Raw genomic sequence first — 57,075 nt, forward strand, 5'->3', positions numbered from 1 at the left:
ACTCTATGATCCAACCGAATGCTGGAACTACTTCAAGGCTGCCGGGTATGCCTCAAGTTAATTTAGAAACGCTTTAGAATTCCGGCCGGGTTGCCTCCCAGATTCTCGACAATTGCTTCGAAATGTGCACTGTCTTCTGCTGCACCCGGATCGAGAATGAACCGACCGTCAGGTGTATCAATGATGTCGCTGTTCGTCCCGTGATAGGTCATCTTCCCTGGATTGCTCGCAACGATCCTCAGGATTCCCTCGGCCACCTGTTCTGCACGCGCGCGACACGGTTCCGGCTCTGTGTGAAACATGCTGCGTTTTGTCATTGAATACGACCACTTTCTGACAGTGAAAAGTCTGGGACTTGCAAAGCCGCCGTTTGCTTTTGCATAGCTTTGGAAGCCTCGGGCTGGCGTCCAGCGCCGGTCAGAACCGGCGCTGGAACAAGGCAACAAAGCCCAGCAGTCAAGCGTGACCCCGATTATGGAAACCTGTATACAGCACTACAGCAATTGCTGCCTTCGTCAGGTCTCCAAGCAGGAACGGGTAAAGCCCGGCGTTCAGCAATTTTTCGCCATAGCCGACAAAGCCACCCAACCAGAATAGCCCTGCGCAATACATAAGTATCGAACCGGAGAGGACCGCTACAGATGCTCTGATTGAAGGCGGAAGCCCTGCCAGCTTTTGAACCATCCATCCTGCAGCCGCCGCCGCGAGCGCAAACCCAATCAAGAATCCGCCAGTGGGACCCGCAAAATAGGCCAGACCCGCCGGTGCGGGAGGCGTGCCAGCAAAAACCGGCAGGCCAAACAGACCTTCCAGAAGGTATGCAACAACAACTAGACTACTGCGCACCGGCCCCAGGAAAAGGCCGAGACCCAACACCACCAGGGTTTGTGTTGACATCGGTACCGGGTAGAACGGCACCGCGATTTTGGCGGATAGTGTCAGAAGTATTGTGCCGATGAGTATTATTGAGATCTCTCGGGTCAGTCTTGCGAATGGTTGGCGTTGAGTGGCTTCCAAATTCATCTGTTTCGTCCTTGTTTCTGTAGATCGTCGATTTGCCGGATGGGTAAGCTCACATGCGCTTGGCGACTTCTTCCAACATGACCTCGCTCGCCCCGCCGCCGATGGCCTGTACACGGGCATCGCGCGACATGCGTTCAACCGGGGTTTCGCGCATATAGCCCATGCCGCCGTGAAACTGGACGCAGTCGTAGAGCACGCGGTTTACCAGTTCGCCGCAATAGGCCTTGACCATCGAGACCTCCTTCACGCAATCGTGGCCCGCCGCGTCCAGACCTGCGGCATGATAGACCAGCTGCCGTCCCGCCGCGATCCTCGTCTGGCAGTCTGCCAGCCGCTGGCGCACCACCTGCTTTTCCCATAGAACACCGCCAAAGGCCTTGCGCTGCTTGACGTATTCCACTGTCATGTCCAGCGCGGATTGCGCTTCGGCACAGGCCATCGCACCCAGCACGATGCGTTCGTTCTGGAAGTTCTTCATCACCGAATAGAAGCCGCGGTTGACCTCGCCCAAAACGTTTTCGGCCGGGATGCGGACATCTTCGAAGATCAGCTCGGCAGTGTCCGAGCACAGCCAGCCGGTCTTGTTCAGCGCCCGACCGACCGAAAAGCCCGGCGTACCCTTTTCGATCGCGAACATGGTGATCCCGCGGGAACCCTTTGCATCGGGATCGGTCTTGGCACCGACAAAGTAGAGGTCGCCATGCACGCCGTTTGTGATGAACATCTTGGTGCCGTTCAGCACCCAGTCCGACCCGTCCTGCACCGCGCGGGTACGCATGCCAGCCACGTCCGATCCTGCGCCCGGTTCAGTCACGGCCACGGCGGTGATCTTTTCGCCCGATACGATCGATGGCATCCAGCGCGCCTTCTGTTCCGGCGTGCCGGCATTTTCCAGATGCGGCGAGGCCATATCGGTATGGACCAGTACCGTGGCCGAGAACCCGCCGAAGGTAGACCGCCCAACCTCTTCGGCCAGTACCACGCTGGACACCACGTCCAGCCCCGCACCCCCATATTGTTTGTCATAGCGCATCCCCAGCACGCCGAGATCGCCCATCCGGCGCAGCACGTCACGGGGCACCATGCCCTCCTCTTCCCAGGGCTCCGCCTTAGCGGTCACTTCGGTTTCAATGAACCGGCGCAGCTGGTCGCGGATCATGTTGAGGTCTTCGTTGAACGGGCCGGTGGCCGCGGTGATGGTGTCTTGTCTGGTCATGTGTTTTCCTCCGGGTCGAGTTTGATAAGTGGGGCGTGCCCGGCGACCGTATCGCCTGGTGCACAATAGATTTCTGTCACCACGCCCGCGACCGGCGCGGGCAGGCTTTGCAAGAGCTTCATGGCCTCCAGCACCACCAGCGTGTCACCGGCTTCGACGCGGTCGCCGAGCGCGACACGTACCTCGGCAACGGCGCCGGGCATGGGCGCCGACAACATGTCAGCGCCGCCAGATCCGCCGGTGGCACGTTGCAGATGCTGATCTTCCAGCGTACGCAGGTCTGTCGCAGTCATTCCGGCAGGGGTTTGCAGGTGCACCCGCCAGTGACCCGGCGCGCGCACGACATGGGCGATGCGCGAAAACGGAACGCCGTCGATGCGTCCGCTCAGACGGTCTCCGGTCAAGGTGACTGTTTCGGTTGTGATGTTCTGGCCGTCTGGCAATTTGGCGGTTAGCCCCGCTCCGGCTTGGGTCACGCGGATCGGATCTTCCTCGGATGCGCTCCAATAGAACGCAGCGCCGGGCAGTCCCGCAGGGGCCGTGAGCCGCCAAGATCCAAGGCTGTCCCAAGGCGATGCGCCTGCCGGAGTGAGGTGCAGATGCAGCGCCATGGCGGCGAGGCCCGCGTCCTCGGCTTTGGGCGTCGGTTCTGCCCAGCCATCCGGGAACAACTCGGCAAGGCCCGAGGTATGATGCTGGAAGGCATGAAAATCAGGATGGTTCAACAGCGCCCGCTGATAAGACAGGTTCAACCCGACGCCGCCCACCACAAAGGCATCAATCGCAGCAATGGCCTGACGGATTGCCCCCGCCCTGTCCGGCGCATGGGTGATCAATTTGGCCAACATCGAATCGTAATGGTGGCTGACGATTGACCCAGCCGCGACGCCGCTATCGAGCCGCATGCCAGCAGGCGGCGCCCAAAGGGTGATCTTGCCGGTTTCGGGGCGGAAATTCTCGGCGGGGTTCTCGGCGGCGATGCGCACTTCGATGGCGTGGCCGTTAAACTGCACATCCGATTGCGCCAATGTCAGGGTCTCGCCCCGCGCGATACGCAACTGCCATTCGACCAGATCAATGCCGGTGATGGCCTCGGTCACCGGATGTTCCACCTGAAGGCGGGTGTTCATCTCAAGGAAGTAATACTCGCAGCGCTCGGAGTCATAAAGATACTCAACCGTCCCAGCGGACCGATAACCTATCGCCTGCGCCAGTCGCACAGATGCTGCGCGCATTTCGTCGCGAAGGGCCTCGGGAAGATCGGCAGCAGGGGCTTCTTCGATCAGCTTCTGATGATTGCGTTGAAGCGAACAGTCGCGGTCACCGAGGTGCAGGACATTGCCATGGCTGTCGCCGAACACTTGCACTTCGACATGCCGCGCACGAGGCGCGTAGCGCTCAAGGAACACTGCGGGATCGCCGAAGGCACCTTGCGCTTCGGCCCGGGCAGATGCGATTGCTTCAGACGCGCCGCTCAGATCAGAAACAAGCCGCATGCCGCGCCCGCCCCCACCGGCGCTGGCCTTAACCAGAAACGGGGTGCCAAGCATGCGCGCCTCTTCCAGCAATCGTGCGTCGGACTGATCTTCGCCGCGATAGCCGGGCAGCACAGGAACTCCCGCATCCTCGGCGGCGGCCTTGGCTTCGATCTTGCTTCCCATCCGTGCGATTGCAGCGGCAGAAGGCCCGATGAACACAAGGCCCGCCGCCTCGACCGCTGCGGCGAAACCGGAATTTTCCGACAAGAAGCCATAGCCCGGATGCACTGCCCCTGAGCCGGTCGCGCGCGCGGCGTCCAGAATGGCCTCGACGTTCAGGTAGCTGTCCGCAGGCGCGGCCCCGCCGATACAGACGGCGTGATCGGCCTCCGCCACGAAGGGCGCTTCGCGGTCTGCATCCGAAAACACTGCCACGCTTTCCAATCCCAGCTTGCGGCACCCGCGCTGGATGCGCCGGGCAATCTCGCCCCGGTTGGCGATCAGAACGCGGGCGAAGCTCATTTCACCCGCCATGACGGAATGTCCTTGTCAATGAAGCTATTGATGCCCTCGATACCTTCCTCAGTCTCCCACGCATCGGCTAGCCGGTCGGCGGTGTAGATCATATTGGTCTCCAGATCGTGCGATGCGACATAGGCGATCAGCGCCTTGGTATCGGCCACTGCACCCGGCGCAGCCTGAAGGTGATCGTGCACCACACGGTCCACCACGGCGTCCAGACCGTCGGGCGCGACAACTTCCGTCAATAGTCCAATCCTCTCGGCGCGGGCCGTGTCGAACAACGCGCCCGACAGCATGGTTTCACGCGAATGCACCTTGCCGATGCGGGCCACCACGTAAGGCGATATATTCGCGGGCAGCAGGCCCAGTTTGACCTCGGTTAGACCGAAGCGCGCGCCTTCGGCACCGACGGTGTAGTCGCAGACGGAGATCATACCGACACCGCCACCATAGGCTGGGCCGTTGATCCGCCCGATCAAGGGCTTGGGCAGCGTGTCAAGACGGCGCAAAAGCCGTGCCAAGGTAGCGCTTTGTTCGACCCGCTCGGCGCGGCTTTTCTCGACATTCGAAGCGAACCAGTTGAAATCGCCGCCTGCACAGAAGCTTTTTCCTATGCCGGTCAGGACCACGATCCGCACACTTTCATCCGCGGCCAACTTCTGGGCCGCGTCGTAAAGCTCGGCGATCAGCGTGCCGTTCAGCGCGTTGTGCTTGTCCGGGCGGTTGAGCGCGACAGTGGCAACTCCTCGCGCATCGGTTTCGACAAGGATGGTTTGATAAGTGGTCGACATGGCGTCGGCCTCACATTCTGAAAACAGGCGTATGACGACCGACTTCGGGCACCGACGTCACAATGGCCAGACACAGGCCAAGGATATCGCGGGTTTGCGCGGGTTCGATCAGCCCGTCATCCCAAAGCCGCGAGGTGGCATAATAGGGATCGGATTGTTCACCATACTGGGCGCGCACCTGCTCTTCGATCAGCTTCATGTCGGCCTCCATTTTGTCTGGGTCACCCCCCTTCTGGCGGCGCAGTTCCAGCATCACATTGGTGGCGATGTCGGCGGACATGGTAGCCAATTCTGCCGTTGGCCAGGCAAAGAGAAAATTCGGAGCGAAACCCCGTCCACACATGCCGTAATTTCCCGCCCCGTATGAGCCCCCCAGCAAAACCGACAGGCGCGGCACCTTGGCCACCGACATGGCATAGACCAGCTTGGCACTGTCTTTGGCGATACCACCGCGTTCGGCGTCGGTGCCGACCATGAAACCGGAAATGTTGTGCAGGAAAACAAGCGGGATGTTCCGCTGATCGCACATGGATACGAATTGCGCGCCCTTGAGCGAGCTTTCGGACAGAAGCGCCCCGTTGTTGGCCAGAATACCCACGCGATAGCCGTGGATCCGTGCCGTGCCGCAAACCAATGTTTCACCCCATCCGGGCTTGAACTCGCGGAATTCGCCGGCGTCGATCATGCGCAGCAGAACCTCGCGCATGTCGTAGGGCTCCTTGCGGTCGGCGCTGATGACGCCAAGCAGCTCGGACGGATCACGCGCAGGCGGCTGGGGCACCTCGTCTGCCTGAATCGGGCGCGACTGACCAAGCTCGGCCACAATGTCGCGCATCAGTGCGAGCGCGTGGTGCTCGTCCTCGGCCAGGTGGTCGGATACGCCGGAGACACGCGAATGCATCTCGGCCCCGCCCAGCGTTTCGCCATCGACCTCTTCGTTGATCGCCACCTTGACAATCGACGGCCCGCCCAGATGGATGCGCGCGTTGCCGCGCACCATGATGACCTCGTCCGACAGGGCGGGAATATAGGCCCCGCCCGCCGTGCAGCCGCCGAACACGGCCGAGATCTGCGGAAGACCGCTGGCCGACATGTTGGTCTGGCGATAGAAGGAATTGCCGAAATGGCGAGCATCGGGGAAGACCCTGTCCTGTTCAGGCAGATAGGCCCCGCCGCAGTCCACCAGATAGAGGCAGGGCAACCGGTTTTCCGCCGCGATTTCCTGGGCGCGAATGTGTTTCTGCACGGTTTCGTGATAGAAAGAACCACCCTTCACTGTCGCATCGTTGGCGATCACAACGCAGGGCAGCCCGTGGACGATCCCAATACCGGTCACGATCCCCGCACCGGGCACCTCGCCTCCGTATTGACCGTAGGCGGCAAGCGACGACAGCTCAAGAAACGCAGTGCCCGGATCCACCAGCAGGTTGATCCGTTCGCGAACCAACAGCTTGCTGCGCTTGCGATGCCGCGCGACCATGTCGGGACGGCCGCCAGCCGTTGCTTCGGCGATCCGCGCGCGCAGCGTTTCGACGCGCTCGCTTTGTGCGGCGTGGTTGAGGGTGTAGGTCTCTGATGCGGTCAGCACCGCTGTTTCAAGACGTGCCATGAAGTCAGGTATCCTGTCTTTGGAGTATCCCGTTGAGGAACACATCGGCATAGGTGTGTGACAACGCATCGGCGCTACCGCGGTCCGGGTCGAACCAATCGAGCGTGGCGTTCAATGTACCGATCAGCATCAGGCGCAGGCGGCGGATATCGACGTCTTGCTTCAGCGTGCCGTCTTTCTTAAGCTGGGACAGAAGACTGTCCCACTCGGCCTCATAGGCCCGTCGCGTGGGCAAGTTGGCATCCCGCACGGATTGCGGCACCTGCCCGAAAATACGCACATTCGCCGACGTATAATCGCTCACATCAAGAAGCGCGCGCAGATGCGCCCGGATCGCGGCGCGCAGTACCGTTTCGCCGTCGGTATCGGCTGGCAGATCGGTGATGGCGTCTCTCATGCTCGCGTGAACGACTCGAATCCCTGCATCAAGAACGGCCACGACGATCTCGTCCTTGGAACCGAAATGATAGTATATGCTACCCGCCTTGATCCCGGCGGCCTCGGCAATTTTTCGGAGCGAAACGGACCCGTAGCCTTGTTCGCGGAAAAGCCGCGCGGCAATGTCGAGCACCCCGTCCCGTCCGACTGCGCTGCGCGATGTCTCGTTGACTTTGCTTGCCGTGTTTTGTGCCATAGATCTTCGTTTCGCCCCAACGTCTAACTAACGACCGTTAGGTGAATAACGCAAGTGAGTCAATCGTCGTGATCGTGCCAGATTAGAGTTTGCGTGAAATTCCGCATGGGCGACCGCCATGAGGCCGCCCAGACATTAATGTGCTTGCCTGGACCCCGTCATCGGGTCCGGGCAAATGCCTTAGATCACGAAGCCGCCACCGCAGATGATGTGCTGGCCCGAGATGAAGTTCGATTCGGGTGAGCAGAACAGATAGACAGCACCAGCAGCCTCTTCTGGAGTACCGACCCGACCCAGCGGGATCATGCGCTCCATCTGGGACAGAAGATCAGGGTTGACGCCGACCTTGATCTCTTTTTCCTCGACCTTGATCGTGCTGTCACCGTCCGCGCTGCCCTCCGTCAGACGGGTGCGGATCGGGCCGAAGGCCACGGCATTGACGTTGACCTTGTAGCGGCCCCATTCCTTGGCCATCGTCCGGGTGACACCCAGTATGCCGGCCTTGGCGGCGGAATAGTTGATCTGCCCCGCGTTACCGCCAGTGCCGGCGATAGACGAAATGTTCACCACTTTGCGGAACACTTCCTTTCCGGCGGCGGCCTCTTCCTTGGCCTTGGCGCTGATTACCGGCTGGGCGGCGCGCAGGATCTTGAAGGGCGCGGTCATGTGAACGTCGATGATCGCCTGCCACTGCTCGTCGGTCATCTTCTGAACGACGCTGTCCCAGGTGTAGCCGGCGTTGTTCACGATGATGTCGAGTCCTCCGAAGCTGTCGACGCCCGTCTTGATGAACCGTTCGGCAAAACCGTCTTCGGTCACGCTGCCGGCGCAGACCACCGCTTCGCCGCCAGCGGCGCGGATAGCTTCAGCGGCTTCATTGGCCGGGTCGGCGTCCAGATCGTTGACCACTACCCGGGCCCCTTCCGAGGCCAGTTTGAGTGCGATTTCGCGGCCAATGCCTCGGCCCGAACCCGAGACCAGGGCAACACGCCCGTCGAGTTTTCCAGTCATATTAATTCCTCCCGAAAGGCGCTATCAGGCTTTCTCATAAAGTGTGGTGACACAGGCCCCACCGAGGCCCAGATTGTGCTGAAGTGCCAGGCGCGCGCCATCGACCTGGCGCGCATCAGCCTGCCCGCGCAACTGCTGGACAAGCTCGGTACATTGCGCAAGGCCGGTCGCCCCAAGAGGATGACCTTTGGACAACAAACCGCCCGACGGGTTGGTCACGTATTTTCCGCCATAGGTGTTGTCACCATCATCAACAAACTTCGCAGCTTCACCTCGGCCGCAAAGGCCAAGCGCCTCATAGGTGATGAGTTCGTTGTGGGCGAAACAGTCGTGCAGTTCGACCACATCCACGTCTTCGGGCCCGATGCCCGCAGCCTCGTAGACCTGATCGGCGGCGCGCTTGGCCATCGAAAAGCCGACCACCTCGCGCATATCATGGGCTTCGAAGGTTTCCGGACCGTCCGTTGTCATGGCCTGCGCCGCGATCCGAACCGAACTGTCCAGTCCGTGCTTGTCGGCGAATTCCTTGGAACAGATGATCGCGGCGGCTGCGCCACAGGTTGGCGGACAGGCCATAAGCTTGGTCATGACGCCGGGCCAGACCACCTGCGCAGCCATGACGTCTTCCGCCGTCACTTCCTGACGGAATAGGGCCACCGGATTCTTGGCCGCATGGCGGCTGGCCTTGGCGCGGATCTTGGCGAAGGTCTCAAGAGGCGTGCCGAACTCGTCCATATGCGCCTTGCCCGCACCGCCGAAGTACCGCAGTGCCAGTGGGATCTCCGAACTGCCAACCAGATCGTCGGTTTCTTCGTCGAAAGCCGCAAACGGGCTGACCCGATCATGATACATCGCGCCGATTGCGCCGGGTTGCATTTGTTCGAACCCAAGCGCCAGAGCACATTCCACCGCCCCGCTTTCCACGGCCTGACGCGCCAGGAACAGGGCAGACGACCCGGTCGAGCAATTGTTGTTCACATTCACAACTGGGATGCCGGTCATTCCGACATGGTACAAGGCGCGCTGTCCACAGGTGCTGTCGCCATAGACATAGCCCACATAGGCCTGTTGGACTTTTTCGTAGTCCAGACCCGCGTCGGCCAGAGCGGATCGGGTCGCCGCGGTTGCCATCACATCGTAGCTCTCGGATTTTCCCGGCTTCTGGAACGGGACCATCCCGACGCCGACGACATAGGCTTTGCCTGTCATTTCTCTCTCTCCCATGTTTCGTCCGGCTATTCTGAACGCGCTGCCAAACCAATTTCTACCATTTGTTAGAATTTAGATCCTAACCTTGGGAACTGTCAACATCTTCACGCCGTGACGTCGGGTGCTTGCGTTGGATTCTAACGTATGTTAGTTTTTCTTGACTGCGGGTTCTGGAAATCAATACATTTTAGGCCTTTGAATTCCGGCAAGACGGACGATGAACGTTTGTTGCTTGTTTCCTGAAACCAGCGACACCCAGACTACGAAAGGGAAAGAGAATGGCGTATTGTTATGAATTCAAGGGGTTTATACCTGTTGTTCCCGAGGATACGTATGTCCATCCTCAGGCCGTTCTGATCGGAAATGTCATCCTGGGTGATGGATGCTACATCGGACCCGGAGCAAGCCTGCGGGGCGATTTCGGCAGGATCGTGATCGGTGATGGCGCCAATGTGCAGGACAACTGCATCATCCATTCTTTTCCCGGCCGCGACGCAGTGGTGGAAACCGACGGTCATATCGGTCACGGCGCGATCCTGCACGGTTGCACTGTGGGCCGGAATGCTCTGGTCGGTATGAACGCCGTCATCATGGATGGCGTTGAGCTTGGGGCGGAATCAATCGTTGGCGCGCAGGCTTTTGTGCGAGGCGAAACCGTCATTCCGCCCCGTTCGATGGTGGTCGGATCTCCGGCAAAGGTGATCCGCGAGGTCAGCGAGAAAGAAGTCGCTTGGAAGACTCGCGGCACGGCGGAATACCGGCAACTCGCGCGTGACTGTCTGGTCGGATTGATGCCCGTCGAGCCGCTGAAGGTGGTCGAGGCCGACCGGCCCGAGATCGCCGCCTCTGACGTCGTCTCCATTCAGGAGGCGCGGCGGACGTCGTCCTGACCTGTCCGGTCTCGGGACGGATTTCTTCGGATTCCGAAAGCGCCAGATCGTAACGCCTTGATAGGGTACGGCACTCCGTAGCTCGGTGTGCCGTCCCTCGTACAGTTACAGCCGGAAGATCCCGTAGTGCGGATCATCGATCGGCGCGTTCAGCGAGGCGGAAATCGACATGCCAAGCGCATTGCGTGTGTCCGCCGGGTCAAGGATGCCATCGTCCCACAATTCCGAGGTCGAGGTATAGGCTTCGACATCTCGGCGGAATTTCTCCAGCACGGGATCACGGATCGCGGCGATTTCTTCCTCGCTCAGTTCTTTGCCTTCGCGCTGAAGCTGCCGGATCTTGACGTCGGCCATGGTATTGGCAGCCTGATCCGCACCCATCACGCCGATTTCGGCCTGCGGCCACATGAACAGCGTGCGTGCATCCCAGGCCCGTCCGCACATGCCGTAATTGCCTGCCCCGTAAGAGGCATTGGCGATCACGGTAAACTTCGGCACGACCGAGCCGCCCTGCGCCATCAGCATCTTGGCGCCGTCCTTGGCGATGCCGCGTTCTTCGTATTCGCGGCCCACCATATAGCCGGTGATGTTCTGGAAAAAGACCAGAGGCGTACGGTTCTGGTTGCACAGCTGAATGAAATGCGCCGCCTTGAGCGAGCTGTCGTTGAACAGCACCCCGTTGTTGGCAAGGATGCCGACCTTGTAGCCCCAGATATGGGCATAACCGCAAATCATCGTGGTGCCGTAGTCGGGCTGGTATTCGTGAAAGCGCGAACCGTCCACGACCCGGGCCAGAACCTCGCGCATGTCGAATTGGGTTTTCCGGTCCTTGGGAATGATCCCGTAAAGCTCCTTCGGCTCGTAGTAAGGCTCTTCATAGGAAGCAGTTTCGATGATCGTTTTCGGTGTGCGTTTCCATTGGCTGACAATCTCGCGCGCCAGTGAAAAGGCGTGCTGTTCGGTCGCGGCACGATAATCGCCGGTGCCCGAAACCGAGGTATGCATAACCGCCCCACCAAGTTCCTGAACACCGACCTCTTCGCCGGTGGCCGCCTTGACCAGCGGGGGACCGCCAAGGAAAATCGCCCCAGTGCCTTCGATGATGATGTTGTAATCGCTCAGCGTAGGTACATAGGCACCGCCTGCGGTGCAATGCCCGCCGACCACAGCAATCTGCGGGATATTGGCCTGACTCAGCTTGACCTGGTTGCGAAACACCCGCCCGCCCAGATAGCGGTCGGGAAAGACGCCATGTTGCAGCGGCAGGAAACCGCCGGCGCTGTCGCAGATATGGACGACCGGCAACCGGTTCTCCAGCGCGACATCCAGAAGGCGCACGACCTTTTTCACGGTATGCGGATACCAGGCACCGCCCTTGACGCTGGCGTCATTGGCATGAATAGCGACCTCGCGGCCCTGCACGATGCCAATGCCCGTAACCACGGCGGCACCCGGCACTGTTCCGTCATATTCGCGACAGGCTGCGAGGGTGGAGAATTCCAGAAACGGTGTGCCGGGGTCCAGCAGCAGTTTTAGCCGTTCGCGCACGCCCAGCTTGTTTTGCCGCTCAAGGCGGTCAATGTCGCGTTGCGGGCGTTCGAAACGCGCCGCGTGCTGGCGGGCGTGAAATTCCTTCAGCCGCTCGGACATGGCGGCATAATTTGCCTTGTAGTCGGCGGCGTTGGTATCGATCAGACTTTCAATCCTGCGCATTCTCACTTCTCCTCCGGGGCCAATTGGGCCAGGATATCTTTCAGCCCAAAACTGTCGCCTTCGGCGAATGGCATTTCGGCAACGACCCCGTCGCGTGGCGCCGTCAGTGTGGTTTCCAGCTTCATGCTTTCGATAACCAAAAGCGGCTGGCCTTCTTCAACTGTATCGCCGGGTTTGACCGCGACCGACACCACGACTCCGGGCATAGGCGCGACCAACCGATCATCGCTTGTGCCACCATCGCTTCCAGCCAGGCGCTCGGCGGGATCAACCCGCCCGACTTCGTAGGTGCGGCCGTTCATGTGCACAAAAGTTGCTTCCGGCCCCACGGCCAGTCGCAATTCGCGGACAACACCCTTAGCCCGCAACGTATAACCGCCCGGCAGGCCCGTCGGGTCCAATTGGCAGGCAACAGTACCATTGGGGGTATTAAGTACGAACCGGCTGCCATCATGGCCCAACCAACATTCAGTCTCTTCTCCGTCGATCTGAAAGATCCGTTGCATCAGTTTCTCCACCCGCCCATCTTGCGGTGCATTTCCGGTATTTGCATTACGTCGCTCACCAGCCGTTCGTCTGACAGGGCCGCCGCCGCCATCAGCAGGTCAGAGATATCTTCCCCCGGTGCAGTCAGCGTTTCGGATTGTTCAGCTAGGAAGCCGGTTGAAACATCGCCCGAGGCAAAATCTGGATGTGCAAGGATTGCATCTAGGTATCCGGTGTTGGTCGTCACCCCGAGAACCACATAGTTTTGCACCGCTTGCCGCGCACGGGCGATGGCCTCCACGCGGTCGCGGCCATGCACGATCAGCTTAGACAGCATCGGGTCGAAATCGGTGGTCACCTTGCCGCCGTCCAGAATGCCGCTGTCCACGCGCACGCCGGGGCCGGAGGGTTCATCCAGCAGCAGGAGATCCCCGATCGAGGGGCGGAAATCGGCCGTCGCGTCCTCGGCACAGATGCGTAGTTCGATTGAATGGCCAGTCTGCGGAATATTCGCCTGCGTCGCGCTCAGCCCCTCGCCTGCAGCGATGCGCAGTTGCTCGGCGACCAGATCGAAGCCAGTCACCAGTTCGGTCACCGGATGTTCGACCTGAAGGCGGGTGTTCATTTCGAGGAAGTAAAAGGCCCCGTCCTGCGCATAAATGAATTCGACGGTCCCTGCCCCGCGGTATTTGACGGCGCGGGCAATCCCCGCAGCGGTTTCACATATCTCGTCCCGCTGTTCTGGGGTCAGCGCCGGTGACGGCGTTTCTTCGATAATCTTCTGGAACCGGCGCTGGATCGAACATTCGCGTTCCCAGAAATGGACCACGTTGCCCTGCCCGTCACCCATCACCTGCACCTCGATATGGCGCGGACGTTCGATATAGCATTCGACGAACAGACGACCGTCGCCGAAATACCGCTGGCCTTCGCGGCGCGCGGTTGCGATTTCGGTCTCCAACGTGCTATCCTCGCGCACGACGCGCATGCCCTTCCCGCCGCCTCCGGCCGAGGGTTTGATGAGCAGCGGATAGCCAACGGCGCGGGCGCGTTCGACAAAACTCGCCGGATCGTCATCCTCGATCGCCGAGGGGGCAACCGGGAAGCCGTGCTCCTCGACAAAGGCGCGCGCACGGACCTTGTCGCCCATCAGGTCGATGGTCTCGGACGTCGGGCCGACAAATGTCACACCGGCCTCTTCCAGCGCCGCGACGAAGGCCGCATTCTCGGACAAAAAGCCATAGCCGGGATGCACCGCGTCGGCGCCGATTTTCTTTGCAGCCTCGACAATCTGCGGAATATCGAGATAGGCGGCCACAGGCGTTGGCCCTTCGATCATCACAATCTCGTCTGCGATCAGGTGGGCCGGCCCCTCTTGTTCAGCGACGTGGCTCAACACAGCCGTCGCAAGGCCGCGGGCCTTGGCGGTGCGTAACACGCGCGCCGCGATTTCACCCCGATTGGCGACCAGGAGTTTTGAAATGGTCATGGTATTGTCCTTTTAGTTCCGGTCCGAGGCGTTCAGCCCGTCGCGCGCGGCCAGATCGACCGGCACAGGAATTTCAATATCAAGCAGCATCTGCGCAAACCCTTTGCCTTGCGGATCGATGCGGACCGAGGCGATGCCGCCCCCGCCCAGCGATTCATGCAGCAGGAAGTTCAGCGAATGGCTTCCGGGCAGGTCGAACCGCTCGACCTTGCCTTCGCAGACATGGGAGAAATAGTCTTTCACCACCTCTTCGCTGAGAGCCGAGCGGATATATGGCAGGTAGTCCGGCTTGCGCGCAAGGATGCCGATATTGGCGATATCCCCCTTGTCGCCTGAGCGTCCCCAAGCCAGATCGACGAGGCGCACCTTGATCGCGTCCGGACCGGGCGCGCGGCTATCTGCCGGCGGCGCGGCAGGCGGATCAAGGTGGACTGGACTGGTGGCCACGGCGACGGGCACATCCTTGCCGTCGACCTCGACTGCGACGGGGGTGTCGGCCTTGTTCTGCAGGAAGGAGAACAGACGGACCACCGGCTGTACCTTTGGCCGTCCGGCGAAGAACCCGGTCAGACCCTGCGCGGTCGAAATCGCCATGGGCGCGATTTCTCCGGCAAAGATGTTCAGCGCGGTGCGATCGTCATGGACCGCGCCGATCTTGAGCACCACTTCGCGGGTCTGGGCGCGCGCATTTGCGCCATAAGTGGACTCGGCGCCCAGCACTTCGACGCTGACCTGCCGGAAATCGCCCATGTTGCGATCGCGGAAAATCCGGCGACAGCGGGTCAGGATCGCCTCGGCCACGCGTTCGGCCTTGGCGGGTGCATCAATCGCGGCCAGTGTCAGGGTAGAGACCGCGCGCCAGCCATCTGCATGGGTCGCCGACACCTTGTAGCTGTCGGTGCGCCCGAGACCCTTGCCGCCCTTGACCAGCACCCGATCGGGTCCGACCTGTTCCAGGTTGACCCCGGACCAGTCGCAGATCACGTCGGGCAACAGGTAAGCGCGCGGATCACCGATTTCATAGAGCATCTGCTCTCCGACCGATCCGGGCACGACCAGCCCGCCGGTGTCAGGCGTCTTGGTCATGACGAAACTGCCGTCTTCCGACACCTCGACGATGGGCATCCCCATATTGTCCCAACCCGGCACGTCCTGCCAGTCGGTAAAGTTGCCGCCCGTTCCCTGGGGGCCGCATTCGATCAGGTGACCCGCCAGCGATCCCTGGCTCAGCTTGTCCCAGTCGTCATCGCCCCAGCCGTATTCGTGCATCAGGGGGCCAAGCGCGACCGCGCTGTCGGCGCAGCGCCCCGTGATTACGATGTCGGCCCCGGCATCCAGCGCGGCCGCGATGGGGCGGGCACCCAGATAGGCGTTCATGCTCCAGATGTCGCCCGGAAACTCGACACCCGAGAACATTTCCGTCTGACCGCTTTTGCGAATTTCGTCGGCCTTCGGCAACAGGTCATCGCCCAGCACGACTCCGATGGACAAATCGATCCCGGCTTCGGCAGCGGCCTTGGCAAGCGCGTCGCGGCAGCCGCGCGGGTTCACGCCCCCGGCATTGGCAACGACCTTGATCCCCTTGGCCTTGATGTCCGGCAACCAGGGTGCCAGCGCCTTGACGAAATCCGGCGCATAGCCCGACTCGGGTGTCTTGGCGCGGGCACGCGCCATCAGCGACATTGTCACCTCGGCCAGATAGTCGAACACTAGATAGTTGATCTCGCCCTTAGAGACCAGTTGACCGATCGCTTCAGGCGTATCGCCCCAAAATCCCGATGCGCATCCAATGCGCAGTTTTCGATCTGACATATGCTTCTCCTCCCCGCTTGATCAGCGGCCTGTCCATTCAGGTTTGCGTTTCGCAATGAAGGCATCAAAGCCCTCGCGCGCATCTTCTGTCTGTGCAACGCGGGGCAATAGCGTTTCTGCAAACCGCATTTGCTGCGGATAGGTCATGTCCTCCATCGCATGACAGGCGTATTTTCCCAGCCGGATCGCGCTCGGCGACTGCGCAGCAATCTGGGCAACCAGTTCTGCAACTTTGTCGTCCAACCCCGCGGCATCGGTCACATAGTTGACCAGATTGAATTGCAGGGCTTCCTCGGCCGTCAGAGGGACGCCGGTGATGAACATCTCCATCAACCTGCGTCGGGGGAGCACGCGCATCATGGGTGGTACGATCGTCATGGGAAACAAACCCACCTTCACTTCCGGCGTTCCGATGCGGGCGTGGTCCGCCATCACAGCCAGATCGCAGGCACAGATAATGCCCGCCCCTGCCCCCATCGCGACGCCGTTGACACGCGCGATCGTCGGCTTTCGGCAGGCCTGTATCGTTTCGAACAACCTTCCGGCGAAATGATCAGGATCGGCCGGATCCTGAACGAACGGACCACCGTCCGCACCCGCCTTGATGTCGCCGCCGGCGCAGAAGGCGCGATCTCCCTCGCCGGTCAGAACGATCACACGGCAATCGCTGTCCTTCTCGGCAGCATATATGGCGGCCATGATCCCGTCTGCGACTTCACGGTTTAGGGCATTTCGATTCTCAGGACGTCGAATCGTGATACGAACTTCGTCGCCACGCATCTGCGATTGAACAACGCTCTCACCCATTTCCGAAGCTCCCCCAAAATAGTTTGTGCGCCGTGCCTTCTAACGTCAGGTCGCAAAAAGCTTGGCTTGATCTATTTTCTAACATGTGTTTGATTTTGGTCAACGCCACAAACGACATTTCTCGGGAGGATGATATGACGACTCAAAGTGAGGCTATCGCGGCTGACCTGGAAGCCATCAGGGCAAACTATTCGTTGACCGACGAGCAACGCCAGATTGTCGATCACGTGGATCGTGTGTCGCGCGAGGTACTGCACCCGTTGCAGGCGCGCATGGACGAGGAAGAATGGTGGCCCGAAGACCTGTTCAAGCAAATGGGTGAGCTGGGCCTGCTGGGAATCACCGCTCCCGAGGAGCTGGGCGGATCGGGACAAGATGAATTCACCCAGGCGCTGGTGTCCGAGGTGATCTCGAAATGGAACCCGGCTGTGGGGTTGTCGCATGGCGCGCATGACAACCTGTGCCTGAACAACCTGCTGCGCAACGGGTCCGAAGAGCAGGTAAAGAAATACGTACCGGGCCTTTGCTCGGGCGAGCTTGTCGGTGCTCTGGGTCTGACCGAACCGGGTGCGGGATCCGATGCGCTTGGGTCCATGGCGACCACCGCGCGCCGTGACGGTGATGACTACGTCATCAACGGCTCGAAGATCTACATCACCAACGGCCCGATTGCCGACGTGATTCTGCTTTACGCAAAGACCGACAAATCGAAGGGCGCCAAGGGCATTTCCGCCTTCATCATTGAGACCGACAATCCCGGCTTCAAGGTGGCGCAAAAGCTCGATAAAATGGGCTTCCGAGGCTCTCCGACCGGAGAGTTGGTGTTCGAAGATTGCCGCGTGCCCGCATCCGCCATGGTGGGTGAGGAAAACACCGGCGTTTCGGTGGTAATGAGCGGGCTGGATCTGGAGCGTGCTATGGTTGCCTCAGTCTGCGTTGGCATGGCCGAACGCGCGCTGGAACTGGGTCTGGAATACGCCAAAATTCGCGAACAGTTCGGCAAGCCGATCGCAAGTTTCCAGATGATGCAGTCGAAACTGGCCGAGATCTACATCGAGGTCGAGACGGCGCGCGCCTTCGGGTATCGAGCGCTGGCCGCCTGTACGGGCCTGCCAAAAGGGGCCGGAGGCCGCGGCGAAATTCACAAACTGACTGCGGCGGCCTGTCTGTACGCCGGCGAGGCATTCAACAAGGCGGTGACCGAAGCCTGCCATATCCATGGTGGCTCTGGCTACATGCAGGACACCGAGATCAACCGGTTGTTCCGCGCCAACAAGTTGTTGGAAATCGGCGCGGGCACAAGCGAAGTCCGCAAGATCATCATTGCCGAAGAACTTCTGCGCGCCTGAGGGGGGGACGAAACCATGAACAAGCAACTTCGCAACGACACCGCTTTGCCAACACATTTCATGACGGAGGAGCAACAGGCTCTGGCCGATCAGGCCGGCAAGTTCTTCATGTCCGAGTTTCACCATCTGAATGCGGAAATGGACGACACTGATGACCTGCCGCCTTCGGTCTTTCCCAAGCTTGGCGAGATGGGCTATCTGGGCCTGAACGTGCCGCCTGAATTCGGCGGTGCGGGGCTGGATTTTACCTCGGCCTGTATCATCACCGAACAGCTTTCGCGGTCCTCTGCCGCCATCGGGCTAACCCATGTGGCCCACGACAACTTGTGCGTCAACAACATCTATCGCAACGCCAGTGACGACCTGCGCCGCAAGTATCTGCCGGGCCTTTGCGACGGCACGCTGATCGGCGCCCTGGGTCTGACCGAACCCGGCGCGGGGTCTGACGCGCTCGGTTCGATGCGGACCACGGCCAAAAAGGATGGAGACGACTACATCCTGAACGGTTCCAAGATCTACATCACCAACGGACCGATTGCCGATCTGGTCCTGGTCTATGCCAAGACCTCGCCGGAAAAAGGGGCCAAGGGAATTTCCGCCTTCATCGTTGAAACCGACACGCCAGGTTTCAAGGTTGCCCAGAAGCTCAACAAGATGGGCTTCCGTGGCTCGCCCACCGGGGAACTGGTGTTCGAAGATTGCCGCGTTCCGGCCAAGAATATGGTCGGCAAACTGGATGGCGGCGTTGCCGTGACGATGTCCGGGCTGGATCTGGAACGTGCCATCGTCTGCTTCAACGCAATGGGCATTGCGCAGCGGGCGCTGGATATTTCCATCGACTACGCCAAGACACGGCAGCAATTCGGCAAGCCGATCGCCAGTTTCCAGATGGTGCAGGCGATGCTGGCCGACATGTACACCCAGATCGAGGCGGCGCGCAGCCTGTCCTTGCGTACCGCGGCCATGTGTGAGGGCCTTGAAGAGGGCGAAGGCGGGCGTGGCGAGATCCACAAGCTCACCGCTGCGGCAATCTACAAGGCCGCCGAGGCGACATCCTTCGTGCTGGACAAGGCCGTCCAGATTCACGGCGGTTCGGGCTATATGCGCGATACCGAAGTGAACCGGCTCTACCGTACCGGTCGCGTGCTCGAGGTCGGCGCGGGCACCCAGGAGGTGCGCAAGCTCATCATCTCTGGCGAACTTCTGAAAAACTAAGGGGTCGAAACATGAGCGAAGAAAAATCAAGGCGCTACGCGCCGGATCTCATGGCGGGACAGGTTGCCCTGGTCACGGGATCCGGATCAGGTATGGGCCGGGCGACAGCGCTTGAAATGGCCTCCTGCGGGGCCAGACTTGCGCTGTTTGCACGCCGGGAAGAGCCGCTGGAGGAAACCGCCGAGATGATCCGGGCAGCGGGGGGCGAGGCGTTTGTCGTGCCCGGCGATACCCGTGACGAGGACAGCATCGAAACCGCGATGGAACGGATCAAGGACCATTACGGTCAGCTCGATGTTCTGGTGAACAATGCGGGCGGCCAGTACATCGCTGCCGCCCGCGATATCACCAACAAGGGCTTCGAGGCCGTGATCCGCAACAACCTGATCGGGTCATGGCAGATGACCCGCGCCGTTGCCGATCACTTCATGTATGACAACGGCGGATCGGTCGTGTTTGTCACCGCCATTTCAGCGCGCACCGCACTCACCGGCTTTACGCACACCGTCGCCGCCCGCGCTGGCGTGACCGGCATGATGAAGACACTGGCCGCCGAATGGGGCGAATACGGGATCCGTCTGAACTGTGTTGCGCCGGGCACGATCAAGACCGATGCGCTTGGCCGCTACCCCATTTCACCGGAACAGTGGAAGAAGCTTAACCGCTCGGTCCTGAACCGGATGGGTATGGCCGAGGACATTGCCGGGACAATCATCTTCCTGGCGTCCGATCTGGGGAATTTCATCACCGGCGAAGATATCTATGTGGACGGTGGGGAAACCCTGCATATGGGCCACGATGCCCGCGACATGATCAATCCCGACATGTTCGAAAAACGCGAACGCGGAGATGGAAAGAATGAGTAAGCAACCCGTCCTTTTGGACATTTGCGACAGGATCGCCACGGTCACGCTGAACGATCCCGAGCGTCGCAACCCGATCACCGGTAATGAAATGATCGCCGCCCTTCTGGACACATTCGCCAAGGTGCAGGCAGACCCGCAGGTCAGCGTCATGATCCTGACCGGCGCCGACCCGGCCTTTTGTGCCGGCGGCGACATCAAGGAGATGAACGACCCCGACAGCATCTTTCGCAAGGAGCCGCTTGCGGCGGCGCAGAGCTATGTCGATGGGGTGCAGCGCCTGCCACAGGCGCTCTATAACCTGGATGTTCCGACGATCGCCGCGGTCAACGGACCCGCGGTCGGCGCGGGGTGCGACCTGACCATGATGTGCGACATGCGCATCGCATCGGAGAAAGCAAAGTTCGGCGAGGTATTTCTGAATCTCGGGATTATTCCGGGCGATGCAGGCAGCTGGTTCCTGTTGCGTCGTCTGGGCCACCAGAAGGCCGCCGATCTGACCTTCTCGGGGCGCATGGTCGAGGCCGAAGAGGCACTGGAGCTTGGCATGGTGCTTGAACTTGTGCCCCATGAAAAATTGATGGAACGGGCCCGCGAACGGGCCGCCGTGATCGCCGCGAAACCACCGCGCGCGGTGCGAATCGCCAAGCGTCTGATGCGCAATGCCGAACGAATGGATCTACCAGATTTCCTGAATTCCGCGGCGGCCTATCAGGCACTCATGCATCAGACCGAAGACCACCACGAGGCGGTTGCTGCTTTCATCGAGAAACGAAAACCTAACTTCACTGGGCGTTAAAGGAAAGATCGCATGTCTGACATCACCAAAAAGAAGATGGAGGAAATCGCGCAAATGTGGAATGCGCGCGGCAAGGGTCTGATTACGCATATGGCGCTTGAGATCGAAGAGGTTTCGAGCGAAGGTGTTCGGGTTCGGATGCCGTTTAATCCGGATTTTTGCGTCGATGCGGACCAGACCCTGCTTCATGGCGGTATCCTGACGGCTCTCCTGGACAGTGTCTTCGGACTGGCAAACTTTGTGGCAATCGATGGCGTCAGCACCATGGCCACTCTCGACCTCAGAGTTGATTACCTGCGCCCCGCCTATTCGCGCGCGGATGTCATCGTTCGCGCGCATTGTTTTCGGAAGACCCGCCATATTGCCTTCAATTCCGGCAGCGTCTGGTTCGAGGGCCATGAGGATGCTGAAATTGCCCGTGGAACCGCCTCGTTTGCTTTGACGCGCGGCGGCACTGACCTGTTTGATGCGATGACTAAAGGAAAAACCTCGTGATGGATGTGCAAACTGCCAATGCCAATGTATCCAGGGTGCCGTTCTTCCGATTTCTCAATTTTGAGATCCGAAGCTTGGACAACCTTCATGCCGAGGCTGAAATGACCTTTGATGACCGCCATATCGGTAACCCTGTCATGGAGTACTACCATGGCGGAATCATCGCGAGTTTCATGGAAGCCACGGCCGCGATCGCGGTACAGCCCGACTTCGCGGATGTCCCGGCCAAGCCGATTAACCTGACCGTCGATTACCTCCGACCTGGCGTGAAGGGGCCGCTTTTTGCCCGCGCCAATGTGACGCGCAAGGGCAAGCGGATGGCGAGCGTCAGCGTGATCACCTGGCAGACGGACCGGGAAAAGGCGGTTGCGGAAGGGCTGTATCACTTCCTTCTGGTCTGACCACTGCGACTGCTTTCAGGGCGTGCCTTGTCCTGTAGACGGGGCGGTTTCCCGGTTGCAAATTCCTTCCAGCAGAAGCTTGATGAGCATACCGGAGAACTCAGGCAGTGAGAGATACCCTTCCACTCCTGCCTTGTTCGGGTCGAACCACTCTACCGTCCAGTTCAAGGCACCCAACATCACCTGGCGCAAAGGAACGATCTTGATATCCGACCTTATCGCACCGTCTTGCTGCGCTTCGCGAAGGATCATGTCCCAAAGTCGCCCGTAGTCGTGGCGAATGCCTCGGTGCCTTTCCCGAAAGTGGTTGGGCAGCATCCCATAACTTCTGATGTTCGCTGAGGTGAACTCGCTTGCCTTAAAGAGAAAATCCAGATGCGTCCAGATTGCGGTTGCTATTCTGGTGTGATGATCGCATGGGGAATCGAACTTCTGAACGGCTGCACTGACACCGGATAGCAGATCGCTTAACCCTTCGTTGAGTACCTCGTCCACGATCGCTTCCTTGGATTTGAAATGGTAGTAGACGCTACCCGCCTTCATGTCCGCTTCGTCAGCGATCTTCCGCAGCGTTGTCGCCTTGTAGCCATTGTCCCTCAGAACGCGCGCCGCCACTCGCAGGATCTCTGCGCGGGTCTTCGCGGCCTTGCCGTTGGTATCAAGGATATTGACGGGAGCGGCGGGGGTCAGCTTCAGACCTTCTGTTTCAGCTCTGCGATCCAAACACATACCGTCAAGTATCAGCTTGCTCATACGTTCAGCGAGGATGTGCACCGGATACTTTTCGACATCGTACCATTCCACGGTCCAGTTCATGGCACTCAGGATGAACTGGCGGATCACAGTAATGGATATGTCACTTCGAAGGTGACCGTTACGTTTTGCTTCATTCAGGAAACTGCCCCAGGCCCCTGCATAAGAGGCACGCAACTCACGGTGAGGCGCGCGGGTTTCATCCGACAACATCGGATAGTTCCGGATATTGGCCGAGGTGAAATCGCTCTCAGTCAACAGGTAGGTCAGGTGTGTTTCGATCAGCAATGCGAAGGTCTTGCGGAAATCCTCCGGGTTCTTCTTTGCAACCCGAACAATTTCTCGGACCTCCTCGTAGAGCTGACGGACACCAAGTTCGAGAACCTCGCTCAGAATCTGGTCCTTGGATTGAAAATGGTAGTATATGCTGCCGGCCTCAACGCCTGCTTCCTGCGCGATGTCGCGCATCGTCGTCGCGTAATAGCTTTCGTACCGAAAAAGTCGAGCGGCCGCCGAGAGAATGGCTTCACGTGTCCTCTCTGACTTGCTCAGATCTTCATTCACTGTGTTGGTTGCGTCAGTTCTTATTGCCATTCAATGTCGATACTCGTTGGCCACAAAGCTGTCCATTGCATTAAATCTAACAAATGTTAGAATGCACCAAAGAACGTCTCGAATCAAGTTCTTTACCAAGGTATAGCGGAAGAGGAGGACCTCCATATGCGAGGGTTGAGTGGGAAACGGGTCATCGTGACCGGCGGCGGCAGCGGCATCGGTCGCGCGGTTTGTGGACGGTTCGGCGAAGAAGGTGCCGAAGTCGCCGTTTTCGATCTGAACAAGGATGGGGCGGAAGAAACTGTCCGACTGATCGCCGAGGCTGGCGGAAAGGCGCAGGCCTTCAAGGTAGACATCACCGACCGCACCCAGATCGACACGGCGGTGACCGAGTTCGAGGCCGGAGGTCCGATCGACGTGCTGGTGAACAACGCCGGCTGGGACGAAAGTAGGCTGTTCCTCGACACCGATGCCGAACTTTGGAAGAAGGTCATCGACATCAACCTCTATGGCCCGCTGAACATGCACCACGCGGTGCTGCCGGGCATGGTAAAGAACGGCGGCGGCCGTGTGGTGAATATCGCGTCCGACGCGGGTCGTGTCGGATCATCGGGCGAGGCCGTCTATTCGGCCTGCAAGGGCGGCATCATTTCCTTTACAAAGACCGTAGCTCGAGAACTAGCGCGCAAGGGGGTTCAGTTGAACGCTGTCGCGCCCGGCCCCACGGACACACCTTTGTTCGCCGAATTCGCGCAAGGTGAAGCTGGCGAAAAGATTGCCGAGGGTCTCAAGCGGGCGATCCCGATGAAGCGCCTGGGGCAACCTTCCGACTATCCCGGCATCATCTGTTTTCTTTCATCCGACGACGCAGGGTTCATCACAGGCCAAGTAATTTCGGTTTCAGGCGGCTTGTCGATGCACGGCTAGTCGTTGGTCGCAGCCCTTGTCACAGGGCGCTGCTGCCAAGAGATACCTCCCCTACTGGCCGCGCCTTATGTGCGGCCCTTTTTCATTGTAGAAAGGTGAAGAATGTTTCGGCCAGACTCTGACATTCAACGTTCGAGCACGCTGACCGCTTTTCTGAAGGACTGCGGTATCGACAGCTACAAGGATCTCGCCCGCCGCGCCAATGAGGAGCCGGACCGGTTCTGGAGTCGGATCATTGACCATGCTGGTATTCGGTTCAGCAAGCCGCACACGGTGCTGCGGGATATTTCCGACGGGCCTGAATCGATCAAATGGGCCGTCGGAGGCACTTTGAATCTTACGGAAACCTGTCTTGATGCCCGAATTGCCGATGGCCGAGGCGAAAAGGTCGCGATCGACTGGGTCGGTGAAGACGGAAGTCGCCGCCGCTGGACCTATTCCGAACTTGCTGCCGAAGCCTCCCGCGTCGCCTCTGCCCTTGCCGTCCGCGGGGTGCGGCCGGGTCAGGCGGTGGGCATCTATATGCCGATGATCCCCGAAATCGAGGCCGCGCTTTTGGGTATTGCCCGACTGGGCGCGGTCGCGGTACCGCTGTTTTCCGGCTTTGCGCCCCATGCCATCATCTCGCGCCTAAACGATTCCGGTGCCGTGGCGGTGCTGACAGCGGATGCCACACCCCGGCGAGGCAAGCCGGTCTGGATGGAGGCGGCGCTTGCCGAAGCCCTGACCGAGGTGCCTTCGGTGCACACCGTGGTCAGCCTGCGACGGTTCGGCGGCGCGGCGGCCGATCCGGCCCGCGATCTCGACTGGACCGAAACCGTGGGCCCCGCCAGTCCGGAGTTTACCGCCGTTCCGGTCAAGGTCGAAGATCCCTTCCTTATCGCCTATACATCGGGCACCACCGGGCGGCCAAAAGGCGTCGTGCATACCCATTTGGGGGTGCAGGCCAAGGCCACGGCCGATTTCCTGCTTTGCCTAGACATGAAACAGGATGACCGGCACCTGTGGATGACCGACATGGGATGGGTCATGGGACCGCTCACCCTTTTGTCGGTGCTGCTATCGGGTTCAACGCTGGTGCTCGCGGAGGGCGCACCTTCGATGCCCGGCGATCCGTTCAGACTTTTGCGTCTTGCGTCCGAGATGGAGGTCACGCATCTCGGCGTGGCTCCGACCCTGGTACGGCAGTTCATGACGCAGGAGGCCGGTCCTCTGTCTAACTACGACTTGTCGCCTGTGCGCATCGTCGCCTCGACCGGTGAACCCTGGACCGACGACGCCTGGCTCTGGCAACTGGACCACATCTGCTGCCGCCGCGCGGTGCCGCTGAACATTTCGGGCGGGACCGAGTTGTTCGGCGCGATCCTGACCTCGACCGTGCTGCATGAAATCAAGCCCGGCGGATTTTCCGCCCAGGCATTGGGTGTCGGGGCCAAGGTGCTGCGCGAGGACGGCAGCGAAGCCGCGCCGGGCGAAGTGGGCGAACTGGTCGTTACCCAGCCGCCTCTGGGGCTGACCCCGGCCATTTGGGGCGACCGGGATCGCTATCTTGAGACCTATTGGTCCACCTACCCCGGCCTCTGGCGGCACGGTGACTGGGTGCGCTGCGATCCGGACGGGACATGGTTTATCCTGGGCCGGTCGGACGACACGCTGAACCTCGCCGGTAAACGGATCGGCCCGCCCGAGATCGAGGCGGCCCTGACTGAGAGCGGAGAGGTGGTGGATGCCGCCGCCATCGCGGCACCTGACGACATCAAGGGTGTGGCCGTCGTCTGCGTCTGTGTGGCGGCACCGGATGTGTCGCCGGACGCGGACCTCGTGGACCGGCTCAAGGATCGGGTCGGAGAGATCGTCTCGAAACCCTTCCGCCCGCGCGAGATCCACTTCGTCGAGGCGCTGCCCAAGACGCGTAGCATGAAAACCATGCGCCGGATAGTGCGCGCCGCCTTTCTCGGTGAAGATCCGGGCGATCTGTCGTCGATCAGCAACCCGGAAACCATTCAACCCATCGCAGACCTGCAAAAGGAAAAGCCATGATCACTGTTTTCGGAGCCACGGGCACCACCGGCGCGCCTCTTGTCGATACGCTTTTGGCAAAGGGCGCAACCGTGCGCACTGTCACCAGCGACCCCTCCAAGCTCGACGCGCTCAAGGCCAAGGGATGCGATGCGGTCGCCGCGGATTTCACCGATCCCGCCGTGCTGGCGCGGGCCTGTGACGGGGCAGAAAAGATATACCTGGTCACGCCTGCCCATCTGGACATGCGCCAGTGGAAGGCGAACGTGATCAAGGCAGCCAAGGCGGCGGGCGTGCGCCATGTTGTCGTGGCGACCGGGCTTGGCGCCTCGCCCAAGGCGGGGCTGACCTTCGGCAAATGGCATTCCGAAACCCAGGAACTCTTGAAGCAAAGCGGCCTTGACTGGACCTTCGTTCAGCCGACCTATTTCATGCAGAACCTGCTGTGGCAGGCCGGCAACATTGCGAAGGACGCGGTGTACTACGATGATCTGGGCGGCCCCGTGGCCTGGATCGACGCCCGCGACATCGCGGATGTCGCCGCCGAGGCGCTGACCGCTCCGGGGTACGAAGGCAAGGCTCTTGGTTTGACCGGGCCCGAAGCCCTTGCCGCAGAAGATATTGCCGCCCTCCTGTCCGAGGTGGCAGGCCGGACTGTCACCTGTGCCCCCCTGTCGGCCGAGGATGCGAAAGCGGGCATGGTGGCCGGTGGGATGCAGGATGAGGTCGCCGGAGCCATGGTCGAACTGGCCTCCCTCGCGCCCAAGGGCTACCTTGCCGGCATCGAGACAACGGTCAGCGACGTGTTGGGCCGCCCGGCCCGTCGATTTGCTGGTTTCGTCGCCGAGAACCGGGATGCATTCGTGCAGTGACCTAGCGGCGCCGCCGCTCTATCTCGAGCTGGTGCCGCCTCTGGAAGCGGTCACACAGATCGATCACCTTTTCATGTTCCGCGATGCCGGTGTGCTTAGCCGTCGTGGAAGCGGGCGGTTCGCAACTGACCTCTTTACCCTTTCGATAACCTGCGACGACAGCGACGGGGCACGCGTTTCGCTGGCAGAACCGCGCCCTTGTTTCACGCCCCGCCCAAGGCCATTCCAGGGTGTCGTGGCCGGGCTGCGACTGTCGTCACGACCGCAGCGATTGACGGACTGCAAAGTGCTGGACATGCTGGCCTTGGAACTGGGCCGCGTACAGACCGAGGAGGATGACCTGCCTGCGCTTGTCGCGGTGCTTGACGGCCTCGCGAAAGGCCTGCGCTTTGCCGCGCCACCCGGAGCGTACAGCGACCGGACCGAACGTCGAAAGGTGCGGGCGGAAACCGGCGTGTCGCGGCGGAGGCTTGCGGCCTCGCGACGCTTTCGTCAGGCTCTCGGGCAGCTTGCGTCACAGACCCTGCCGCTGAGCGATATGGCGCTGGACGCCGGATATTACGATCAATCTCATTTGTCCGCCGCTTGCCGGACCTTTGCCGGCAAACCGCCCGGCGCGTTGCGCGCTCAGTCCGCAACGATTCGATTTGGCCTTTCGCTACAAGATGCGCGCCTCAAAGACCGTCTAAGAGTGGTCATCAATGAATGAAATCGAAGAGGAAGACCCGCCATGACGCGATTCGAACCGAAAAACGCCGACTATGACGCAAGCGTGCATGACAGTTTCAACCGCCAGCACGTGATGCATACTTTGGGGATCAGCATTGCCGAGTTGTCGCCCGGCCGCATTGTTCTGGAAATGGCACATCAGGATACGCTGACCCAGCAGCATGGTTTTTTACATGCCGGAATCGTTTCGACCGCGCTCGACAGCGCCTGCGGATACGCGGCCGTTTTGACAGCCGAATTCAAGATCAATCTGCTCAACCCGGCGGACGGCGAACAGTTTCGCTTCGTCGCTGACGTGGTGAAGCCGGGAAGGACTCTGACCATCTGCGAAGCGCGTGCCTATGCCGTGAAGGGCGAGGATGAGAAGCTGGTCGCAACGATGACCGGAACGCTTATGGCGCTTGTGGGACGAACCGGCGTGATGGGCTGACGACCGGGCTGGGGCGCAAATCAATCCGCGAGCCGGGCTTCTAGGACATGCCGCTGGACCTTTCCGCTGGTCGATCTGGGAAAATCCTCGAACGCGATAAAAAGAAACTCGCGCGGCCGTTTGTAGCCTGTAAGGTTGTCACGGCACAAATTCATCAGCGCTTCGGCATCCGGCCCGTCCTTGCTGCAGGCGACAAAGGCCACCGGACTTTCGCCCCATTTCACGTCGAATGCCCGTACTACCGCGGCATCAACCACACCGGGATGAGATAGAAGGACACGCTCGATCTCCGCAGGATAGACGTTCTCGCCGCCGGTCTTAATCAAGTATTTGGCCCGGTCCACAAAATCGATGGTGCGGTCCGCATTGCGCCGGAACAAGTCACCCATGTGGAAAAAGCCGTTGCGAAAGTCGCGGGCGTTGGCGTCGTCGGCGTTCCAGTACCCTGAAAACATTGTCGGACCCCGCACAGCCATTTCGCCCGGCGTCCCATCCGGCACTACGTGGTCGTCGGGATCGACCAGCCGAACCTCGCAAAATGCGCTGATGCGCTTGGAAAGCCGGTCCGGGGTAACACCCGGCGCAATCAGATCGGCGGTCCCCGGCGGCAGGCCGGTTTCAGTTGCGCCGAAAGAATTCAGATAGGGCGTGTCCAGAAGGGCTGTCAGTTCCGCGATCTGATGCGGCGGCACCAGATCGGCCATGGCGCCGCAAACCTTGATCCCCTTCACGGGCAAAGGGTTGGCGCGTCGTTCTGCGATAAAGGCGTCCAGCGCACCGGGCATCATCACGAACCAGCCGATCCGGTAGCGCGACAACGCTTCGTTGATCACTGCAGGCTGCAATCCGTCCACCATCACCACGGTCCCGCCCCGCAAGATCGTTGCCAGCGCATGATCGGTGGAGGCCATGTGGAACATCGGTGCCCAGGCGATGAACCCGTCACCGGGATCCAGCGCCAGTTGTGCCGCAAATGCCATGGATCGGGCGATATGCGCGCGGTGGCTGATGAGCGCCCCCTTGGGCAGGCCCGTAGTCCCCGAGGTATAAAGAATCGTCAGACCGGCCTCTGGATCGTCGACTATGGTTCCGATGCGCGGGTCCGGCTGGACCCCGGCAATGGCCGTTTCCAGGTCTGGCCCGACGGTCAGACAGGGTGTCGCCGCGACGGCCCGATACGCTTCTGAAAGATCCGGTTCGACAACCGCGAGCACCGGCGCGACCAGATCGATGCAGTGCCGCAGTTCATCGCGGGCGAGCCGCCAGTTCAGGCAAGCGACAATCGCGCCGATTCCTGCCGCTGCCAGTTCGACCTCCAGGTATTCTGAGCGGTTGTGCGACAGGATCGCGATCCTGTCGCCGGGCGCCACGCCTCGTGCCAGAAAGACAGCCGCCAGACGATCGACCCGCCCCAGCAATTCGCCGTAGGTCAGTCTCTTGCTGCCGTCCTCGATGGCCAGATCACCCGCGCAGTCCTGTGCGCGGGTTCGAAAGATCGAATACAGATCAGCGCGCCCTGCACGGACGACGTCGGTCAGCATGGTATCCTCACTTGCCAGGGTTTCGGTTCAGAGACTTTGCGCCAGACGCACCCCTTCATCAATGGCGCGCAGAGCATCAAGTTCGGCGGCCTCCTTTGCCCCGCCGATCATCGTAACCGTGACGCCGCGCGCGGCAAGCTCTTCTGCCAGGGCGCGTTCCGGCTCCTGGCCGGTGCATAGCACAATCGTATCGGCCGAGATGATCATTGGGCTTTCGTCCGTGAGGATATGCAGCCCCGCGTCGTCGATGCGGTCATAGGTCACCCCGCCCATCGCCTCGACCCCGTGTTTGCGCAGCGCGTTGCGCAGGATCCACCCTGTTGAAACTCCAAGCCCCGCGCCGGGTTTTGCTGCCTTGCGCTGAAGCATAACGACTTTGCGTCGCGACGGTTTCGGTGCCAATGGATCGCCAGCCAGGGCGCCCGGGGTGGCAAACTCGGGGTCCACGCCCCATGTTTCGCAAAAGGCGTCTGTGTTGGCGGCCTCGGCGGGTTCGGTCACCAGGAACTCGGCCACATCATGGCCAATGCCCCCTGCCCCCATCACCACGACACGGTCGCCCGCCTCGCGGTCACCGGACAGGATTTCCGCATAAGTCGCGACACTGGGATGGTCGATACCCGGCAGGTCGGGAACGCGGGGCGTGACCCCCGTGGCGATGACCACATGGTCGAAGCCGTCAAGATCGCTCATGTCTGCCCGCTGCCCCAGCCGCTGTTTGACCCCGTGCTTCTTCAGCAGACCGGCATAATACCGCAGGGTTTCGTCGAATTCGTCCTTGCCCGGCGCCGCGCGGGCCAGATTCAGCTGACCGCCCAGCTTGCCTTGCGCTTCGAACAGCGTGACATCGTGGCCCAGCCGCGCGGCCTCGGCCGCCGTGGCCAGGCCTGCCGCGCCACCGCCGACGACAGCCACTTTCTTTGGCGCGTCGGTTAGCGTGTCCCGGAATTCCGTTTCACGCCCAGCCCTTGGATTAACCAGGCATCCGACAGGCCGGTCCGAAAAGATGAAATCCAGACAGGCCTGGTTGCAGGCGATGCAGGTGTTGATTTCGTCAGCGCGGCCCTCGCGCGCCTTTTTCACGAAATGCGAATCGGCCAGAAACGGGCGCGCCATCGAGATCATGTCTGCATCGCCAGAGGCAAGGATGTCTTCGGCAAGCTCGGGTGTGTTGATTCGGTTCGAGGCGACCACCGGAATCGATACCGCCGCTTTCACGTTGGCCGCTGCCTTGCGCCAAGCACCGCGCGGCACCGGATAGGCAATCGTCGGCACGCGGGCCTCGTGCCAACCGATGCCGGTGTTCAGAATATCCGCGCCTGCGGTCTCGATCTTGCAGGCCAGTGCGGCAATTTCATCGGCTGGCGCGCCGCCTTCGACCAGATCGGCCGCCGAAATCCGATAGATGACAAGGAACTCCGGCCCGCAGCGTTCACGCACCGCGCGCACAATCTCGACCGGAAAACGGTGTCGGTTCTCGGCGCTTCCGCCCCAGTCGTCTTCACGTTTGTTGGTATGGGTCACGGTAAATTCGTTAATCAGGTATCCCTCGGACCCCATGATTTCGACGCCATCGAAGCCCGCAGCCTGCGCATTGGCGGCGGCCGCAGCAAAATCCTCGATGGTACGGAGAATATCGGCTTCGGTCATTTGACGCGGAACGAAACGGTTGATCGGAGCACGGATCGGCGAAGGGGCCACACAACCTTCGATTTTTGCATAGCGCCCGGCGTGGAGGAGTTGCGCGCAGATCAGGCTGCCTTCGGCCTGCACCGCCTCGCAGATCGGGCGCAGGCTGCGCGCCTCTTCCGGGTCGTCGATTCGCGGACCTTCGGGATCGAATATGCCCTCGGCATTGGGGGAAAACCCGCCGGTCACCAGAATCGCCGCCTCCCCCCGCGCCCGCTCAGAGTAAAAAGCGATCTGTTTGGCTATGCCGTCAGGCTCGGTTTCCAACCGCGTGTGCATCGACCCCATGATGACACGGTTTCGCAATGTATGCTGGCCTGCGCGGATCGGCGAGAGCATGGTCCCGAAGCTCTCCGTTGGCATATTTTCCATTGTGGGCATCCTCCTCAAAACTATACTTGATCTGTATTCTAACATTTGTTAGATTTTTGGAAAGAAGATTTTCGCTCATGGGGAGGAGCACCGATGCAATTCCAGCCTACAGACGAACAAAAAGCGTTTCGCGAAACCGCGAACCGCTTCGCAACTGAAAAGCTTGCGCCCACATATCAGGAGCGCGCAAGCGGCCATACCTTCGATCGTGCGCTAATCAGGGAGATGGGCGCACTGGGCCTGATTGGGGCCGATCTGCCCGAAGAATTCGGCGGACTGGGTGAAAGCTCTGTCACGTCAGGGATGATCGTCGAAGAGATCGCCTATGCCGATTTCAATGCAAGTTACGTGCAGCTTCTGGGCTCTCTCATGGGCGGAATGGTGGCCAAACACGCCTCCCGCGACATCGCGTCGGAATGGGTGCCCAAGGTTGTTTCGGGTGATGCCGTCATTGGTCTGGGTCTGACAGAGCCGCGCGGCGGATCGGACGCGGCGAACCTGATCCTCAAGGCCGAGAAATCCGGAAACGGTTGGCGGCTGAACGGTGAAAAGACATCCATGAGTTTTGCCAGTCAGGCCGATGCGGCGGTCGTCTTTGCCCGCACCGGCGATCCTAACGGTGGCTCACGCGGGGTCAGCGCCTTTTTTGTCGATCTGAACCAGGACGGCATCAAGCGCACGCATTTTGACGACATCGGCACCAAGCCCGTCGGGCGTGGGTCGGTGTTCTTTGACGACGTCTTCGTGCCGGCCGAAAACATGATGGCCGAACAGGATCGCGCCTTCGGAACGATCATGGCCGGGTTTGATTATTCGCGCGCACTGATCGGGCTGGAGTGCCTGGGTGCCGCGCAAGCGTCTGTGAATGAAACCTGGGCCTACGTTCAGGAACGCGAAGCCTTCGGGGCCCCGATCGTGCAGTATCAGGGCGTCAGTTTCCCGCTGGCCGAAGCTGAGACCCAACTGACCATGATGCGCCAGCTTTGCTATTACACGCTGGACCTGCGTGACCGCGGCCTGCCGCATACGTCCGAGGCGGCGATGTGCAAGTGGTACCTGCCCAAAACCGCCTGCGAGATCCTGCACCAGTGCCTGATCCTGCACGGGCATTACGGCTATACGACCGACCTGCCTCACCACCAGCGCTACAACGATGTGCTCGGCCTGCAGATCGGTGACGGCACAGCGCAAATCCAGAAGCTGGTGATTGCCCGCGAGAAGGTCGGACGGATGGCGCTGCAGTATGACAAGAAGGCGACGGGAGCACAGAAATGAACGATCCCATCATCGTCACGACCGAGGGCAACACCGGCATCATCGAGCTGGCCCGCCCCGAGAAATTCAATTGCCTATCACTTGACGTGCATGAGCGCATATCTGCCGCGCGTTCGGAATTCGAGGCGAACCCGGATATCCGGGCGATCCTCATCCGGGCGCGGGGCAAGCACTTTTGCACAGGCGCCGATCTGGTGGAAGTGAAAGGTAAATTGAACGATCCCGCCGCGCTGGATCACTTCATCGCCTTTGGCATGGACAACCTGCGTGCGCTCGAAACCTCCTCCCTCCCTGTCGTGGTGGCAGTGCAGGGGTTGTGTCTGGCCGGCGGGATCGAACTGATGTTGGCATGCGATGTGTGTTTCGCCGCCGAAACCGCTCAGTTCGGCGATCAGCATGCGCAATTCGGACTGATTCCCGGTTGGGGCGGCTCACAACGGCTAACGCGGTTGATGGGGCAGCGCCGGGCGCTCGACCTGATGTTCTCAGCCCGCTGGCTTGCGGCAGGAGAGGCCAAAGATGCCGGTCTGGTCAACTATATCGTGCCGGATGCGGAGTTGCATCAGACCGCGTTGGAATACTGTCAGAAAATCGCCACCCGCTCGCGTCCGGGTATCGCCGAGATGAAGCGACTTGCGCGGGAAGGCGCGGACCTGGGCATCGACCAGCAGATGCGGCTTGAGCTGGATGCCGCCGTACGCGCGTTGCCCGGTGATGACGTCACCGAAGGGCTCGACGCGTTCGAGAACCGGCGCACCCCTGAATTCAAGGCTTGAGGACGAAACATGGAATTCACTTTGAACGACGAACAGCGCCAGATTTACGAATACGGCGGCCAGTTGGCGCAGAAATACGACAATGCATATTGGCTGGACCACGCCCGCAAGCATGAATTCCCGCAGGAGATGTTCAAACAGATTGCTGATGACGGCTTTCTGGGCATCATGGTGCCCGAGGAATACGGCGGCGCCGGCCTTGGCATGACCGAAATGGCCCTGTTCATGGAAGGCACCGCCAATCACGGCATTCCGCTTCTGATGATGGTGGTCGGGCCGACCATGTCGCTGGCCCACATCGCCAGCCACGGGAGCGAATTCCACAAGAAGGAACTGCTGCCGGCCGCCTGCCGTGGTGATATCCAGTTCTGTTTCGCGATCACCGAACCGGGGGCCGGATCCAACACGATGAAGGCCACCACGCTGGCCAAGCGCCGGGGCAACCGGTTCAGCCTGTCGGGCGAAAAGACCTTTATCACCGGCGCCGAGGTATCGGACTATTGTCTGGTGGTAGCACGCACCAAGCCCCACACCGAAGTCAGCCGCAAGACCGACGGCTTCACGCTCTTTGCGGTGGACCTGAAGAAAAAGGGTGTCGACAAGCAGCGGGTGAAGATCTCGATCCCCCTGCCCGAAGAACAGTGGACCCTGTTCTTTGACGAGGTCGATCTGGGCCCCGAGGACGTTGTCGGCGAGGTTGACGAAGGGTTCTCGATTCTGTTCGACAGTCTCAACCCCGAACGCATCATCCTGGCCGCTTTGTGCTGCGGCATCGGCCGCTTCGCGCTGAACAAGGGGGTGGCCTATGCCTCCGAGCGCAATGTCTTCGATCAGCCCATCGGCGCGCATCAGGGCGTGCAGCACCCGATGGCCAAGGCGCACACAGCGGTCGAGATGGCCAGCCTGATGACCCGACGCGCGGCCTGGGAATTCGACAACAAGCTGCCCGCGGGGGCCTCGTCGAATATGGCCAAGTATGCCGCCGCCGAAGCCGGGATCGAGGCCGTGGATGCCGCGCTGCAGGCGCATGGCGGATCGGGCTTTACCGAGGATACGGGACTATACGAGATGTATCCGCTTGTACGCCTGCTGCGCACGGCACCCGTGAATCGCGAACTGTGCCTCAGCTTCATCGGCGAAAAGGTCATGGGTCTGCCGCGGTCTTATTGATCGCGCTGGCCGACAGGGAGGACGACATGCAATTTGGAATGCGCTTCCGGCGGGAGGATGCCGCCGACAAGGTAAACGATCGTTTCTGGCACGAAATCGAGGGCACGGCGCTCGAAGAGGTGCGCCGCATTCAGGAAGAGCGACTGCGTGCGCAGATGGCCTATCTCAAGACGAACTCCACCTTCTATCAGGAGAAGTTCGCCGAGGCCGGCGTGGAGTTCGACGATATTCGCACCATCGAAGACCTACAGAAGCTGCCCTATACCTACAAGACCGAGATCCGCGAAAGCCTGTCCGCCGAGCCGCCGTTCGGCAAACACCGCGCCGCGCCGATGGCGGACATCATTCAGATGCAAGCCTCATCGGGGACAACCGGCAGTCCGTCCTATGTGGCGCTGACCGAAGCGGATACCGAAATGTGGCACGAGATGACAGCGCGATGCTTCTTTGCCAATGGCGTGCGTCCCGGCGACATGGTGCTGCACGCGTTTTCGCTGGCCAAGGGCTTTGTCGGCGGCATCCCCGTGATGCAGGGATTGCAATACATGGGCACGATCGATGTGCCGGTGGGCGCGGATGGCGGTGCGGAACGGCTGCTGCGCGCTTGCGCCGACACGCGTCCGCGCTGCATCGTCGGCGCACCGAATTTCGTTCTGCACCTGGCTGAAAAAGCGCCAGAGGTGCTGGGATGCAAGGCCAGTGAGCTGGGCGTGGAACAGGTGATCGTCGGCGGAGAGCCCGGTGGTGGCATCCCGGCAATTCGCGCCAAGATCGAAGCGGCCTGGGGTGCAAAATGCACTGAAATGCTGGGCGGCACCGATCTGGGTGTGACCTACTGGGCCGAATGCGACGCCCAGTCGGGGATGCATATGGTCAACATGGACTATATCATCACCGAGCTGCTGGATCCCGAAAGCGGAGAAATCATCCCTTGGGAAAAAGGCGCCGAAGGCGAGATGATCTATACCGCGCTCGGCCGTCAGGCTAGCCCGGTGGTGCGGTTCCGGTCAGGTGATTATATTGAGGTCATCGACACCGAATGCTCCTGCGGGCGGACCGGCCCCAAGATCCGGTGCACAGGCCGGACCGACGACATGCTGATCGTGCGCGGTGCCAATGTTTTCCCGTCGGCCATCAACAGCGTCATCACCGAAATGGTGCCGGACACCAACGGCGTCATGCGCATCGTGGCCGATTTCAAAGGCCATACCACGCAGGGCGCGCTGACGGTGATCGTCGAGCGCGGTCCCGGTCGCGACGCTGCGGATGACGACGCCCTCAAGAAGAAAATCGAACAGCGGCTGCGCGACGCGCTCGTCTTCAAGGCCGACGTCCATCTGGTGGCGGCTGACACTTTTGAAAAACCCGGCGCCGCCAAGGTTGCCTTTGTTCTGAGAGAATACCCCGAGCTGCCATGACAAAAATGAAATCCCTACTCGATACCGGGTCCGATGACTTCCGGCAAAACGATACACAGTATCGCGACAAAGTCGGCGAGCTGCATACCCTTCGGCTTCTGCAACGCATTGGCGGTCCCGAAAAGGCACGGGACCGACACGTGAAGAAGGGCAAGATCCTGCCGCGGGAACGGATCGAGCGGCTGATCGACCCGGGCACCCCCTTTCTGGAAGTCGGGGAGCTTGCCGGGCTGAACAAATATGATGGCGTGCCACCGGGTGGCGGCATCATCACCGGCATCGGTGTGATCGAGGGCCGCCAGTGCATGATCATCGCCAATGACGCTACCGTTAAGGGCGGCACCTATTTCGGCATGACCTCGCGCAAGCACGTGCGCGCCCAGAAGATTGCCTGGAAGAACCGTCTTCCGGTTATCACGCTGGTGGATTCCGGCGGTGCCTTCCTGCCGGATCAGGAAAACATTTTCCCCGATGAGGGGCAGTTCGGATCGATCTTTCACCAGCAGATCGGCATGTCCGGTGACGGGGTGCCGCAGATCGCTGTCGTCATGGGGCCTTGCACCGCTGGCGGTGCCTATATCCCGGCGCTCTGCGATGAGGTGGTGATCGTGCGTGGCCAGGGCTTCATGTATCTTGGCGGGCCGGAACTGACCTTTGCTGCCACCGGCGAAAAGGTGGATGCCGAAGAACTGGGCGGCGGCAAGATGCACTCGTCCGTGTCGGGTGTGACCGACCATCTTGCCGAGGATGACGCCCACGCGCTGGCCATCACCCGCGAGATCGTCAGCCATCTGGGCGAAAAACCCCTGCCCCGCAAGACGCCCAAGACGCCGCGCGCGCCCGCCTATCCGGTCGAGGAAATCTACGGCATCGTCAGCCGCGACCCCAAGGTGCCAACCGACAACCGCGAGATTGTCGCACGGCTTGTGGATGACAGCGATTTCCACGAGTTCAAGCCGCTTTACGGCGACACGATCATGACCGGCTGGGGCCGCATCCACGGCCACGAAGTGGGCATTCTCGCCAATACCGGCGTGCTGTTCGTCGAGGCCGCGTTGAAGGCGACGCATTTCATCAACCTCTGCGTCCAGCGCGATATTCCGCTGCTGTTTCTGGCGGATGTGAACGGCTTCATGGTTGGCCGCGAGGTCGAACAGATGGGCATCGCCAAGGCGGGTGCCAAGATGATCACGGCCATGTCTTCGGCCCGGGTGCCAAAGTTTACCATCATCACCGGCGGCTCTTACGGGGCGGGATACCTGGCAATGCTGGGCCGCCCATTCCAGCCGGACGCAATGTTCGCCTGGCCAACAGGACGGTCCGCAATCATGGGGCCGGAACAGGCCGCCAGCGTGCTCGCGCAGGTCCGCGCACAGATCAACGAACGCGAAGGCAAAAGCTGGACCCCCGAAGAGGAGGAAGCCTTCAAGGCGCCCATCCGCAAGGAATACGAGGATTTTCAAGGTGCTTACAATTTTGCCTCTAACCTCTGGATCGACAGCGTGATCGAGCCTTGTGAAACCCGCGATGTCATGGCGCTCATGCTGGATGTGACCTCGCGCAGACCCAAGGCCGAAACCAATTTCGGCGTGTTCAGGATGTGAGGAGCGTATCATGAAAATCAAGACGCTTCTGATCGCCAATCGCGGCGAAATTGCCTGCCGGATCGCGCGTACCGCGCGGGGCAGCGGTATCACCCCTGTTGGCGTGCATTCCGAAGCCGACGCCAATGCCCTGCACGTCCGCGAGATCGGGCAATCAGTCTGCATCGGCGCCGGACCGGCGTCCGAGAGCTATCTGAAGATCGACGCGGTGGTTGCCGCCGCGAAATCGGTCGGCGCGGATGCGATCCACCCCGGTTATGGCTTTCTGGCCGAGAACTCCGATTTTGCCCGTGCGGTCGAGGCCGCCGGCATGATCTTCATGGGGCCAACGCCGGACACGCTTGACCGTTTCGGCGACAAGGCCAGCGCCAAGGAGGCCGCCGTGACCGCCAGCGTTCCGGTTATTTCGGGCGCTGAAGGCGCGCGGTCCGATCCCCAAGAGATCGCCGATGAAGTCCGCGCAATGGGCCTGCCCGTTCTGCTCAAGGCCGTCGGCGGCGGTGGCGGGCGCGGCCAGCGGCTTGTCACCGATGAGGCCACGCTTGTGGAAGACATCGAAGGCGCCCTTCGCGAGGCGAAATCCACCTTTGGCTCCGAAGGGCTGTTGCTGGAACGTTTCCTGCCAGAAGCGCGCCATGTCGAAGTGCAGATCGCGGGTGATGGCAAGGGGCACGTGGTGCACCTGTTCGAACGTGATTGCACGCTTCAGCGCCGTCACCAGAAGGTCATCGAAGAAGCTCCGGCTTGGGGACTGCCGCGCACGCTTCTGGACGACATCGCGCATGACGCGGTGCGCCTGGGTGAAACGCTTGACTATCGCGGCCTCGGCACGGTGGAGTTTCTGGTTGCAGGGGACGAGTATTTCTTTCTCGAGGTGAACCCCCGCATTCAGGTGGAGCACCCCGTCACCGAGGCGATCACCGGGCTGGACCTTGTTGCGCTTCACCTGCGCATTGCAGAAGGCGCGGGCCTTGGCCTGATGCAAGATGACCTCAAGATCAATGGCCACGCGGTCGAGGCGCGGCTTTACGCCGAAGACCCGGCGATGCAGTTCGCCCCCTCAACCGGCACCTTGACCACGCTCAGCCTGCCGGAAGGTTTGCGCATCGACAGCGGTGTCGAAGAAGGCGACGCAGTGACGCCCTTCTATGATCCGATGATCGCCAAACTGATTGTGCATGCGCCGGACCGGGAAACCGCCTTGGCGCGGCTGGCGACAGCCTTGGATCACGTCGCAGTTGAGGGTGTGCAAACCAACCGCGCCTTTTTGAAAGCACTGGCGCGCAATCCCGAATTCGAACAGATGCAGGTTCATACGCGCTGGATCGACGGCAGGCTTGACGCACTGACGTCCCCCCCCGCCCTTGCGCGCCCCGAGTTGTGGAAAGCGGCCGCTGCCGTTCTCTTCGTGGCGTCCGACCGGCGTGACCCATGCGCGGACCCTTGGACCAATCTTTCCACGTTCACTGGCTGGCGGCTTGGCCTGGGCGGTGACCCGCTTGAAGCGGGACAGCGCGTAACATTGACCGACACGACCGGTGCATCCGAAGAACTGCGCGTCGGCCCTGTAAAATCCGGGGACCGATACGCCGTGATCGCAGAAGACGGCACCAGGATCATCCTCGCCGTGCGTGAAATTTCGCCCGGTAGCTGGCGCGTCGCGGAAGGTGAGTCCATCTTTGTGCTCGCCGCGCGCCGCCACGCTGGCGTGATCGAAATGGACACGCCCGAAGGCCGCCTTGTTTTCCGTCCAGCAGCCCCGCTTGACTTTGCGGGCGGCGATGCGGCGGCAGATCGGTCTGTGGCCTCGCCGCTGACCGGCATGATTGTCGAGGTCAAGGTTGCAGACGGGCAGACCGTGGCCGAAGGCGATGTGCTCGCGGTCATGGAATCCATGAAACTTGAAATCTCGATCCGCGCCACCGCAGCGGGGATCGCCAGCAACATATCCGTCTCGAATGGGGACATGGTCGATCGCGGCCGGGTCATCGCCGAGATTCTACCATCCGAGGAGTGATGAAATGAACGACTTTCCCAAATTTGTCGAATTTCGTGAAGAAGGCCCGCGTGAGGGATTTCAGATCGAAAAAAAGATCTATCCGATCGAAGAACGGATCGAACTGATCGACATGCTCAGCGAAACCGGTCTGAAGCGCATTCAGGTCGGTAGCTTTGTCAGCCCGAAATATGTGCCGCAGATGGCAGACACCGGGGAGTTGTTCCAGCGTATCAAGCGCAAGCCGGGCGTGAATTACACGTCGCTGTGGCTGAACGACAAAGGGTTTCGCAAGGCCCTGACGGCGCATGAGGTCGATATCGACCCGCGTCTGCTGTTCTATCCATCCGAGGCATTTGCCCAATCGAACAACAATTGTTCGTCCGCAGACATGCGGGAAAAACAACGCGACTGGGTTCGTCTTTACACGGAAGAGGGATATACGGTCGACGCCGCCTATGTGATGACGGCCTTTGGCTGCAACCTCGAAGGCCCCATCCCGCAAGAACGCATTCTGGACGATTTCCGCTTCATTCTTCAGCTTTGCGAAGAAGAGGACATCCCTGTGCCAATCCTTGTGATCGCCGACACCATGGGCTGGGGGAATCCCGAGGCGGTCAAACGAATGGTCGGCGCACTGCGCGAAATGTCGCCCGAGGCGCGCATCGGCATGCACATCCACGACACGCGGGGGCTTGGGATCGCCAATCTGCATGCCGCCCTGTCGATGGGCGTGGACATGTTCGAAAGCTCGGTCGCCGGTCTTGGCGGCTGTCCTTTCGCGGGCCACGGCCACGCCCGCGCCGCAGGCAATGTCTGCACCGAGGATGCGGTGTTCCTGTGTCACGAGCTCGGCATCGAAACCGGCATTGATCTGGACAAGCTGATTGCGGCGGCGGGTAAGGCGGAAGAGATCATCGGCGTACCGCTCATGGGCCGGGTCATGCATACCGGCGGCCTGGACAAGTATCGCAAGGCAAGCTGAGGGAGAATGAAGATGACAAAGGCACTTGATGGAAAGGTGGTTCTGGTCACCGGGGCCGGCGGTGGGATCGGGCGTGATATCGCCTTGATGGCAGCCTCCGAAGGCGCTGCCGTTGTGGTCAATGATCTGGGCGCATCTCTGAAAGGCAAAGGCCAGACAGAAACCGCAGCGCAGAAGGTCGTCGAAGAAATCAAGGCCGCAGGGGGCAACGCGATCGCTGATGGCGGCAACGTCACCGATCCCGACGCCGCGCGCGCCATGATCGAGACCGGTGTCAAGGAATTCGGCCGTATCGACGCGGTGGTGAACAACGCCGGCATCCTGCGTGACGGGTTCTTCCACAAGATGACATACGAGGATTTCGACGCGGTGGTGAAGGTCCACCTGTACGGCGCCTTCAATACCAGCCGCGCGGCTGCCGACTATTTCCGAGAACAGGAGGGCGGCGCGCTGGTGCACATGACTTCGACCTCGGGGCTGATCGGCAACTTTGCCCAAGCGAATTACTCCGCCGCCAAGCTGGGCATCGCTGCCTTTTCGAAATCGGTCGCGCTGGATCTCAAGCGCTGGAACGTGCGTTCGAACTGCATCGCGCCCTTCGCCTGGAGCCGGATGATCTCGTCTATCAAGACAGACACCCCGGAACAGGTGGCGCGTGTCGAGAAGATCAAGGAAATGACACCGGCCAAGGTCGCGCCAATGGCCTGTTTTCTGATGAGCGACCGCGCGGCTGACGTGTCCGGTCAAATCTTTGCGGTTCGCAAAAACGAGATCTTCCTGTTCAACCAGCCCCGCCCCGTGCGGTCGGTCCATTCCGGTGATGGCTGGACCGCCGATGAAATCGCCGAGCGCGCCATTCCCGCGCTCAAATCACAGTTCACGCCGCTCGAGGTTTCGGCGGATGTCTTTTCGTGGGATCCGGTCTAATGGGAAAACGCAAAGAAAAAATAAGCTCCGATATTGCCTGGAGCACCTCTGACAAGATCAGCGTGCGTGGCCTCGACCTGCCGAACGAGATCCTCGGGCACATGAACCTCGGCGATCTGGCGTTCCTGCAGTTGACGGGACGGAAAGCCACGCCCGAGGAAAGCCGGGTGTTCAACGCCATCGTCATTACCCTTGTCGAACATGGCATCACGCCTTCGGCTCTGGCGGCGCGGATGACTTACATGGGTGCGCCGGAATCGCTTCAGGCGGCCGTTGCGGCCGGGCTGTGTGGGCTTGGCACCGTCTTTGTCGGTTCGATGGAGGGTGCCTCGAAATTGCTTTACGAGGCGCTGCCGCAGGAAAAACTCGGCACCGGCGTCGATCTGGATGCGCTTGCCGTCGAAACAGTTGAAAAATTCCGCGCCCGCAAGGCCATCGTGCCGGGGCTTGGCCATCCGGTGCACAAGCCTGTCGATCCGCGCACGCCGCGCCTGTTCCAGATCGCCGCCGAAAACGGAAAATCCGGTGAATACATCGCGTTGATCCAGAAAATTCAGGCCGTCGCCGAAGAAAAATCGGGCAAGATGCTGCCGATCAACGCCACCGGGGCGATCGGTGCAATCTGCTGTGAATTCGGCTTCCCCTGGAAGATCGTGCGCGGCTTTGGCGTCATGGCGCGTGCCATCGGTCTGGTCGGTCATATCCTCGAAGAGAGCGAAAACCCGATTTCCTATGAGCTGTGGCAGCGCGCCGAACAGGAAATTCTTGAAACGTCGGGACCAGGAGCGAAGTAGCCAATGCAGACGTCAGCCCCAGACACTCACACCGATCTGCGCGACGCCTTGCGCGCACTTTGCGCGCAGTTTCCGCCAGAATATCATCGCAAGTTCGGCGAAAACGAAACCTACCCCGAGGAATTCGTCGATGCGCTGACCCGCGAGGGCTGGCTCGCGGCGATGATCCCCGAGGAATACGGTGGCTCGGGACTGGGGTTGACGGAAGCCTCGATCATCATGGAAGAGGTGAACCGCTGCGGTGGCAACGCGGGTCATTGCCACGGGCAGATGTATAATATGGGCACGCTGCTGCGGCACGGTTCGGATGAGCAAAAGCAGAAATACCTGCCCAGTATTGCCAGCGGCGAGTTGCGCCTACAATCCATGGCCGTGACCGAACCGACAACCGGAACTGACACCACCAAACTGAAGACCACCGCGGTCAAGAAGGGTGACCAGTATGAGATCAATGGCCAGAAGGTCTGGATCAGCCGCATCCAGCATTCTGACCTGATGATCCTTCTGGCACGCACCACGCCTCTGAACGAGGTCAAGAAAAAGTCGCAGGGCCTGTCGATCTTTATGGTCGATCTGAAAGAGGCAATCGGCAACGGCATGGAGGTCCGCCCCATCGCCAATATGCCCGGCCACGAAACCAATGAAGTGTTTTTCGACAACCTGGAAATCCCCGCTGAAAACCTGATCGGGACCGAAGGGCGCGGGTTTTACCATATTCTTGACGGGCTGAACGCCGAACGGACCCTGATTGCAGCGGAATGTATCGGTGATGGATACTGGTTCGTTGACAAGGCCCGCGCCTATGCCGGCGACCGCGTGGTCTTCGACCGTCCCATCGGCCAGAACCAGGGCGTGCAATTCCCCATTGCCAGGTCCTATGTGAACATCGAGGCCGCCAATCTGATGCGCTTTGAGGCCTGCAGACGTTTCGATGCCGGGCTGGATTGTGGGGCGCAGGCGAATATGGCCAAGCTGCTGGCTTCGGAAGCCAGCTGGGAAGCGGCCAATGCCTGCATCCAGACCCATGGCGGCTTCGGTTTCGCGCGGGAATACGATGTCGAGCGCAAGTTCCGCGAGGCCCGACTGTATCAGGTCGCTCCGATCTCGACCAACCTGATCCTGTCCTATGTCGGTGAGCATATCCTGGGTATGCCGCGATCCTTCTGAGGCCGCGACCATGAGAGAGATCGACCTAGACGCGCTGGCGCCCTGGCTGGGACGCACCGAAACCAGGAAAGATGTTCTGACGCAGGGGCTGATCAACAAATTCCGTGCCACGTTTGGCCCACATCTTTGGGAGGGAGCGGGCGATGTGCCGCTGGGCATCCACTGGTGCTTGACGCTTGATACCGCGCCGAAGACCTCTCTGTCAGAAGATGGCCATGCCGCAAGGGGCGGGTTTCTTCCGCCTGTTCCCCTACCGGCCCGCATGTGGGCTGGTGGCGATGTTACGCATGTTGCGCCGCTGACGATCGGTGAAACCTTCACCCGCCGCTCAGTGATCGGGGATATATCGGCCAAGCAGGGCCGCAGCGGAGCGTTGGTCTTTGTGACCGTCGAACACGAGTATTTCAGCGGCAACCGGCTTTGTATCCGGGAACAGCAGTCGATTGTCTTTCGTGAGATCGCCGCGCCGCGCCCGGTGAAGAGGGCACTCGCAGCGGCCGACCCCGCCACGCTCAGATCGAGCCTTACACCGGATCCGGTGCTGCTGTTTCGCTATTCCGCGCTGACGTTCAACGCCCATCGCATTCACTATGACCACATCTACACGACCGAAACCGAAGCCTATCCCGGGCTCGTTGTGCATGGCCCTTTACAGGCAACGCTGCTTCTGAACCTGGCGGCGGATGCGTTGAATACGTCCCCCCACCGGTTTTCTTTCCGCGGACTCGCACCGCTGACCCTGCCCTGCGAATTGCAATTGCACAATGAAGGGACCGAAACCTCCGGGACAGTCTGGTGTCAGGATCAAAACGGTCTACGCAGTTTTTCTGCCAAGTATTCCGAGATCTGAATAGTTCTGTAGGGGAAATGGATTCCGGTGTTGATATAGTTTTCTAACATATGTTAGATTGTGTGGGGAGATTTGGTAGATAGACCAGGCAAACCTTTGAATAAAGAGGTGGGTGGAGAAACGATGCGAGGAAAACTCGTTCTCAACGGACAACCGTACGGTCAGGCTGTGCGCGACTCCATGACGTGTCGGGAAAAGGCACGGGCTGCATCATGACTACGAATGGCGGGATCGTCTCATCGCCGCTTGCGGTGCGTGGTGCAACTTTGAAATTTGGCGGTGTGACGGCGCTCGACGATGTGAGCATCTCTGTAAACGACGATGAATTGCTTGCGATCATCGGCCCGAACGGTGCCGGAAAAACATCACTTCTGAACGTTACTGCGGGCTTCTACCGTCCACAGAAAGGCCGTGTCGAATTGTCTGGTCAGGACGTAACCGGCCTGCGTGTTGACCAGATCGCCCGGCGCGGTTTGGCGCGGACGTTTCAGGGCACCCATCTTTTTGCCGGGCAGACCGTGGTGGAAAACATCATGATCGGCCGTCACATGCTGATGAAATCGAATGTGATCCAGGCTTTTTTCCAATTCGGTCCCGTGATGCGCGAGGAATCGGAACATCGCGAAGCCGCCGAAGAGATCATCGACTTTCTGGAGATCGAGGCAATCCGCAATCGGCCCGTGGGCACGTTGGGGTACGGACTGCGAAAGCGTGTCGATCTGGGCCGTGCATTGGCGCAGGAACCGTCGATCCTGCTGATGGATGAACCGATGGCAGGCATGAACTCGGAAGAGAAAGAAGACCTCGCGCGCTTCATTCTCGATGTGCGCGAAGCGCGCAAGATCCCAGTGGTTCTGGTCGAGCACGACATGGGCGTGGTTATGGACCTTGCCGACCGGATTGTGGTGTTGGATTTCGGGCGGGTGATCGCCGAAGGCACCCCGGAAGAAATCCAGAAGGACCCGGCTGTGATCAAGGCATATCTAGGGTAGCGGGATGGTCAAACAAAGAACAGCAATGGTCTATTCAGATCCGGCAGTGACACATAGCGAAACCTTGCCACAGGTGTTGCTCGCGCGTGCAACCTCCTCGCCGAACGACCTCGCCGAACGCCACAAGCGCCTTGGCATCTGGCGTGAATTCACCTGGGCCGATGTGCTTGACAGGGTCCGCGCCCTGGCGCTTGGGTTGGAGAACCTGGGCCTGTCGGCGGGCGAATCCGTCATGATGATCGGCGAAAACGAACCCGAACATTTCTGGGCTGAATACGCCGTCCAGTCATTGGGCGGCAAAGTCCTGTCCGTCTATCCGGATCAGAACGCCGAAGAGATTCTGTATCTGGCCGAAGATTCGCAAACGCGGATTTTTCTGGCGCAGGATCAGGAGCAGGTCGATAAATGCATCGAGATCGCGGGCAAGTATTCAGGGGCCCTGGCGATCGTTTACTGGGATGATTCCGGCCTCTGGGGCTATGATCATCCTCTGTTGCATTCCTTTGAAAGTGTGAGCGTGGCAGGATGTCAGATCCACGCCAAGGAGCCTGCCAGATTTGAAGAACACGTCAAACGCGGGCGGGCGGACGATACCGTCTTGCTGTCCTATACCTCCGGGACCACAGGAAAACCCAAGGGCGTTGTCATCAGCCATCGCTACCTGTTCGACAACTGCTCGCGGGTGATGGGGGCAATCGAAATCGCGCCAGGCACGGAATACCTGACCTACATTTCCCCCGCCTGGGTCACGGAACAGATTTTCGGTCTGTCGATCGGTTTGATCGCGCCCATGGTCGTAAATTTCCCCGAAGGCCCCGAAGACGTGCTGACCAACATTCGCGAACTGGCGGTTGACGCGCTGGTGTTCAGCCCGCGCCAGTGGGAGAACCTCGCTTCTATCGTCCAGGCCCGGATGTTGGGTGCGGGCAAGTTCCGCAATGCGATGTACAATTGGGGTATGAAAGTCGGTCGCAACGTTTATGTCGAGCTGCTGGAAGGGCGCAGCCCCAGCCTTGCCGCACGCCTGCAGCTTCCCTTTGCCGAGGCGCTGGTGCTGCATCACCTGCGCGACAATCTTGGCCTTGGTAAGGCCAAAAACGCAATGAGCGGCGGCGCCCTGATGGCACCTGACGTCTTTCGCATGTTCCACGCAATGGGCGTCAAACTGCGCAACGTCTATGGCGCGACCGAAATCGGCCTTCTGACTGCGCATGTCGGCGAAAGCTATCAGCTGGAAACCAGCGGCAGCTGGATGCAAAGCAACACGAACTACGGCGAACCGCTGGACTACAGAGTCTCGGACGAAAGCGAGCTTCAGGTGCGGGGCGGATCGGGCTTCGGCGGCTATCACGGCAAGCCCGAAAAGACCGCAGAGGAGCTGACCGAAGACGGTTGGTACAAGACCGGTGACGCGGTGTCCATGACCGACGACGGCGAGCTTTTGTTCTTTGATCGTGTCAAGGACATGCGCCGCCTGGCAAACGGGCACAGCTATCCGCCGCAGTTCATCGAAACGCGGTTGCGCTACAGCCCCTTCATCAAGGATCTCATGACCCTGGGCGACGAAAGCCGTGACTTCGTCAGCGCGCTTATCAATATCGATATGGAAGTTCTGGGTCGTTGGGCGGAAGAGAACAAGATCAGCTTCTCGACATACACCGATCTGTCGCAGAAACCCGAAATTCTGGAGCTTATCAAAGGCGAAGTGGCGCGCATCAATGGCCTTCTACCCCAAGGCTCGCGCATCGCGCGGTTTGCGAATTTCCCTAAAGAGCTCGACCCGGATGAAGGCGAGTTGACCCGCAGCCGGAAACTCCGGCGGGCCTTTCTGGAGGAACGATATGCAAAGCTTGTCGAAGCGATCTATGGCGGCGATGACAAGACCGATCTTGAAATCGCCGTGACCTATCAGGATGGCCGTCAAGGCGTTCTCAAGGCCACGGTTCGCGTATCAGATGTCGAAAACGCATCGAAGGCTGCCAAGCGGCAGTCCAAAACCTAAAGGAGGTCGGCGAAAATGGTTTATTTCATCAATGACATCATAACCGGGGCTTTGATCGGCCTACTGTATTCGCTGGTGGCCATGGGCTTTGTCGTGATTTACCGCGCCAGCAAGGTATTCAACTTCGCGCAGGGCGAACTTGTGATCATCGGCGGGTTCATCGTCTGGTTCACGACGATGCAAGCGGGGCTTAGCCTTTGGTTGTCGATACCGCTTTCGCTGGTTCTGGCTGGCTTGGTCGGCTACGCAATCGAACGGATTTTTCTGACAAAGCTGATCGGTGAATCGGTTTTTTCGATGGTCATGGTCACTGTCGGCCTGCTGATCCTGTTGCGCGGGCTGGTGCTGCTTGTGTTCGGTCCCGCCGTGCGGCCCTTCCCGATCATTTTCCCGCTGAAACCGTTGTTCCTCGGTGATATGTTGATCCCGATGAACCTCCTTATGGGCGGGATCATCACCATTGTCGCCGCCGTCGGGCTGTCGTGGTTCTTCAACCGGACCCGGTCGGGCCTGCGGATGACCGCAGTGGCAGAAGATCACGTCGTGGCATCTTCGATGGGGATTTCAGTGAAGGGCTCGATTGCCTTTGCCTGGGTGCTTGGGGCAATCCTGTCCACGATCGGTGCAATGATCTTTCTCAGCGGCAAATCGCTGACCTTCCTGGCCTCGGATATCGGGTTCGCGGCCCTGCCGGTGGCGCTGTTTGCCGGGCTTGAGTCCATCGGCGGGCTTATTCTGGCAGGAATAATCATCGGAATCGCCCAGAGCCTGACCACCAACTACCTTGATCCGTTGATCGGTGGCTCGCTCGGCAGTGTCGTGCCATACATCATCATGCTTGCCATTCTGCTGATCCGGCCGACCGGCCTGTTCGGCTGGCGCACAATCGAGCGGGTGTAATCCATGGATCCCTCCGGTATTTTCCCGACAAGCTATCGCAGTGATAGACGTATTATCCGAACGCGCTGGCAGGTGCTTGCCCTCGTCTTGTTCATGGCTTTACTGTTGTTAGCGCCTTATCTGGTAAGCGGGCGTATCATCGCTATCCTGAACATGATGATGATCAGCGCCGTCATTGCCGTAGGGCTTCAGATCTGCACCGGCTATGCGGGCCAGATCAACCTGGGTCAGGCGGCTTTCATGGGGGTCGGGGCCTATACGGCCTCGATACTGGCCTCGAAGACCGGCCTTACATTCTTGTTGACGATTCCTCTGGCCGGCCTCTCGGCTGCGCTATTCGGCTTTCTCTTTGGTTTGACCGCGGCGCGGATCAAGGGGTTTTATCTGGCTCTGACCACGATTGCGGCACAGTTCCTGTTCCACTTTGCCGTATTAAACCTGCCGTCAACCTGGATGGGTGGATCAAACGGCATCACCGTGCCGCCCGCAGAACTTTTCGGGCTGCGCTTCGTTGGCGAAACTGCGCAGTTCTACATGAATTTTGCGGTCACCGCGATCATGGTCGCGGGTGCGTTCGGGATCGTGCGATCACGCTTTGGCCGTGCCTTCGTGGCAGTCAGGGATGATGACGTGGCCGCAGGTATCATGGGGATCAATGTCGCGGCCACCAAGGCGAATGCCTTCCTGATCGGCGCTTTCTATGCTGGTGTCGGCGGGGCGCTGTGGGCCTATCTGATCCGCTTCGTGGGGGTGGACCAGTTCACCTTGTTTCACTCGATCTTCTTTGTCGCGATGATCATCGTCGGCGGGATGGGATCAATCGTCGGAGCCCTGGTCGGTGTCTTCATTATCCGCATCATCCAGGAAATCATCGCGACTGTCGGCCCCAATATCGCCGAATCTGTATCATTTCTTGGCGGTGACATCGTGTTCGCCGGCATGAATGTCGTTCTTGGCGGCGTGATCGCATTGTTCATGATCCTCGAACCCAAGGGGCTGATGCACCGCTGGAACATAATGAAATCATCTTATCGTATCTGGCCGTTTCCCTACTGAAAAAATAGAGCGGCTCTTAACCTGGGAGGAAGAATATGACTTACCAAACGAAACGAGGTCTTCGCGGCTTGCTGGCGGCGTGTGCCATTGCTGTTGCGGCATCTATGCCTTTGAAAGCGCAGGCAGAGACAACCTATAATCTCGCCCTGCTGTCGGACTTTTCCGGCCCCTATGCTGACATCATGCCCGTTCTGGCGGGCGGACGCGAGGCTGTGTTTACCTGGTGGAATGAAACCCGAGGCAAGGAACTCGGCGTCAAGCTGAACTACAAGAACTACGAAACCCGCTATGACGCGGCACAGGTGGCAAGCCTCTGGCCCGGGATCAAATCGGAACTGGATCCGATTGCGGTCGTCGGCCTTGGCGGGCCTGACGTTGCCGCACTTTCCGAACGCCTGCCGGAAGACAAGATTCCGATGTTCATGGCCACGGCCAGCTACGGTTTTGCCTGGAAACCGGATTCCTGGATTTTCAACCCGCGTCCGACCTATTCGCACGAGAGTGCCGGCTTTCTGAACTGGATGCGTGAACAGCGAGGCGGAGACGGTCCGCTTAAGGTCGCGATCCTCGCCTCTGAGGCCTCGCCTGCCTATGTCGATATGGCAAAGGGCCTCGAACTCTATGCCGAAGAGAATCCTGAAGAGATCAATCTCGTCGAGGTCATCTATACCGAAGTGCAACCGACCGACCTGACGGGGCAAATGCGCCGCGTCGTGCGAGCCGGGGCCGAGGCGCTGATCATCCAGACGAACACTTCTATCGTGGTTGCGGCGAAACGTGGACTGCAGGCCAACGGTTCGAACATCCCGATCATGATGAGTTCGCATAACGGGCTTCCGGCCTCGGGCGGCGCGCTTGGCGGGCTTGATCAACTGGAGGGCGACTTTGAAGCCTACGGCATGGCGATCGCAGCCGATGAGGACACTCCCGCGCGGCAGTTCTATGAAACACTGGTTGCGGATCATGGGCTCAAGGCGCCCTGGAACGTCGTGACCGCAATGGGCGTGTCTCAGGGCCTCTTTGTCGCGACCGTGATCGATCACGCGATCGAGGCGAACGGTGCCGAGGGCCTGACCGGAGAGATGGTACGCGAGGCGCTTTTTGCCGGGCCGATCACCACCGAAGAAACCCACGGCTTTCTTCCATCCCTCACGTTCACTCCCGAAGCGCCTTTCCCTTTGGAAGGTCTCAAGGTGAATGTGGGTACTGTCAAAGATGGCAAGATCACCATCGAAGCGATCGGCGTAGACGTTCCTGACGTTCAGAAGTGGTGAAATAATCCGGGCGCCGCAGTCGCGGCGCCCGTCCTGATCTTTAGCCCGGGCAATATGACCATGCTGGAACTCAACAATGTAGAAGTGACCTATTCCGACGTCATCCTGGCGCTTAAAGGCGTGTCTATGACAGTCAGTGAAGGTCAATGTATTGCTCTGCTCGGTGGCAATGGGGCGGGCAAAAGCACGACACTCAAGGCCATCTCGGGAACGCTCAAATCCGAGGATGGAACCGTTTCGGCAGGGTCCATCGTTCTGGACGGAACCCCCGTTCAGAACATGGAAGCCTCGGAAGTCGTGAAGAATGGCCTGATCCACGTGATGGAAGGCCGGCGCGTGTTGCGGCATCTGACGTCAGAGCAAAACCTGATCGTCGGCGGACACATGGTGCCCAACTCCGCCGAGCTAAAAAACCGTCTGGATCATGTCTATACTCTGATGCCGCGGCTTGCGGACCTGCGCAACCGCACGTCCGGTTTCATGTCCGGTGGGGAACAACAACTGCTGCTGATTGGCCGGGCCATGATGGCCAAGCCCAAGATCATCGCGATTGACGAGCCGTCCCTGGGTCTGGCCCCGATGATGATCCGGGATGTCTTCGAGGTGCTCAAGCAACTCAAATCAGAAGGCACGACCTTTTTCCTGGTCGAACAGAACAGCGCTGCTGCACTGTCGATCGCCGACTACGCCTATGTGATGGAAAATGGCCGTATCGTGATGGATGGCCCGGCAGACAAGCTCGCTGACAATGAGGACATCAAGGAATTTTATCTCGGTGTCACCGCCTCGGGCGAGCGCAAAAGTTATCGCGACATCAAACATTATCGCCGCCGCAAAAGATGGCTGGGATAGGAAAGGAACGACAATGAGTGAACTGCTATCCATCAAGGGGCGTACCGCATTTGTAACCGGAGCGGGTCAGGGCGTGGGCCGGCAAGTCGCGCTTTATCTGGCTGAACACGGGGCCGGTGCCGTCGTCGTCAACGATTTTCACGCCGAACGGGCCGAAAGCGTTGCCGCGGAAGTGGAGGCAGCCGGTGCAAAGGCGCTGCCGCTCGCGTTCGATGTGTCGGATTTCGACGCGGTCGGCGCGGCGTTTGCCGAGGCTCAGAACGCCTTCGGCGGCGTGGATATTCTGGTGAACAATGCAGGCAACGCCGGGCCGACATCGCGTCTTGACGATCTTGTCCCGTTTTGGGAGTCGGATCCCACCGAATGGCGCCGCTGGATGGCGACCAATTTCGATGGGGTTCTGAACTGCACCCGACACGCCATGCCCTTGATGGTCAAAGGTGACTATGGGCGCATCGTGACCGTCATTTCCGACGCCGGTCGCGTCGGCGAGCCGCATCTGGCGGTTTATTCCGGAGCCAAGGCCGGTGCGGCAGGCTTCATGCGGGCCATCGCCAAGGCGGGTGGCCGGTTCGGGATCACCGCGAATTGCGTCGCCCTGGGGGGAACGAGAACGCCGGCTGTTGCCGACCTGATCCCGGATGCAGAGACCGAGAAGCGGGCATTGTCGCAATATGTGATCCGCCGTCTGGGTGAGCCGGAAGATCCCGCCGGAATGATCCTGTTTCTCTGCTCGGATGCCGCCAGCTGGATCACCGGACAGACCTATCCGGTGAATGGCGGGTATTCCTTTGCCTGCTAAAGCCGACATCGGACGGAAGCCGCCTCTAGCTGGCGCTGTCCGAAAGAACGCTGTCATTGTCTGCGCCAAGCTCTGGTGGCAGGTCAGGGGCTGCGGTCTCGAAACCATCGAACTTCAGAGGCTGGATAACGAACGTCTCGGTCCTGCCGCTGTCATGCGCGATCGTGCGCAGCAACTGTCGCGCACGCACATGGGGGTCGTCCAGCGTTTCGACCAAGGAATTGACCGGACCCCAAGGCACGCCCGCCTTGTCCAGAAGATCGCCCCATTCGGCGCGCGTCTTGCCGACCAGAACCGCCGCGATCTCTTCGCGGAGCGTGTCCTTGCGGGCGACACGGTCGCGGCCTGTCAACGGCGCAAGATCCGCTCTGTCGATCACATCGCAGAACGGTTGCCAGAACCAGTCCTCATGCGCGATGGACAAGGTCATGAGCTTGCCGTCCTTGCAGGTGAACACGCCGTAGCCCGGTTCGGCGATGAACTCGCCCAGCGGTGTGCCGTTGGCCGCCGGAACAAGGAATGCCGTCAACATCGAAACCACAGCGTCCGACATGGACACGTCCACGAAACGCCCCTGTCCCGTCCGCTGGCACGATACGACCGCCGACAGGATTGCGATCGCCGCGAACAACGCCGCGCCCACATCCGCGAGGGGGATCGCCGGAACAGGGCCCGGTTGCCCCGCATCGGCCTGATCGGCCAGCAGGCCGCCAACGCCTTCGTAGCTCAGGTCGTGGCCGGCACGGTCACGATAGGGGCCGTCCTGCCCGTAACCCGAAATCGACACGTAGACCAGCCGCGGGTTGACGCCACGCAAGTCCTCGAACCCGGCGCCCAAGGCTGCGAGCTTTCCAGGGCGGAACCCTTCGACGATAACATCCGAAACCTTGGCCAGTTCGCGAAACCGTGCCAGCCCCTCGGCCGATTTCAGATCCAGCGCGACGCTGCGCTTGCCCCGGTTCAGAGCCCGGAACAACGGCGGAAACTGCCGGGCCGGATCACCGATGCCCGGACGTTCGATCATGATCACCTCGGCCCCCATGTCGGACAACAGCATTGTCGCATAGGGACCGGGAAATTGTTCGGCAAGGCTGAGAATCCTCAGACCGGTCAGGGGTGCATTGCTCATATCAGTCTCCAGCTCTTGTTTTGTCCGCGTGCGGGTCCGCGCCAGTGCAGCGCAGATGGCCGCAAAAGGCAAGGCGAAAAACCAAAATTCCTCTATTAATCAGGAGCTTGTAATGATTGAAGCAAGGCAGACGCTATTTGTTGAGCGGGTAGCAAAAACTGAATGGATTACCTTTCAGCGCACCGAACAGCTCAACGCGATGTCAACGCAGATGTTGCGAGAGATCGCGGCCGCGCTGGAGGCCGCTCTGGCCGACGATGCGGTTCGCACAATTGTCCTGACCGGTTCGGGGCGAGCGTTCTGCGCCGGTGCCGATCTGAAAGAAGTTGCTGGCGCCAAACATGCACCGGGCGAGCCAGATCTGCTTGATCTTGTCGATCACACGTTTGGACTGATGCGACATGGCCCTAAACCCGTGATCGCCGCCGTGAACGGGCTGGCCATGGCGGGCGGTCTGGAAATGGTGATGGCCTGCGATCTGGTCTTTGCCGCCGAAAGCGCCCAGTTGGGCGACGCACACTCCAATTTCGGGGTCTTTCCCGGAGCAGGCGGTGCGGCGATCCTGCCGCGCAGGATTGGCCTGAACCGCGCGAAATACCTGCTGTTCTCGGGCGAGAACGTTTCGGCGCGGGACATGATGGACTGGGGGCTGGTCAACAAGGTCGTCGCGGACGAAGACCTGCGCGACGCGGTGCAGACCTTTACCAACAGACTGGCAGACAAAAGCCCGGCGGTCTTGCGCCGCATGAAGAGGGTCGCCAACCGATCAATGGACGTGGATGAAACCGCCGCCCTGGCCGAAGAGATGCTGAATCTGCGCGCGCACATGCGGTCCTGGGACATGCACGAGGGCCTGTCGGCGTTCAATGAAAAACGAAAACCGCAGTTTCGCGGATACTAGATCAGGAGGACAAACGATGCAGGACATTTACGTCGTTGGCGTCGGGATGACGCCGTTCGGAAAATTCCGGGACAGAACCATCAAGGCCATGACCGGCGAGGCCGTCGCCGCCGCCCTTTCAGACGCCGGAGTTACGGCTGATCGCATCGACGGCGCGTTCTTCTCGAACGCGGTGCAGGGCCACATGGAAGGCCAGCACATGATACGGGGCGAGATCGCGCTACGCGAGATGGGCATTCAGGGTATTCCGGTGGTGAATGTCGAAAACGCCTGTGCCAGCGCCTCGACCGGGTTCAAACTGGCGGTGGATTTTCTCAAGGCGGGCAATGGCGATTGCTGCCTCGCCGTAGGCGTCGAAAAGATGTATTCCGACGACCGCGCGTTGATGTTTTCGGCCTTCGACAGCGGCTGGGACGTCAGCAACGGCGACGAGGTCGCGCAACGGCTGGCCGATCTGGGTGCCGGAGTCGAGGAACCCGAAGGATCGAAATCGCCCAAGCCCTACAGCGTGTTCATGGATGTCTACGCAGGCTTCGCGCGGTTGCACATGAAAACCTTTGGCACCACGCAGGAACAGTTCGCCGCCGTCGCCGCCAAGAACCACGCACATTCCGCACATAACCCGCTGGCGCAGTACCGCGATGTAATGAGTGTCGATCAGGTTCTGGCCGCCCCGCCCATCACCTATCCGCTAACGCTGCCGATGTGCGCCCCGATCTCGGACGGTGCCGCGGCGGCGGTGCTTTGTACGGACGAGGGCCTCAAACGGCTGGGGCTCGATCCCGCTCGCGCGATCAAGGTCAAGGCCGCGATCTTGCGCTCGGGCACCGACCGTCCGCCGGAAGATTACAAGAACCACCTGACCCGGCTGGCCGCGCTTCAGGCATATGAACAGGCCGGGCTCGGCCCCGAGGATATGTCGGTGGCCGAAGTGCATGACGCCACGGCCGTCGGTGAAGTGATCCAGATCGAGAACCTCGGGTTTGTCGAATTCGGTGAGGGCGGCCCGGCCAGCTTGCGCGGCGACACAAAGATCGGCGGACGCATTCCGGTGAACCCCTCGGGCGGATTGGAATCCAAGGGCCACCCGGTCGGGGCCACCGGTATCGGGCAGGTCTTTGAACTGGTCACGCAACTGCGCGGCGAAGCCGGCGCGCGTCAAGTCGAAGGGGCGCAGAACGCCATCGCCGAAAACGGTGGGGGCTTGCACGGGGTAGAAGAAGCTGCCGCCTGTGTCACCATTCTCGGCTGCTGAAACAAGGAAAAGAATTATGGAAAACGTGATCGCCGCCGCTCAGGCAATCTATACAGACGAGCAACGCATGTTGCTGGAGAACTTCCGCAAGATGGCCGAGGCAGAGTTCGCTCCGCTGGCCGAGAAATACGAAGACCTCGGACACCCGCCCGATGCGAAAACGCTGAAGTCCCTGTTCGCCAAGGTCGAGGAATTCGGGCTGATCAGCGGCCTGATCCCCGAGAAAGACGGCGGTGCCGGAATCGACCGCATGACCTATGGCATCCTTTACGAGGAACTGGCCCGGATATGGGCAGATCTGGCAATTGCGGTCCTGATCCAAGGCCACGCCGTGTTTGCGGTCAACCTTCTGGGAAATCCGGCGCAGAAAGAGGCCTATCTGAAGCCGCTCCTGCGCAGCGAACGGATCTGTGCCACCTGTATTTCCGAACCAGAGGTCGGCTCGAACGTGCGCGAGGTCAAAACCCGCGCAGACCGCGAGGGCGACAAGATTTTAGTCACCGGCCAGAAGCTCTGGATTTCCAATGGGGCCCAGTCGGATTTCGCCATCGTTGTCTGCAATCTGGACGACGGTATTTCCATGGTCATCGTCGACCGTGACACCGGCGGATACGAAAGCCGCGAATTGCGCAAGCTGGGGCTTGTCGGTGCTTCGACCTGCGAATTGTTTTTCGACCGGGCCGAAACCACCGCCGAACATGTTCTCGGCAATGCAGGCGGGGGCCTGTTCCAGACTTTGAAGCTGTTTGAAAGCGCACGCGTGTTTGTCGGCCTGACCAGCATTGGCATTGCCCAGGCCGCACTGGAATGTGCCGTCAAATATGCACAGGATCGCGAACAGCATGGCAAGCCGATCGGCGGGCACCAGTTGATTCAAGGCTATCTGGCCGATATGGCCACACACTTGGATGCCGCGCGCCTGTTGTGCCAGCGCGGGCTGCAACTTCTGGATCTGGGCGTGCGTTGCGACACCCAGACCTCGATGGCGAAATGGTATGCGACGGAAATGGCTGTCGAAATCGCCGGCAAGGCCGTGCAGATACACGGCGGCAACGGCATCACAAAGGAGTTTCCCGTCGAACGGCACTTCCGCAATGCCAAGGTAATGCCAATCCCGGACGGAACGACCGAGATCCAGAAGCTGGTCATTGGGCGCAACCTGACGGGCCTGAATGCGTTCTGAAACACGCCCGGGCGGGAACGGCACAGACAATGCAGCCACTTCATGATCGTTCCCGCCCAACGGCGTTA

Annotated in this window: 51 protein-coding genes; 33 read left to right on the top strand and 18 right to left on the bottom strand. The window is 60.3% G+C overall.

Annotation, left to right across the window (positions count from 1 at the left end; all coding sequences use genetic code 11):
* Positions 1 to 62 precede the first annotated feature (62 nt).
* The 9 genes from ACEWPJ_RS16870 to ACEWPJ_RS16910 all read right to left on the bottom strand — a co-directional run bounded on the left by ACEWPJ_RS16870 (position 63) and on the right by ACEWPJ_RS16910 (position 9,493).
* Complete coding sequence (locus ACEWPJ_RS16870) at positions 63 to 317, bottom strand: hypothetical protein (protein ID WP_238372666.1); 255 nt, start codon at positions 315 to 317, stop codon at positions 63 to 65.
* Positions 318 to 456: 139 nt separating this feature from the next.
* Complete coding sequence (locus ACEWPJ_RS16875; protein WP_067626865.1) at positions 457 to 1,023, bottom strand: biotin transporter BioY; 567 nt, start codon at positions 1,021 to 1,023, stop codon at positions 457 to 459.
* 49 nt (positions 1,024 to 1,072) lie between these two features.
* Complete coding sequence (locus ACEWPJ_RS16880; RefSeq protein WP_238372667.1) at positions 1,073 to 2,239, bottom strand: acyl-CoA dehydrogenase family protein; 1,167 nt, start codon at positions 2,237 to 2,239, stop codon at positions 1,073 to 1,075.
* Positions 2,236 to 4,251, bottom strand: a complete 2,016-nt coding sequence (locus ACEWPJ_RS16885) for a biotin carboxylase N-terminal domain-containing protein (RefSeq protein ID WP_238372668.1) — start codon at positions 4,249 to 4,251, stop codon at positions 2,236 to 2,238. The genes ACEWPJ_RS16880 and ACEWPJ_RS16885 overlap by 4 nt, the downstream gene beginning before the upstream one ends.
* Positions 4,236 to 5,030: a crotonase/enoyl-CoA hydratase family protein gene (locus tag ACEWPJ_RS16890; protein ID WP_238372669.1), complete on the bottom strand. Its 795-nt coding sequence runs from the start codon at positions 5,028 to 5,030 to the stop codon at positions 4,236 to 4,238. Before ACEWPJ_RS16890 ends, ACEWPJ_RS16885 begins: the two co-directional genes overlap by 16 nt.
* Positions 5,031 to 5,040: 10 nt before the next feature.
* Positions 5,041 to 6,639, bottom strand: coding sequence for an acyl-CoA carboxylase subunit beta (locus ACEWPJ_RS16895; protein WP_416514297.1), 1,599 nt, complete (start codon positions 6,637 to 6,639; stop codon positions 5,041 to 5,043).
* A 4-nt stretch (positions 6,640 to 6,643) separates the two neighbouring features.
* On the bottom strand, positions 6,644 to 7,273 hold the full coding sequence (locus ACEWPJ_RS16900; RefSeq protein ID WP_238372671.1) for a TetR/AcrR family transcriptional regulator: 630 nt from the start codon (positions 7,271 to 7,273) through the stop codon (positions 6,644 to 6,646).
* A 180-nt stretch (positions 7,274 to 7,453) separates the two neighbouring features.
* Positions 7,454 to 8,284, bottom strand: coding sequence for an SDR family NAD(P)-dependent oxidoreductase (locus ACEWPJ_RS16905; protein ID WP_111368597.1), 831 nt, complete (start codon positions 8,282 to 8,284; stop codon positions 7,454 to 7,456).
* 24 nt (positions 8,285 to 8,308) lie between these two features.
* Positions 8,309 to 9,493, bottom strand: coding sequence for a lipid-transfer protein (locus ACEWPJ_RS16910; RefSeq protein ID WP_238372672.1), 1,185 nt, complete (start codon positions 9,491 to 9,493; stop codon positions 8,309 to 8,311).
* A gap of 278 nt (positions 9,494 to 9,771) precedes the next feature.
* Here ACEWPJ_RS16910 and ACEWPJ_RS16915 point away from each other — a divergent pair, with 278 nt between their 5' ends.
* A complete protein-coding gene (locus ACEWPJ_RS16915; protein WP_238372673.1) occupies positions 9,772 to 10,383 on the top strand; it encodes a transferase hexapeptide repeat family protein in 612 nt (203 codons plus the stop codon).
* 105 nt (positions 10,384 to 10,488) lie between these two features.
* Here the strand turns inward: ACEWPJ_RS16915 and ACEWPJ_RS16920 are convergent, their stop codons facing one another.
* Genes ACEWPJ_RS16920 through ACEWPJ_RS16940 form a run of 5 tightly spaced genes read right to left on the bottom strand, consistent with a single transcriptional unit; the run spans position 10,489 to position 16,663 of the window.
* Complete coding sequence (locus tag ACEWPJ_RS16920; protein ID WP_238372674.1) at positions 10,489 to 12,096, bottom strand: acyl-CoA carboxylase subunit beta; 1,608 nt, start codon at positions 12,094 to 12,096, stop codon at positions 10,489 to 10,491.
* A gap of 2 nt (positions 12,097 to 12,098) precedes the next feature.
* Positions 12,099 to 12,602 (bottom strand): biotin/lipoyl-containing protein, encoded by a 504-nt coding sequence (locus tag ACEWPJ_RS16925; RefSeq protein ID WP_273545124.1) that lies wholly within the window; start codon positions 12,600 to 12,602, stop codon positions 12,099 to 12,101.
* Positions 12,602 to 14,071, bottom strand: a complete 1,470-nt coding sequence (locus ACEWPJ_RS16930; protein ID WP_238372676.1) for an acetyl-CoA carboxylase biotin carboxylase subunit — start codon at positions 14,069 to 14,071, stop codon at positions 12,602 to 12,604. The genes ACEWPJ_RS16925 and ACEWPJ_RS16930 overlap by 1 nt, the downstream gene beginning before the upstream one ends.
* Before the next feature lie 12 nt (positions 14,072 to 14,083).
* Positions 14,084 to 15,883 (bottom strand): acyclic terpene utilization AtuA family protein, encoded by a 1,800-nt coding sequence (locus tag ACEWPJ_RS16935; protein ID WP_416514298.1) that lies wholly within the window; start codon positions 15,881 to 15,883, stop codon positions 14,084 to 14,086.
* A gap of 21 nt (positions 15,884 to 15,904) precedes the next feature.
* Positions 15,905 to 16,663: an enoyl-CoA hydratase-related protein gene (locus ACEWPJ_RS16940; protein WP_316776960.1), complete on the bottom strand. Its 759-nt coding sequence runs from the start codon at positions 16,661 to 16,663 to the stop codon at positions 15,905 to 15,907.
* 161 nt (positions 16,664 to 16,824) lie between these two features.
* On the opposite strand from ACEWPJ_RS16940, the gene ACEWPJ_RS16945 reads away from it, so the two are divergent.
* From ACEWPJ_RS16945 to ACEWPJ_RS16970, 6 genes are read left to right on the top strand one after another with little or no spacing between them, the layout of a single operon-like run.
* A complete protein-coding gene (locus ACEWPJ_RS16945; RefSeq protein WP_051360508.1) occupies positions 16,825 to 18,039 on the top strand; it encodes an acyl-CoA dehydrogenase family protein in 1,215 nt (404 codons plus the stop codon).
* A gap of 15 nt (positions 18,040 to 18,054) precedes the next feature.
* Positions 18,055 to 19,254 carry an acyl-CoA dehydrogenase family protein gene (locus ACEWPJ_RS16950; RefSeq protein WP_027238772.1) on the top strand — a complete coding sequence of 400 codons (1,200 nt, stop codon included), beginning with the start codon at positions 18,055 to 18,057 and terminating at the stop codon, positions 19,252 to 19,254.
* 11 nt (positions 19,255 to 19,265) lie between these two features.
* The gene (locus tag ACEWPJ_RS16955; protein ID WP_238372678.1) at positions 19,266 to 20,120 is read left to right on the top strand and encodes an SDR family NAD(P)-dependent oxidoreductase; all 855 of its coding nucleotides are present in this window, start codon (positions 19,266 to 19,268) and stop codon (positions 20,118 to 20,120) included.
* A gap of 13 nt (positions 20,121 to 20,133) precedes the next feature.
* Positions 20,134 to 20,916: an enoyl-CoA hydratase-related protein gene (locus ACEWPJ_RS16960; protein ID WP_416514299.1), complete on the top strand. Its 783-nt coding sequence runs from the start codon at positions 20,134 to 20,136 to the stop codon at positions 20,914 to 20,916.
* Between the two features lie 36 nt (positions 20,917 to 20,952).
* Positions 20,953 to 21,411, top strand: coding sequence for a PaaI family thioesterase (locus tag ACEWPJ_RS16965; protein WP_416514300.1), 459 nt, complete (start codon positions 20,953 to 20,955; stop codon positions 21,409 to 21,411).
* A complete protein-coding gene (locus tag ACEWPJ_RS16970; protein WP_027238768.1) occupies positions 21,411 to 21,812 on the top strand; it encodes a PaaI family thioesterase in 402 nt (133 codons plus the stop codon). The genes ACEWPJ_RS16965 and ACEWPJ_RS16970 overlap by 1 nt, the downstream gene beginning before the upstream one ends.
* A gap of 15 nt (positions 21,813 to 21,827) precedes the next feature.
* On the opposite strand, the gene ACEWPJ_RS16975 is transcribed toward ACEWPJ_RS16970, so the two are convergent.
* Positions 21,828 to 23,159, bottom strand: coding sequence for a TetR/AcrR family transcriptional regulator (locus tag ACEWPJ_RS16975; protein WP_273545119.1), 1,332 nt, complete (start codon positions 23,157 to 23,159; stop codon positions 21,828 to 21,830).
* A gap of 126 nt (positions 23,160 to 23,285) precedes the next feature.
* Here ACEWPJ_RS16975 and ACEWPJ_RS16980 point away from each other — a divergent pair, with 126 nt between their 5' ends.
* The 5 genes from ACEWPJ_RS16980 to ACEWPJ_RS17000 all read left to right on the top strand — a co-directional run bounded on the left by ACEWPJ_RS16980 (position 23,286) and on the right by ACEWPJ_RS17000 (position 28,097).
* The gene (locus tag ACEWPJ_RS16980; protein ID WP_111368607.1) at positions 23,286 to 24,047 is read left to right on the top strand and encodes a glucose 1-dehydrogenase; all 762 of its coding nucleotides are present in this window, start codon (positions 23,286 to 23,288) and stop codon (positions 24,045 to 24,047) included.
* 102 nt (positions 24,048 to 24,149) lie between these two features.
* Positions 24,150 to 26,087 carry an AMP-binding protein gene (locus tag ACEWPJ_RS16985; RefSeq protein ID WP_238372682.1) on the top strand — a complete coding sequence of 646 codons (1,938 nt, stop codon included), beginning with the start codon at positions 24,150 to 24,152 and terminating at the stop codon, positions 26,085 to 26,087.
* Positions 26,084 to 26,938, top strand: coding sequence for an SDR family oxidoreductase (locus ACEWPJ_RS16990; protein ID WP_238372683.1), 855 nt, complete (start codon positions 26,084 to 26,086; stop codon positions 26,936 to 26,938). The genes ACEWPJ_RS16985 and ACEWPJ_RS16990 overlap by 4 nt, the downstream gene beginning before the upstream one ends.
* 271 nt (positions 26,939 to 27,209) lie before the next feature.
* Complete coding sequence (locus ACEWPJ_RS16995; RefSeq protein ID WP_416514301.1) at positions 27,210 to 27,647, top strand: helix-turn-helix domain-containing protein; 438 nt, start codon at positions 27,210 to 27,212, stop codon at positions 27,645 to 27,647.
* A 21-nt stretch (positions 27,648 to 27,668) separates the two neighbouring features.
* Positions 27,669 to 28,097 carry a PaaI family thioesterase gene (locus ACEWPJ_RS17000; RefSeq protein ID WP_238372685.1) on the top strand — a complete coding sequence of 143 codons (429 nt, stop codon included), beginning with the start codon at positions 27,669 to 27,671 and terminating at the stop codon, positions 28,095 to 28,097.
* 20 nt (positions 28,098 to 28,117) lie between these two features.
* Here the strand turns inward: ACEWPJ_RS17000 and ACEWPJ_RS17005 are convergent, their stop codons facing one another.
* The gene (locus ACEWPJ_RS17005) at positions 28,118 to 29,638 is read right to left on the bottom strand and encodes a class I adenylate-forming enzyme family protein (RefSeq protein WP_238372686.1); all 1,521 of its coding nucleotides are present in this window, start codon (positions 29,636 to 29,638) and stop codon (positions 28,118 to 28,120) included.
* A 27-nt stretch (positions 29,639 to 29,665) separates the two neighbouring features.
* Positions 29,666 to 31,699, bottom strand: a complete 2,034-nt coding sequence (locus tag ACEWPJ_RS17010) for an FAD-dependent oxidoreductase (RefSeq protein WP_238372687.1) — start codon at positions 31,697 to 31,699, stop codon at positions 29,666 to 29,668.
* A gap of 93 nt (positions 31,700 to 31,792) precedes the next feature.
* On the opposite strand from ACEWPJ_RS17010, the gene ACEWPJ_RS17015 reads away from it, so the two are divergent.
* The 18 genes from ACEWPJ_RS17015 (at position 31,793) to ACEWPJ_RS17100 (ending at position 52,539) form a co-directional block, all read left to right on the top strand.
* Positions 31,793 to 32,974, top strand: coding sequence for an acyl-CoA dehydrogenase family protein (locus tag ACEWPJ_RS17015; RefSeq protein ID WP_238372688.1), 1,182 nt, complete (start codon positions 31,793 to 31,795; stop codon positions 32,972 to 32,974).
* Positions 32,971 to 33,750, top strand: coding sequence for an enoyl-CoA hydratase/isomerase family protein (locus ACEWPJ_RS17020; RefSeq protein ID WP_238372689.1), 780 nt, complete (start codon positions 32,971 to 32,973; stop codon positions 33,748 to 33,750). The genes ACEWPJ_RS17015 and ACEWPJ_RS17020 overlap by 4 nt, the downstream gene beginning before the upstream one ends.
* 21 nt (positions 33,751 to 33,771) lie before the next feature.
* Entirely contained in the window at positions 33,772 to 34,920 is a 1,149-nt protein-coding gene (locus tag ACEWPJ_RS17025; protein ID WP_416514302.1) for an acyl-CoA dehydrogenase family protein, read from the top strand.
* Between the two features lie 26 nt (positions 34,921 to 34,946).
* Positions 34,947 to 36,338: a phenylacetate--CoA ligase family protein gene (locus ACEWPJ_RS17030; RefSeq protein ID WP_238372691.1), complete on the top strand. Its 1,392-nt coding sequence runs from the start codon at positions 34,947 to 34,949 to the stop codon at positions 36,336 to 36,338.
* Positions 36,335 to 37,942, top strand: coding sequence for an acyl-CoA carboxylase subunit beta (locus tag ACEWPJ_RS17035; protein WP_238372692.1), 1,608 nt, complete (start codon positions 36,335 to 36,337; stop codon positions 37,940 to 37,942). The genes ACEWPJ_RS17030 and ACEWPJ_RS17035 overlap by 4 nt, the downstream gene beginning before the upstream one ends.
* A gap of 10 nt (positions 37,943 to 37,952) precedes the next feature.
* The gene (locus ACEWPJ_RS17040) at positions 37,953 to 39,959 is read left to right on the top strand and encodes an acetyl/propionyl/methylcrotonyl-CoA carboxylase subunit alpha (RefSeq protein ID WP_238372693.1); all 2,007 of its coding nucleotides are present in this window, start codon (positions 37,953 to 37,955) and stop codon (positions 39,957 to 39,959) included.
* Positions 39,960 to 39,963: 4 nt separating this feature from the next.
* Positions 39,964 to 40,923 carry a hydroxymethylglutaryl-CoA lyase gene (locus ACEWPJ_RS17045; RefSeq protein ID WP_238372694.1) on the top strand — a complete coding sequence of 320 codons (960 nt, stop codon included), beginning with the start codon at positions 39,964 to 39,966 and terminating at the stop codon, positions 40,921 to 40,923.
* 12 nt (positions 40,924 to 40,935) lie between these two features.
* Complete coding sequence (locus ACEWPJ_RS17050; RefSeq protein WP_238372695.1) at positions 40,936 to 41,850, top strand: SDR family NAD(P)-dependent oxidoreductase; 915 nt, start codon at positions 40,936 to 40,938, stop codon at positions 41,848 to 41,850.
* A complete protein-coding gene (locus ACEWPJ_RS17055) occupies positions 41,850 to 42,644 on the top strand; it encodes a citryl-CoA lyase (protein ID WP_101657250.1) in 795 nt (264 codons plus the stop codon). The genes ACEWPJ_RS17050 and ACEWPJ_RS17055 overlap by 1 nt, the downstream gene beginning before the upstream one ends.
* Positions 42,645 to 42,647: 3 nt before the next feature.
* On the top strand, positions 42,648 to 43,811 hold the full coding sequence (locus ACEWPJ_RS17060; RefSeq protein ID WP_238372696.1) for an acyl-CoA dehydrogenase family protein: 1,164 nt from the start codon (positions 42,648 to 42,650) through the stop codon (positions 43,809 to 43,811).
* Positions 43,812 to 43,821: 10 nt separating this feature from the next.
* Positions 43,822 to 44,661 carry an FAS1-like dehydratase domain-containing protein gene (locus ACEWPJ_RS17065; protein ID WP_238372697.1) on the top strand — a complete coding sequence of 280 codons (840 nt, stop codon included), beginning with the start codon at positions 43,822 to 43,824 and terminating at the stop codon, positions 44,659 to 44,661.
* A 212-nt stretch (positions 44,662 to 44,873) separates the two neighbouring features.
* Positions 44,874 to 45,653 carry an ABC transporter ATP-binding protein gene (locus ACEWPJ_RS17070; RefSeq protein WP_238372698.1) on the top strand — a complete coding sequence of 260 codons (780 nt, stop codon included), beginning with the start codon at positions 44,874 to 44,876 and terminating at the stop codon, positions 45,651 to 45,653.
* Positions 45,654 to 45,678: 25 nt separating this feature from the next.
* Complete coding sequence (locus tag ACEWPJ_RS17075; RefSeq protein WP_238372699.1) at positions 45,679 to 47,655, top strand: AMP-binding protein; 1,977 nt, start codon at positions 45,679 to 45,681, stop codon at positions 47,653 to 47,655.
* Positions 47,656 to 47,670: 15 nt separating this feature from the next.
* Positions 47,671 to 48,555 (top strand): branched-chain amino acid ABC transporter permease, encoded by an 885-nt coding sequence (locus ACEWPJ_RS17080; protein ID WP_027238748.1) that lies wholly within the window; start codon positions 47,671 to 47,673, stop codon positions 48,553 to 48,555.
* 93 nt (positions 48,556 to 48,648) lie between these two features.
* Positions 48,649 to 49,611, top strand: coding sequence for a branched-chain amino acid ABC transporter permease (locus tag ACEWPJ_RS17085; RefSeq protein WP_416514303.1), 963 nt, complete (start codon positions 48,649 to 48,651; stop codon positions 49,609 to 49,611).
* 35 nt (positions 49,612 to 49,646) lie between these two features.
* Complete coding sequence (locus ACEWPJ_RS17090; protein WP_238372701.1) at positions 49,647 to 50,885, top strand: ABC transporter substrate-binding protein; 1,239 nt, start codon at positions 49,647 to 49,649, stop codon at positions 50,883 to 50,885.
* A 60-nt stretch (positions 50,886 to 50,945) separates the two neighbouring features.
* On the top strand, positions 50,946 to 51,737 hold the full coding sequence (locus tag ACEWPJ_RS17095; protein WP_238372702.1) for an ABC transporter ATP-binding protein: 792 nt from the start codon (positions 50,946 to 50,948) through the stop codon (positions 51,735 to 51,737).
* Between the two features lie 13 nt (positions 51,738 to 51,750).
* Positions 51,751 to 52,539: an SDR family NAD(P)-dependent oxidoreductase gene (locus ACEWPJ_RS17100; protein WP_238372703.1), complete on the top strand. Its 789-nt coding sequence runs from the start codon at positions 51,751 to 51,753 to the stop codon at positions 52,537 to 52,539.
* A 25-nt stretch (positions 52,540 to 52,564) separates the two neighbouring features.
* On the opposite strand, the gene ACEWPJ_RS17105 is transcribed toward ACEWPJ_RS17100, so the two are convergent.
* Complete coding sequence (locus tag ACEWPJ_RS17105) at positions 52,565 to 53,668, bottom strand: CaiB/BaiF CoA transferase family protein (protein WP_238372704.1); 1,104 nt, start codon at positions 53,666 to 53,668, stop codon at positions 52,565 to 52,567.
* Positions 53,669 to 53,780: 112 nt separating this feature from the next.
* Here ACEWPJ_RS17105 and ACEWPJ_RS17110 point away from each other — a divergent pair, with 112 nt between their 5' ends.
* From ACEWPJ_RS17110 to ACEWPJ_RS17120, 3 genes are read left to right on the top strand one after another with little or no spacing between them, the layout of a single operon-like run.
* Entirely contained in the window at positions 53,781 to 54,569 is a 789-nt protein-coding gene (locus tag ACEWPJ_RS17110; RefSeq protein WP_238372705.1) for an enoyl-CoA hydratase/isomerase family protein, read from the top strand.
* Between the two features lie 16 nt (positions 54,570 to 54,585).
* Complete coding sequence (locus ACEWPJ_RS17115; RefSeq protein ID WP_416514304.1) at positions 54,586 to 55,824, top strand: thiolase family protein; 1,239 nt, start codon at positions 54,586 to 54,588, stop codon at positions 55,822 to 55,824.
* A gap of 16 nt (positions 55,825 to 55,840) precedes the next feature.
* Complete coding sequence (locus ACEWPJ_RS17120; protein WP_238372707.1) at positions 55,841 to 57,007, top strand: acyl-CoA dehydrogenase family protein; 1,167 nt, start codon at positions 55,841 to 55,843, stop codon at positions 57,005 to 57,007.
* Positions 57,008 to 57,075 lie beyond the last annotated feature (68 nt).

This window comes from Aliiroseovarius sp. YM-037 (assembly GCF_048060095.1).
Taxonomy (GTDB): domain Bacteria; phylum Pseudomonadota; class Alphaproteobacteria; order Rhodobacterales; family Rhodobacteraceae; genus JBLUOA01.

Bases quoted from the DNA above. Each gene is read 5' to 3' on its own strand.
- ACEWPJ_RS16930 (WP_238372676.1), bottom strand. From the start codon at position 14,071: ATGACCATTTCAAAACTCCTGGTCGCCAATCGGGGTGAAATCGCGGCG.
- ACEWPJ_RS16885 (WP_238372668.1), bottom strand. From the start codon at position 4,251: ATGGCGGGTGAAATGAGCTTCGCCCGCGTTCTGATCGCCAACCGGGGC.
- ACEWPJ_RS17060 (WP_238372696.1), top strand. From the start codon at position 42,648: ATGCAGACGTCAGCCCCAGACACTCACACCGATCTGCGCGACGCCTTG.
- ACEWPJ_RS16905 (WP_111368597.1), bottom strand. From the start codon at position 8,284: ATGACTGGAAAACTCGACGGGCGTGTTGCCCTGGTCTCGGGTTCGGGC.
- ACEWPJ_RS16920 (WP_238372674.1), bottom strand. From the start codon at position 12,096: ATGCGCAGGATTGAAAGTCTGATCGATACCAACGCCGCCGACTACAAG.
- ACEWPJ_RS16985 (WP_238372682.1), top strand. From the start codon at position 24,150: ATGTTTCGGCCAGACTCTGACATTCAACGTTCGAGCACGCTGACCGCT.
- ACEWPJ_RS17020 (WP_238372689.1), top strand. From the start codon at position 32,971: ATGAACGATCCCATCATCGTCACGACCGAGGGCAACACCGGCATCATC.
- ACEWPJ_RS16990 (WP_238372683.1), top strand. From the start codon at position 26,084: ATGATCACTGTTTTCGGAGCCACGGGCACCACCGGCGCGCCTCTTGTC.
- ACEWPJ_RS17035 (WP_238372692.1), top strand. From the start codon at position 36,335: ATGACAAAAATGAAATCCCTACTCGATACCGGGTCCGATGACTTCCGG.
- ACEWPJ_RS17055 (WP_101657250.1), top strand. From the start codon at position 41,850: ATGGGAAAACGCAAAGAAAAAATAAGCTCCGATATTGCCTGGAGCACC.
- ACEWPJ_RS16980 (WP_111368607.1), top strand. From the start codon at position 23,286: ATGCGAGGGTTGAGTGGGAAACGGGTCATCGTGACCGGCGGCGGCAGC.
- ACEWPJ_RS16940 (WP_316776960.1), bottom strand. From the start codon at position 16,663: ATGCGTGGCGACGAAGTTCGTATCACGATTCGACGTCCTGAGAATCGA.
- ACEWPJ_RS17115 (WP_416514304.1), top strand. From the start codon at position 54,586: ATGCAGGACATTTACGTCGTTGGCGTCGGGATGACGCCGTTCGGAAAA.
- ACEWPJ_RS16900 (WP_238372671.1), bottom strand. From the start codon at position 7,273: ATGGCACAAAACACGGCAAGCAAAGTCAACGAGACATCGCGCAGCGCA.
- ACEWPJ_RS17110 (WP_238372705.1), top strand. From the start codon at position 53,781: ATGATTGAAGCAAGGCAGACGCTATTTGTTGAGCGGGTAGCAAAAACT.
- ACEWPJ_RS16975 (WP_273545119.1), bottom strand. From the start codon at position 23,159: ATGGCAATAAGAACTGACGCAACCAACACAGTGAATGAAGATCTGAGC.
- ACEWPJ_RS16925 (WP_273545124.1), bottom strand. From the start codon at position 12,602: ATGCAACGGATCTTTCAGATCGACGGAGAAGAGACTGAATGTTGGTTG.
- ACEWPJ_RS17120 (WP_238372707.1), top strand. From the start codon at position 55,841: ATGGAAAACGTGATCGCCGCCGCTCAGGCAATCTATACAGACGAGCAA.
- ACEWPJ_RS17080 (WP_027238748.1), top strand. From the start codon at position 47,671: ATGGTTTATTTCATCAATGACATCATAACCGGGGCTTTGATCGGCCTA.
- ACEWPJ_RS16945 (WP_051360508.1), top strand. From the start codon at position 16,825: ATGACGACTCAAAGTGAGGCTATCGCGGCTGACCTGGAAGCCATCAGG.
- ACEWPJ_RS16895 (WP_416514297.1), bottom strand. From the start codon at position 6,639: ATGGCACGTCTTGAAACAGCGGTGCTGACCGCATCAGAGACCTACACC.
- ACEWPJ_RS17005 (WP_238372686.1), bottom strand. From the start codon at position 29,638: ATGCTGACCGACGTCGTCCGTGCAGGGCGCGCTGATCTGTATTCGATC.
- ACEWPJ_RS16955 (WP_238372678.1), top strand. From the start codon at position 19,266: ATGAGCGAAGAAAAATCAAGGCGCTACGCGCCGGATCTCATGGCGGGA.
- ACEWPJ_RS16910 (WP_238372672.1), bottom strand. From the start codon at position 9,493: ATGACAGGCAAAGCCTATGTCGTCGGCGTCGGGATGGTCCCGTTCCAG.
- ACEWPJ_RS17075 (WP_238372699.1), top strand. From the start codon at position 45,679: ATGGTCTATTCAGATCCGGCAGTGACACATAGCGAAACCTTGCCACAG.
- ACEWPJ_RS17070 (WP_238372698.1), top strand. From the start codon at position 44,874: ATGACTACGAATGGCGGGATCGTCTCATCGCCGCTTGCGGTGCGTGGT.
- ACEWPJ_RS17045 (WP_238372694.1), top strand. From the start codon at position 39,964: ATGAACGACTTTCCCAAATTTGTCGAATTTCGTGAAGAAGGCCCGCGT.
- ACEWPJ_RS17030 (WP_238372691.1), top strand. From the start codon at position 34,947: ATGCAATTTGGAATGCGCTTCCGGCGGGAGGATGCCGCCGACAAGGTA.
- ACEWPJ_RS17015 (WP_238372688.1), top strand. From the start codon at position 31,793: ATGCAATTCCAGCCTACAGACGAACAAAAAGCGTTTCGCGAAACCGCG.
- ACEWPJ_RS16915 (WP_238372673.1), top strand. From the start codon at position 9,772: ATGGCGTATTGTTATGAATTCAAGGGGTTTATACCTGTTGTTCCCGAG.
- ACEWPJ_RS17085 (WP_416514303.1), top strand. From the start codon at position 48,649: ATGGCTTTACTGTTGTTAGCGCCTTATCTGGTAAGCGGGCGTATCATC.
- ACEWPJ_RS16970 (WP_027238768.1), top strand. From the start codon at position 21,411: ATGGATGTGCAAACTGCCAATGCCAATGTATCCAGGGTGCCGTTCTTC.
- ACEWPJ_RS17065 (WP_238372697.1), top strand. From the start codon at position 43,822: ATGAGAGAGATCGACCTAGACGCGCTGGCGCCCTGGCTGGGACGCACC.
- ACEWPJ_RS17010 (WP_238372687.1), bottom strand. From the start codon at position 31,699: ATGGAAAATATGCCAACGGAGAGCTTCGGGACCATGCTCTCGCCGATC.
- ACEWPJ_RS17040 (WP_238372693.1), top strand. From the start codon at position 37,953: ATGAAAATCAAGACGCTTCTGATCGCCAATCGCGGCGAAATTGCCTGC.
- ACEWPJ_RS16870 (WP_238372666.1), bottom strand. From the start codon at position 317: ATGACAAAACGCAGCATGTTTCACACAGAGCCGGAACCGTGTCGCGCG.
- ACEWPJ_RS16935 (WP_416514298.1), bottom strand. From the start codon at position 15,883: ATGTCAGATCGAAAACTGCGCATTGGATGCGCATCGGGATTTTGGGGC.
- ACEWPJ_RS17105 (WP_238372704.1), bottom strand. From the start codon at position 53,668: ATGAGCAATGCACCCCTGACCGGTCTGAGGATTCTCAGCCTTGCCGAA.
- ACEWPJ_RS17000 (WP_238372685.1), top strand. From the start codon at position 27,669: ATGACGCGATTCGAACCGAAAAACGCCGACTATGACGCAAGCGTGCAT.
- ACEWPJ_RS17050 (WP_238372695.1), top strand. From the start codon at position 40,936: ATGACAAAGGCACTTGATGGAAAGGTGGTTCTGGTCACCGGGGCCGGC.
- ACEWPJ_RS16965 (WP_416514300.1), top strand. From the start codon at position 20,953: ATGGAGGAAATCGCGCAAATGTGGAATGCGCGCGGCAAGGGTCTGATT.
- ACEWPJ_RS17100 (WP_238372703.1), top strand. From the start codon at position 51,751: ATGAGTGAACTGCTATCCATCAAGGGGCGTACCGCATTTGTAACCGGA.
- ACEWPJ_RS17095 (WP_238372702.1), top strand. From the start codon at position 50,946: ATGCTGGAACTCAACAATGTAGAAGTGACCTATTCCGACGTCATCCTG.
- ACEWPJ_RS16890 (WP_238372669.1), bottom strand. From the start codon at position 5,030: ATGTCGACCACTTATCAAACCATCCTTGTCGAAACCGATGCGCGAGGA.
- ACEWPJ_RS17090 (WP_238372701.1), top strand. From the start codon at position 49,647: ATGACTTACCAAACGAAACGAGGTCTTCGCGGCTTGCTGGCGGCGTGT.
- ACEWPJ_RS16875 (WP_067626865.1), bottom strand. From the start codon at position 1,023: ATGAATTTGGAAGCCACTCAACGCCAACCATTCGCAAGACTGACCCGA.
- ACEWPJ_RS16880 (WP_238372667.1), bottom strand. From the start codon at position 2,239: ATGACCAGACAAGACACCATCACCGCGGCCACCGGCCCGTTCAACGAA.
- ACEWPJ_RS16950 (WP_027238772.1), top strand. From the start codon at position 18,055: ATGAACAAGCAACTTCGCAACGACACCGCTTTGCCAACACATTTCATG.